Source organism: Streptomyces tsukubensis, from assembly GCF_003932715.1.
Classification (GTDB): domain Bacteria; phylum Actinomycetota; class Actinomycetes; order Streptomycetales; family Streptomycetaceae; genus Streptomyces; species Streptomyces tsukubensis.
On sequence record NZ_CP020700.1, the window covers coordinates 4889696 to 4945612 of the forward strand.

The window sequence follows — 55917 nt, forward strand, 5'->3', positions numbered from 1 at the left end:
CGTCACCTCTGACGCAGTAGCGCGGGGGTCGCAGGAGGCACCGTGCTCACCGCGTTCGCCCGAGCGTTCAAGACGCCCGACCTGCGCAAGAAGCTGCTCTTCACGCTCGGCATCATCGTGCTGTTCCGGCTTGGGTCGCACGTCCCGGTTCCGGGAGTCGACTACAACAAGGTCCAGATCTGTGTGGATCAGGCGGCCGAGAGCAACAACAGCCTGTTCGGCCTGGTGAACATGCTCAGCGGTGGAGCGCTGCTGCAGATCACGATCTTCGCCCTCGGCATCATGCCGTACATCACGGCGAGCATCATTCTCCAGCTGCTCACCGTGGTGATTCCGCGACTGGAAGCCCTCAAGAAGGAGGGCCAGTCCGGCACCGCGAAGATCACCCAGTACACCCGTTATCTGACCGTCGCGCTCGCCGTGCTCCAGGGCACCGGCCTGGTGGCGACCGCCCGTAGCGGCATGCTGTTCCAGGGCTGCTCCGTCGGCACCCAGATCGTCCCCGACCGGTCGATCTTCACCACCATTGTGATGGTCGTGACCATGACCGCGGGCACCGCGGCCGTCATGTGGCTCGGTGAGCTGATCACCGACCGCGGTATCGGCAACGGTATGTCCATCCTGATGTTCATCTCCATCGCCGCCGGCTTCCTCGGCTCCCTCTGGGCCATCAAGGAGAGCGGCAAGCTCGCCGACGGCTGGATCGAGTTCGGCACGGTCATCCTCATCGGCTTCGTGATGGTGGCCCTGGTGGTCTTCGTCGAGCAGGCCCAGCGCCGGATCCCGGTGCAGTACGCCAAGCGGATGATCGGACGCCGTTCGTACGGCGGGACCTCGACGTACATCCCCCTCAAGGTGAACCAGGCCGGTGTGATCCCGGTCATCTTCGCCTCTTCGCTGCTCTACATTCCGGCGCTGATCGCACAGTTCTCCAGCGGAACCTCGTCCTGGAAGACGTGGATCGAAGCGCACCTGGTCAAGGGCGACCATCCGTACTACATCGCTACCTACTTCCTTCTGATCGTCTTCTTCGCGTTCTTCTACGTCGCCATCTCGTTCAACCCCGAGGACGTAGCGGACAACATGAAGAAGTATGGTGGTTTCATCCCGGGTATCCGGGCTGGTCGACCGACTGCCGAGTATCTGAGCTACGTGCTCAACAGGATCACTTGGCCGGGCTCGCTGTACCTGGGTCTGATTGCTCTTGTCCCGACGATGGCGTTGGCGGGCTTCGGAGGCGCGAACCAGAACTTCCCGTTCGGCGGGACGAGCATCCTCATCATCGTGGGTGTGGGTCTGGAGACCGTGAAGCAGATCGAGAGCCAGCTCCAGCAGCGCAATTACGAAGGGTTCCTCCGCTGATGCGAATCGTCCTCGTCGGACCTCCCGGGGCCGGCAAGGGAACGCAGGCTGCGTACCTTGCCGAGAACCTGTCGATCCCGCACATCTCCACGGGCGACCTCTTCCGCGCCAACATCAGCCAGGGCACCGATCTCGGGCGCCAGGCGAAGTCCTATATGGACGCGGGAGAGCTGGTCCCCGACGAGGTGACCATCGGCATGGCCAAGGAACGCATGGGCCGGCCGGACGCCGCGAGGGGCTTCCTCCTCGACGGCTTCCCGCGCAACCTCTCCCAGGCCGAGTCGCTGGACGCGATGCTGAAGTCCGAGGGCATGACCCTGGACGCGGTGCTGGATCTGGAAGTCCCCGAGGACGAGGTGGTCAAGCGGATCGCCGGCCGCCGGATCTGCCGGAACGACTCCAGTCACGTCTTCCACGTGACGTACCACCCGCCGAAGGCGGAGGGTGTCTGCGACACCTGCGGCGGCGACCTCTACCAGCGCGACGACGACTCCGAGGAGACGGTCCGCAAGCGCCTGGAGGTCTACCACGCCCAGACCGAGCCGATCATCGACTACTACCGGGGTCAGGGCCTCGTGGTGACGATCTCGGCGCTCGGTCCGGTCACCGAGGTGACCGGACGGGCGATGGAGGCCCTGGGCAAGAAGGACTGACCGCCCCCTGCGAAGGCGGTACGGAGCAGTACGCTGAACGGCCGCGGTGTCCGATGGACGCCGCGGCCGTAGTGTTGAGCGAGAGCCACGAGATCGGTGAGAGGCAAGGAAACGGGCATGGTGCAGATCAAGACCCCGGAGCAGATCGCGAAGATGCGCGCGGCGGGGCTGGTCGTCGCCGCCATCCACGCGGCCACCCGGGAGGCCGCGGTTCCGGGGGCCACCACCCGGGATCTCGACGAGGTCGCCCGGAAGGTGATCGCCGACCACGGTGCGAAGTCGAACTTCCTGGGCTACGGCGGTTTCCCCGCCACCATCTGCACCTCGGTCAACGAGGTCGTCGTCCACGGCATCCCGGACGACAAGACGGTCCTCAAGGACGGCGACATCATCTCCATCGACGCGGGCGCGATCGTGGACGGCTGGCACGGTGACGCCGCGTACACGGCGTTCGTGGGCGGTGGTCACGATCCGCGGCTGGTCGAGCTCTCCCGGGTGACCGAGGAGTCCATGTGGGCCGGGATCGCCGCGATGAAGAACGGCAACCGGCTGGTGGACGTGTCCCGCGCCATCGAGACCTACATCCGCCGCCAGCCCAAGCCGGGCGGCGGCCGGTACGGGATCATCGAGGACTACGGCGGCCACGGCATCGGCACCGAGATGCACATGGACCCCCACCTGCTGAACTACGTCTCCCGCAAGCGGGGCAAGGGTCCCCGGCTGGTGCCGGGCTTCTGTCTGGCCATCGAGCCGATGGTCTCCCTCGGCACCCCCAAGACCGAGGTCCTCGCCGACGACTGGACCGTGATCACCACGGACGGCACCTGGTCCTCGCACTGGGAGCACTCGGTGGCGGTCACCGAGGAGGGCCCGCTGGTACTCACCGCCCCGGACTGCGGCCGGGCGAAGCTGGCCGAGCTGGGCATCACGGCGGCGCCGGACCCGCTCGACGGCTGACGGCGCCCGCCCCGGCGGAGCGGTGGCGGGGCGCGGTCAGGCTGCTTTCGACGGCCGACTGCCCTCGGCCGACCGAGGGAAAAAGGGGCGTAAGGATCATGGCGACTGGGCAAACTCCCTGGATTCGTCTTTTCCGAGGCCCTGACGTAGACTGATGCGTCGGCTCCCATGTACCCGTGTGTCTGCGTGCGCGCACCATATGGGGAACGGAAGTCGATCAAGGTAGCCGATTCGAAGGGCGAAGCGTGGCCAAGAAGCAAGGTGCCATCGAAATCGAGGGCACCGTGATCGAGTCCCTCCCGAACGCCATGTTCAAGGTGGAGCTTCAGAACGGTCACAAGGTCCTCGCGCACATCTCCGGCAAGATGCGGATGCACTACATCCGTATCCTCCCGGACGACCGGGTCGTCGTGGAGCTGTCTCCGTACGACCTGACGCGTGGCCGGATCGTCTACCGCTACAAGTAGATCTTGTCCCGACCCCGCTCAGCCGCGGGGTGGTGGCACTGACCCGGAGAACCTCACACCCATGAAGGTCAAGCCGAGCGTCAAGAAGATCTGCGACAAGTGCAAGGTGATCCGCCGTCACGGCCGGGTCATGGTCATCTGCGACAACCTGCGCCACAAGCAGCGCCAGGGCTGACGCACGCCGACCCGCACTTCGCAGTACTTCGCGCGACGCGAGCAACACATCGTTCATACGCAGAGTCCGCCCAGCCCGTCAGGGCCGGCGACACCTCCGGCGGGGGCCGGGGACCCGGACGTACCACCATCCGCCACGGATGGTCGGCGGTCGGGAACGGCACTGCGGAAGACCCCCGAGTACACAGGAGCCATTGAATGGCACGCGTTTCCGGTGTCGACATCCCGCGTGAAAAGCGTGTGGAGATCGCACTCACTTACGTCTTCGGTATCGGCCGCACCCTGGCGCAGGAGACCCTCGCCGCCACCGGTGTGAACCCGAACACCCGCGTTCGTGACCTGGCCGAGGAAGACCTGGTCAAGATCCGCGAGTACGTGGACAACAACCTCAAGACCGAGGGTGACCTCCGCCGCGAGATCCAGGCCGACATCCGCCGCAAGGTCGAGATCGGCTGCTACCAGGGTCTGCGTCACCGCCGCGGTCTGCCGGTCCACGGCCAGCGCACCAGCACGAACGCCCGTACCCGCAAGGGCCCGCGTCGCGCCATCGCCGGTAAGAAGAAGCCGGGCAAGAAGTAGTCCACAGCGGACGCTCATCAGCGGTCTTCGCTGTAGGACCGACCACCTCCCGTAGGAGTTAAGAGATGCCCCCCAAGGGACGTCAGGGCGCTGCCAAGAAGGTGCGCCGCAAGGAAAAGAAGAACGTCGCTCACGGCCACGCGCACATCAAGAGCACGTTCAACAACACGATCGTTTCGATCACGGACCCGTCCGGCAACGTGATCTCCTGGGCCTCCGCCGGCCACGTCGGCTTCAAGGGCTCGCGCAAGTCGACCCCGTTCGCCGCGCAGATGGCCGCCGAGTCGGCCGCGCGCCGCGCGCAGGAGCACGGCATGCGCAAGGTGGACGTCTTCGTCAAGGGTCCCGGCTCCGGCCGTGAGACCGCGATCCGTTCGCTCCAGGCCACCGGCCTGGAGGTCGGCTCCATCCAGGACGTCACCCCGACGCCCCACAACGGCTGCCGTCCGCCGAAGCGCCGCCGCGTCTGACGCGGGGCGTCGTGCCCGGGGACGGTTCGCCGTCCACTGCGGGCACACCCTGAGCGGTGTCGCGGCCGACACCGCTTGAGCTGGGCTTTTGGGCGGTGCGCCCCCTTCGGGGGGCGTACCGCCCGTACCCTGTTTTACGCACCATCCTGTCGGGCGTCATATAGCGGACGCCCCCGACTGAAGGAACGATCCGCATGCTGATCGCTCAGCGTCCTTCGCTGACCGAAGAGGTCGTCGACGAGTACCGCTCCCGGTTCGTGATCGAGCCGCTGGAGCCGGGCTTCGGCTACACCCTCGGCAACTCCCTCCGCCGTACCCTCCTCTCCTCGATTCCGGGTGCGGCCGTCACGTCCATCCGTATCGACGGTGTCCTGCACGAGTTCACCACCGTGCCGGGCGTCAAGGAGGACGTGACCGACCTGATCCTCAACATCAAGCAGCTCGTCGTCTCCTCGGAGCACGACGAGCCGGTCGTGATGTACCTGCGCAAGCAGGGCCCGGGTCTGGTCACCGCCGCCGACATCGCGCCCCCGGCCGGTGTCGAGGTCCACAACCCCGACCTCGTCCTCGCCACCCTCAACGGCAAGGGCAAGCTGGAGATGGAGCTGACCGTCGAGCGCGGTCGCGGCTATGTCTCCGCCGTGCAGAACAAGCAGGTCGGCCAGGAGATCGGCCGGATCCCGGTCGACTCCATCTACTCGCCGGTCCTCAAGGTCACCTACAAGGTCGAGGCGACCCGAGTCGAGCAGCGCACCGACTTCGACAAGCTGATCGTCGACGTCGAGACGAAGCAGGCGATGCGTCCCCGCGACGCCATGGCCTCCGCGGGCAAGACCCTGGTCGAGCTGTTCGGTCTCGCCCGTGAGCTGAACATCGACGCCGAGGGCATCGACATGGGCCCGTCCCCGACGGACGCCGCGCTCGCCGCGGACCTGGCCCTGCCGATCGAGGAGCTGGAACTCACCGTCCGCTCCTACAACTGCCTCAAGCGCGAGGGCATCCACTCGGTGGGCGAGCTCGTCGCCCGCTCCGAGGCGGACCTCCTCGACATCCGCAACTTCGGCGCGAAGTCGATCGACGAGGTCAAGGCGAAGCTGGCCGGCATGGGCCTGGCGCTCAAGGACAGCCCGCCCGGATTCGACCCGACCGCTGCGGCTGACGCCTTCGGGGCGGACGACGACGCGGACGCGGGCTTCGTGGAGACCGAGCAGTACTAGTCGGCTCCGCCGGGGCCAGGTGATCTACGGGAGATCGTGGCCCGGTCGCCCGGTGAGCGACTGCGCGTCGGCTGTGGCTGGTCGCGCAGTTCCGCCCCCTACGCCCAGGGGCGTGGGGGGACCCCCAGCGCCCCTATCGGGGCACACCCTCCTGCGCCCGTGACGGGCGCAGGAACCCCCGCTTCTCGCGGGGCACACACACTGCCCGCAGGCGGCCGCCTGTGGGGTCCTGACATCGGTACCTGATACGGCCGGTGCAGATTGAAGGAGAAACACCATGCCGAAGCCCGCCAAGGGCGCCCGTCTGGGCGGCAGCGCTGCGCACGAGCGGCTGCTCCTCGCGAACCTCGCGAAGTCGCTGTTCGAGCACGGCCGGATCACCACGACCGAGGCGAAGGCCCGCCGCCTGCGTCCGGTCGCCGAGCGGCTGATCACCAAGGCGAAGAAGGGCGACATCCACAACCGTCGTCTCGTTCTTCAGACGATCACGGACAAGGGCATCGTGCACGCGCTCTTCACCGAGATCGCCCCGCGCTACGCCGAGCGCCCGGGTGGCTACACCCGGATCACCAAGATCGGCAACCGCCGTGGTGACAACGCGAAGATGGCCGTGATCGAGCTCGTAGAGGGCGAGATCGCGAAGAAGGCCACGGTCGACGAGGCCGAGGCCGCCACCAAGCGCGCGGTCAAGGAGGACGCCCTGAAGAAGGAGTCCGCCGAGGCCGAGGACGCCGCTCCGGTCGAGGACGCCAAGCCGGCCGCCGAGGCCGCCGAGGAGTCCAAGGACGCCTGATCGGTTCTGCCGATCGCGTTCCCATGGCTGGTGGACGGGCCCGTTCCCCCTCGGGGGAGCGGGCCCGTTCCGTCTGCCGGGAGCTGTTTCGAGCTGTTTGAGACGAGGATCTTCACGTGACTGATGACGGCTACGGCGTTCCGGCCGGGCGGGTACGGGTGCGGTTCGACCTGTCGTACGACGGCACCGCCTTCTCCGGCTGGGCCAAGCAGGCCGGGGGCCGCCGGACCGTACAGGGCGAGATCGAAGACGCGCTGCGCACGGTGACCAGGTCGGCGGAGACGTACGAGCTGACCGTCGCCGGCCGTACGGACGCCGGGGTGCACGCCCGCGGCCAGGTCGCCCATGTCGACCTCCCCGCCGGGGTATGGGCCGAGCACCGCGAGAAGCTGCTGAAGCGGCTCGCCGGACGCCTTTCGCGGGACGTCCGGATCCGGCGGGCCGAAGAGGCCCCCGCGGGCTTCGACGCCCGGTTCTCGGCGATCTGGCGGCGGTACGCCTACCGGATCAGCGACCACCCGAGCGGCGTCGACCCGCTGCTGCGCGGGCATGTGCTCTGGCACGACTGGCCACTGGACGTGGATGCCATGAACGAGGCGTCCCGCGGGCTGCTCGGGGAGCACGACTTCGCCGCCTACTGCAAGCGGCGCGAAGGCGCGACCACGATCCGTACCCTCCAGCGGCTGGAGTGGGAGCGGGACGCGGCCGGGATCATCACCGCCACCGTGCGGGCCGACGCCTTCTGCCACAACATGGTCCGCTCCCTGGTGGGGGCGCTGGTCTTCGTCGGCGACGGGCACCGGCCGGTGGAGTGGCCCGCGCAGGTGCTGGCCGCGGGCGTCCGGGACTCCGCGGTCCATGTCGTACGTCCGCACGGACTGACCCTGGAAGAGGTCGGCTATCCGGCCGACGAACTGCTGGCCGCCCGCAGCCGGGAGGCCCGCAACAAGCGCTCGCTGCCCGTCCTGGGCTCAGCCGGGGGCGCCGGCTGCTGCTGAGGCCTGGGCCGTACCGCGGGCGGCGATCTGCCGGAAGACGAAGTCCGCGACGTCGTTGTTGAGCCGGTACGCCTTGGTGTCGCCGCTGGTGACGGACTTGCCACTGGTGTAGCCGGTGGAGGTGTAGTACGCGTACCGGCCGACCTGGTTGGACGTGACCAGGCAGACCGGGCCGCCCTGGCAGAAGTTGCCGACGCCCTTCCCGGCCAGCGGCCGGATATTGCGGCTGGTCTGCTTGGCGCGCTGCGCCTCCGCCGTGGTGCCGAAGACGGCGATGCCGACGGTGACCGCCAGACCGTCCTGGTGGTACGTGGCCCGGAACATCCGGTCGCAGCCGCTGCCCTGGAGCGTGCTCGCCAGGGCCCGCTGGGCCGCGGACGCGCAGGCCGCCGTGGAGTGGGCGGCGGCCTCGGCGTAGGTCCGGCCGTTCACGGTGATCTGCGCCCCGGGGAAGAAACCGTCCAGCGTGAGGGGCGCCCGGTCCTTCTTCTCGTCGGCGATGAAGTCGTTCGGATCGGGCGGCGGCAGCGGCGCCACGGAGGAGAACGAGGGCCCGGGCGCGGCCGAGGCCGGTGCCGAGGAGCCCGACGCCCCGCCCTTCGCCTCCCCGGAGCCCTTGGTGTCGTCGTTGGACATCACGATCCCCGTCGCCACGACCCCGGCGATCACGACCGTCGCCAGCGCCCCGCCGCCGATCATCAGCAGCCGGCGGCGCCGGGCCCGGGCCGCGGAGGCCTCCGCGAGAGCCGCCCAGTCGGGGGTGGCCCCGGACGGCGCCGTACCGTCCCCGAAGCCCGCACGGCCACCGTACGGATCATGGCCGAAAGGCGGCTGCCCCTGCGGATCCCCGCCCTGCCAAGGCTGCTGGTTCCGTCCCTCACCGGCCCCCCACGGAGGCCCCCCCTGCCCGAAGCTCATGCCGCGCATCCTAGGCCCTCTCATTTGGACCCTGCTGGGCTCGCGTGCCTCCCCCAGCTACCGCTGGGGTGCCCCCAGCCACGCCCGCTCGCTGCGTTGTCGTCAGTCGCCTACGGCCCCCTGGGCCTGGCGGCCCGGGTGGTACCCCCACCGCGTGGACTCCATCCTCCGCCTTGCGATCCACGGCACCAGACCCTCCCCCTACGCCTGGCGGCGTGGGTGGTGCCCCCACTCGCTGATCCAGCCTGGTCCAAAGGAGCGGACCTAAACCGCTTGGGTTCCACGGCCATCGGGCCGCATCATCGGAGAATGGGACATCTCGAAGCCGGGCACCTGGAGTACTACCTTCCCGACGGCCGCCCCCTGCTGGGCGATGTGTCGTTCCGGGTCGGGGAGGGGGCGGTGGTCGCCCTCGTCGGGGCCAACGGCGCGGGCAAAACGACCCTCCTGAGACTGCTGTCGGGGGAGCTGAAGCCCCACGGCGGCACCGTCTCGGTGAGCGGCGGCCTCGGGGTGATGCGCCAGTTCATCGGTTCCGTACGGGACGACCGCACCGTCCGTGACCTGCTGGTCTCCCTGGCGCCCGGCCGGATCCGGGAGGCCGCGCTGGCGGTCGACAAGGCCGAGCACCTGATCATGACCGTCGACGACGAATCCGCGCAGATGCAGTACGCGCAGGCCCTCAGCGACTGGTCGGAGGCCCGCGGCTACGAGGCGGAGACGCTCTGGGACATGTGCACCACGGCCGCCCTGGGCATGCCGTACGAACGCGCCCAGTTCCGCGATCTGAAGACGCTCAGCGGCGGCGAGCAGAAGCGGCTCGCGCTGGAGGCGCTGCTGCGCGGCCCCGACGAGGTACTCCTCCTGGATGAACCGGACAACTACCTCGACGTACCGGGAAAGCGCTGGCTGGAGGAGCGGCTCAAGGAGACCCGTAAGACCGTCCTCTTCGTCTCCCACGACCGCGAGCTGCTCTCCCGCTCCGCAGAGAAGATCATCAGCGCGGAACCGGGTCCTGCGGGCTCCGACGTCTGGGTGCACGGCGGCGGCTTCGCTACCTACCACGCGGCGCGCGCCCAGCGCTTCGAACGCTTCGAGGAGCTGCGGCGGCGCTGGGACGAGCAGCGGGCGCGGCTGAAGAAGCTGGTGCTCGACCTCCAGCAGTACGCCTCGCGCAGCGACGACATGGCCTCCCGCTACCAGGCGGCGAAGACCCGGCTGCGGAAGTTCGAGGAGGCCGGGCCGCCGCCGGAGCCGCCGCGGCCGCAGGACATCCGGATGCGGCTGGTCGGCGGCCGTACCGGCGTCCGCTCCCTGACCTGCGAGAAGCTTGAGCTGTCCGGGCTGATGAAACCCTTCGACCTGGAGGTCTTCTACGGGGAGCGGGTGGCCGTCCTCGGGTCCAACGGCTCCGGGAAGTCGCATTTCCTGCGGCTGCTGGCCGGGGACGCCTCGGTGGCGCACACGGGCCGCTGGAAGCTGGGCGCGCGGGTGGTCCCCGGACACTTCGCCCAGACCCACGCCCATCCCGAGCTGCTGGGCCGCACCCTGGTCGACATCCTGTGGACGGAACACGCCAAGGACCGCGGCGGCGCGATGTCGGTGCTGCGGCGGTACGAGCTGGAGCGGCAGGGCGACCAGCCGTTCGACCGGCTCTCCGGCGGGCAGCAGGCGCGGTTCCAGATCCTGCTGCTGGAGCTGGCCGGGACGACGGCGCTGCTGCTCGACGAGCCGACGGACAACCTCGACCTGGAATCGGCACAGGCCCTCCAGGACGGTCTGGAGGCCTATGAGGGCACGGTGCTCGCGGTGACCCACGACCGGTGGTTCGCCCGCTCCTTCGACCGCTATCTGGTCTTCGGGTCGGACGGTGTGGTCCGGGAGACCGACGGGCCGGTGTGGGACGAGCGGCGGGTGCAGCGCGCACGGTGACCGGGACGGCTGCCGCGACCGGTGCTTACGGTAGCCGGTCCGGCACCCCCGGTGACCGCCTCGCCCGGCCTCCGCGGCCCGGGTGGCTGAGGGTCACGACCGGATGGCCGGGGGCGACTTTGACCCGTCCGGAGGAGGGCGGGTAAGCTTCTGCTTCGTTATGCGTATTGGCTTGCTCTATCTCACGTGAGAGGCCCTTACGCCGGTCCACCGGGCCGATGACCAGCGGCGAGCACACGGGTTGCGTCCCCGGCGTGCTGCCATGGCTGTCGTGATCGTTCGGGTGGCCTTGTCAGGACCTTCTCTCCACGTCCTTCGGGGCGAGGGGAGACCCACTCACTGAAGAAGCGAAGGCTACGACCGTGCGTACGTACAGCCCCAAGCCCGGCGATGTCACGCGCCAGTGGCACATCATCGACGCGCAGGACATCGTCCTGGGCCGTCTGGCGACTACGGCAGCGAACCTCCTCCGGGGCAAGCACAAGCCGATCTACGCCCCCCACATGGACATGGGCGATTTCGTCATCATCATCAACGCCGACAAGGTTCACCTGTCCGGCAACAAGAAGACCCAGAAGATGGCGTACCGCCACTCCGGGTACCCGGGTGGTCTGCGCTCCGTCCGCTACGACGAGCTGCTGGCCAAGAGCCCCGAGAAGGCCGTCGAGAAGGCCATCAAGGGCATGATCCCCAAGAACACCCTGGGCCGTCAGATGCTCTCGAAGCTGAAGGTCTACGCGGGTGAGAACCACCCGCACGCTGCTCAGCAGCCGGTCCCGTTCGAGATCACCCAGGTCGCGCAGTAGTTCCGGCCATCCCCTAAGACGAAAAGAATCTGAGGAATATCGTGGCCGAGACCACCGCCGAAATCCCCGTCGAGGGCGAAGAGACCTACGCCGAGGTCACCACCTTCGAGTCCGAGGTCCCCGTCGAGGGTGAGTACACCTCCGAGTCCATGGCGTCCCGCTTCGGCGACCCGCAGCCGGCTGCCGGCCTGGGCCGTCGCAAGAACGCCATCGCCCGTGTCCGGATCGTTCCGGGCTCCGGCAAGTGGAAGATCAACGGTCGCACCCTTGAGGACTACTTCCCCAACAAGGTGCACCAGCAGGAAGTCAACGAGCCCTTCAAGGTGCTGGAGCTCGACAACCGCTACGACGTCATCGCCCGTATCTCGGGTGGCGGCGTCTCCGGCCAGGCCGGCGCCCTGCGCCTGGGTGTGGCCCGTGCGCTGAACGAGGCGGACGTGGACAACAACCGCGGCGCCCTGAAGAAGGCCGGCTTCCTGAGCCGCGACGACCGTGCGGTCGAGCGCAAGAAGGCCGGTCTGAAGAAGGCCCGTAAGGCCCCGCAGTACAGCAAGCGTTAATCACGCCTGCTCGTTCTGGATCGAACGTACGCCCCGGCGGCACAGTCTCGTGCCCCCGGGGCGTACGTTTTGCACAGGCGTCCCCCGGGGCACGTCTGTACGGACGTTCCGCAGGGACGATCAGCAAGAACATTCAGCAGGACGTTCGAAAGGGTCCGCCCGTCGCGGGCGGACCCGCGGGCTCACTCATCCCGCGTCTGGGATTGCGGAGCAAGGCTCACGAGGCACTATCGGAGGACGGTTGTGGGACGACTCTTCGGCACGGACGGCGTGCGCGGTGTCGCCAACGCGGATCTGACGGCCGAGCTGGCGCTCGGTCTCTCGGTGGCGGCGGCACATGTGCTCGCCGAGGCGGGCACCTTCGAGGGGCACCGCCCCACCGCCGTGGTCGGACGGGACCCCCGTGCGTCCGGCGAGTTCCTGGAGGCGGCCGTCGTCGCCGGGCTCGCCAGCGCCGGTGTGGACGTGCTGCGGGTCGGTGTGCTGCCCACCCCGGCGGTCGCCCATCTGACCGGTGCGCTCGGCGCCGACCTCGGTGTGATGCTCTCCGCCAGCCACAACGCCATGCCCGACAACGGCATCAAGTTCTTCGCCCGCGGTGGTCACAAGCTCGCCGACGAGCTGGAGGACCGTATCGAGACGGTCTACGAGCAGCACCGCACCGGGGCGCCGTGGGACCGGCCGACCGGGGCGGGCGTCGGCCGGGTCACCGACTACGACGAGGGCTTCGACCGGTACGTCGCCCATCTCGTCGCCGTACTGCCGAACCGGCTCGACGGGCTGAAGGTCGTCCTCGACGAGGCGCACGGCGCGGCCGCGCGGGTCTCGCCGGAGGCGTTCGCCCGGGCGGGTGCAGAGGTCATCACGATCGGCGCGGCCCCGGACGGCCTCAACATCAACGACGGTTGCGGTTCGACGCATCTGGGCCAGCTGCGGGCGGCCGTCATCGAGCACGGCGCCGACTTCGGCATCGCCCACGACGGTGACGCGGACCGCTGCCTGGCCGTGGACGCCGCGGGCGAGGAGATCGACGGCGACCAGATCCTGGCGGTGCTGGCGCTGGCCATGCGCGAGGCGGGCACGCTGCGCGGGAACACGGTCGTGGCGACCGTGATGTCGAATCTCGGCTTCACGCTGGCGATGGAGCGCGAGGGCCTGGAGCTGGTCCGCACTGCGGTCGGTGACCGGTATGTCCTGGAGTCCATGAAGGAGCACGGCTACGCCCTCGGCGGCGAGCAGTCCGGGCATGTCATCGTCCTGGACCACGCCACGACCGGCGACGGCACGCTGACCGGTCTGATGCTCGCGGCCCGGGTCGCGGCGACGGGCCGTTCGCTGGCGGAGCTGGCGGCCGTGATGGAGCGCCTGCCGCAGATCCTGATCAACGTCCCGGACGTCGACAAGTCCCGGGTCCACACCTCGGGCGAGCTGGCGGCGGCCGTCGCGGAGGCCGAGCGGGAGCTGGGCTCGACGGGCCGCGTCCTGCTGCGCCCTTCGGGCACGGAGCCGCTGGTACGGGTGATGGTCGAGGCGGCGGACATCGAGCAGGCGCGGTCGGTCGCGGAGCGGCTGGCGGACGCGGTGAAGTCGGCGCTCGGCTAGGTCGTGCTGCCCGGGGCCCGTACGACCGCTGTGGTCGTACGGGCCCCGCTGTCTGTCCGGCCTTCAGCCAGGCAGCCTGCCGGTGCGCAGGGTCCGGTCCAGCTCGGCGTCCGGGTACGGGGTGTCCAGGGCGCCCTCAAGCAGCTTCCCGTAGAACTCCGTCACGACCGCCGCGGTCGGGGCATGACGCCGGATCACCTCCCGTACCGCCTCGGGCCCCTCCGGGGGTTCCTTACCCTCCGCGCAGGCCCGGATGAGCGCCTCGCGCTCCTGCCGCCCCCGGCCGTGGACGGCGGTGACCAGCCAGTTCACCAGATAGCTCATGGTGTACGCCTGGTCGTGGCCGCGGTGGCGGGCGGCGAAGCCGCGTTCCGCGGGGGAGAGGTCGAAACGGGTGGAGAGCGCGAGCCCGTAGTCGGTGAAGTAGAGGCGCCGGCCGTCGGTGAGGATGTTCCGGAAGTGGCTGTCGAAGTGCAGCAGCCCCTGCCCGGCCAGGAACCGGATGCCGTCGGTGAGTTGGTCCTCGGTGCGCCGTACGGCTCCGTCCGCTCCCTCCCCGCCGCGGCCGACCGCCTTTTCCAGCCAGTCGTGCAGGGTCCGGGGGACGTACTCCAGGAAGAGCACGAGGCTCGCGGAGGAGTCCCGCAGCTCTTCGATGCGGCGCCGGACGCCGGATCCGCCGCCCCAGTGGTCCACGGCCCGGTCGATGTCGGCCAGTTCATCGGGCAGGGCGGTCGGGGCGGCGGGGAGGACCCGCCAGTGGTACATCAGCGGGAAGCCGCCGTAGGCGCCGGTGAGCACCCAGTTGGTGGTCATGGTGTGGACGGCCAGCTCCCGCCAGGCCCCGAAGCCGGGGCTGCCGATGCCGGTCATGCCGTACTGGCAGACGAGGGGGAGACCGAAGAGGTCGGCGGTGGAGTGCCGGTTCCCCGGGGCCCGTTCGGTGTCCGTCAGCGGTACGCGTTTCACGAAGACCGGCGTCCCGTCGACGTCCAGCAGCGCCGAGGTGCCCCCGATGCCCGACCCCAGCGGTCTCGCCGCCTCCAGCAGGGCGGCGAGCCGCCGGTCGTCGTGGAGGGCGAGTGCGGTGGCGGCGGTGCCGTAGGCGTGGAGCCGCTCGCCGGTGGGGCTGTCGGAAGGCATCCGGGACGGACCTCGTCTCTTGCCGGGGGTACGGGGGCGGGGGTACGGGGTCCCCGCACCCTACGCGGCGTCCGCCATCACCGCCTCCGGGCCGGGGTCAGCCCAGGAAGGCCCTGAGGGCGTCGAGTACGGCCCGGGGCTGCTCCTCGGCCAGGTAGTGGCCGGAGCCGGCGATCGGGGTGACCGTCACATCGGTGCCCTGGGCGGTGACCACCTTGCGGAGGTAGTCGAGGTGGCCTTCGTTGCGGGTGTTGGCGAGGGCGAGGATCGGCGCGGTCACCGGTTCGTAGGAGGCGGCGTCCTCGATATCGCGGTTGAAGGTCTGATACCAGCCGTTGCCTGCCCGGATGGCGTCCGGGGTGTCGTAGGCGCGGGCATAGACCTGCCGGGAGAAATCGTCGATGGAGGAGGGGTCCACGGTCATGTAGTCGGCCAGCCAGTCGACGAGGAACCGGGCCCGGCCCGCGAGCAGTTGCTCGGGCAGACCGCGTACCTGGTTGAGGGCGAACCACCAGAGGTAGATGTGGTCGCCGTCCTCGATGACCGAGTCCGTGTGCTGGCCGGGCCCGGGGAGCAGGGTGAGCGCGGACAGGGTCGGCTCCGGGTGGGGGACGTCCAGCAGGGCGATCCGCCGGGTCGCCGCGGGGTGGTTGGCGGCGTGGGCGTGGGCCACCATCGCGCCGATGTCGTGGCCGACGATATGGGCGGATTCGATGCCGAGGTGCTGGAGCAGGGCGTGGACATCGTCGGCCAGGGTCTTCTTGTCGTAGCCGTCGGCGGGCTTGCCGGAACCGCCCTGGCCGCGCAGTTCCACGGCGATCACCCGGTAGTGGCGGGCGAGTTCGGGCAGCACCTTGTTCCACTGCCACCAGGTCTGCGGCCAGCCGCCGAGCAGGACGACCGGTTCGCCCGTACCGCCTTCGACGTAGTGCAGTTCGACCCCGTTGGCTTGGGCGCGGTTGCTGGTGAAGCCGGGGCCGAGCCGGCGGACGAGGGCTTCGTCGCTCAGGTCGGGTGTGGGCCGGGGTGTGGACATGGCTTCCTCCATGGGCGCGGGACATCGAGACCGTACGAAGTTCTCGTACAATCAATCGTACGAAATCCTCGTACGGTCCATGGGTGGGTGTCAACGGCTCCGGCCGGTTTCATACGAAGTTCACGTACAGTTGCGGGATGGACGAGCTGCACCACCCGGAAGCCGCGGACATCCGTCTCGTGGAGGTCCTCGCGGCGCTGGGCCACCCCGTACGGCTGAAGGTCGCGCGGGCGCTGGCGAGCGGCGAGGAGCGGTACTGCGGCGAGATCGTCACGGGGGTGCCGCGGTCGAGCATGACCCACCACTGGCGGGCCCTGCGGGAGAGCGGCGTCATCCGCCAGCGCCCCGACGGCCGCAAGCTCTATCTGACCCTGCGCCGCGCGGACCTGGACGCGCGCTTCCCGGGGCTGCTGGACCTGGTGCTCGCGGAGGGCGCGGGCTGAGCGCCGGGGCGGGTCAGTCGAAGAGCGCGACGACGCCGATCACCCAGACCGAGAGGAACGCGAGGACGCCCACCAGGCAGCCCGCCCCGATCAGAACCCCGGCGATCTTGCTGCCCGGGCCCTCGGTGGGCTCTTCCGCGCCCTGCTCGTTTCCGTGCTCCGGTAGGAAGTCCCAGTGGGCGGGCCGTCCCAGGGCTTCGGAGCAGGCTGTACGTACCGCAGCCAGCTGCTCCTCTGCGAAGGCCGAACCGGCCGCCGACTCCGGGCCCCGCCAGGCGAGCGCCCGCATGCGCCGCAGCGGGGTGTCGTACCGCTTCTCGAAGGCGGCGGTCTCGGCGGCGTCCCGGTCGGCCGCGAGATACATCCAGCGGCCCGCCTCGGCGGGCTCCCCGTAGAGCCGGTAGACCTCGGCCAGACGGCGGCGGAGCGCCGGGTCGGCCGGGAAGGACGACACGAGTCCGCGCAGGCGCTGGCGCGCGACGGGGATCCGGCCGGCGGCCAGATCGGCGTCGACGCGGGCGAGGGTGGCTTCGAGGGGCATGCGTGAATGATCGGGCAGCGGGACGGGCGCCGTCGACCGGATTCCACGGCCGGTGCGCCGCCGGGCCTCGTACAACAGGGGTTGTACGAGGCCCGACGGATGGTCACCTGCTAGAGGTCGGCGCCCCGGGCGAGGGCCACCAGGCCGGACCAGGCGGCCGTGGAGACTATGAGGGTGGGGCCGCCGGGGTTTTTGCTGTCGCGGACGGGGACGCTGCCGGAGGGGGCGAAGGCGGGCGCCCATTCGACGCAGGTCGCGCCTCCGTTGCCGCTGTAGCTGGACTTGTGCCAGATGGCGTGGGAGAGGTCGGGGGTCGTGCTCATGTCGGTAATGCCTCCATGACGGACCGGATGAACGCCGCCGAGTCCTTCGGCGACAGGGCGCAGGCCCTGAGCAGATCGTATGCCCGATGCCGTTCCGCCACGAGCGCCAAGTCTTCGAGCAGGGTGCCGGTGGAAATGCCCTCCTCGTAGGCCACTTGTACGCCCCCGGCCAGGGTGAGCAGCATGAGGTAGCCCCCTCCCAGTGCATGTCCCCCGTGTTCGAATGGGAGAACCTGGAGGACCGTGGTCGGAGTGAGGGTCAGCTCCGCCAGCCGGGCCAACTGCGCCCGCATGACGGCCGGTCCGCCGAATCCGCGGCGCAGCGCCGCCTCGTCGATCACTATCCAGTGATCCGGCCCGGTGGCGTCCCTGAGCAGGGCCTGACGGGTCAACCGGGCCGTGACCAGCTCTTCGATTTCGGCGGGTGCCGCCTTGGGATTGGACACCATGAACTGGGCGCGGATGTAGTCCTCCGTCTGCACCAGACCCGGCACGATCTGCGGCCCGTACTCCTCGATGACCGTGGCGCGGGCCTCCAGCTCCATCAGACGCCGGAACTGATCGGGGTGGATCTCCTTGCTGGCGAGCCGGTACAGCTCCTCGAAGATCCCGTCCGTACCGAAGGCCGCGTCCAGGGCGGCAGGCAGTGAAGGCGGCGGCATCACCTCCGCGGTCTCGATACGGGACAGATGGCTCCGGCTGACGTTCACCACGTCGGACAGGGCTTCCAGGCTCATGACGGCGCGTTCCCGGTAGGCGCGCATTTTGGCACCGAACAGATGTCGGGCACTTCGGTCGGGTGTGAGTTCGCGCGGGCGTGCGGGCATCGGTAACTCCCATCTCCCCAACGGCATATGGGGACATGAATGCCTGTCGATTTCCTGGCAGGCAGGAAGACCATGGGAATCGCAACGTAGCGGATGCCGGAGCGGAATGGCGGGTGTTTGTTCGGAATGAAAGAAGTTGCCGATCAGGAAAGGCTTTTCCCGTCCGGGAGCGATCCCGTGCCCGATTCCTGGGCGCCCGGGATCGGGGACGCCGTATGCGACACGGCGACCCGGCGCATCGGCCGGGTGATGGACCGGACCAGCGGGCTCTATCAGTTGCGGCCGCTCAAGGGCGGTATCGAATGGGACGCGGACCCTCGCGATCTGCGGCCCGCCGCCGCGTCCGATCTCCTCAGTGCCGAAGTGGCCGTGGCGAATGTGCGCAGCCGGACGACGCTGATGTGACGAGCCCCGACCGGAAGCTCGTTACACCGGAAAGGCTGAAATGAAAGACGCCCCGTGGTGCCGGTTAGGGCCGGTCCCACGGGGCTTGCCGAACAGCTTTGCGAAGGAGCTGAACGACCATGTACGACCTTATCGTTCGTACGCTTGAACGGGCATCGGTGCCCGCGTTCCCGGGGACACCCCAATGACCCGCGACGGCCTCACCCGCGCCACGCCGCCCCCGTCCGGCGGCCCGTGCGTCGTCTGCGGCCGGGTCTCTGCCGCAGCCGTGGAGGTCGGCTATCTGGAGCGCGGCAGCGGGCCCGGACTGGTGCAGTACGCATGTCCCGAGCATGCGGCCGCTTTTTCTCCCGGACCGGTGCCGGGTGAACTCGGCTCCGACGGGTGAACGGCGGATGCCCGAAAAGAGTGGCTGGGAGTGGCGGTTCTCGACTAGTCGGTAACGAGCTGCCAGGATGAAACAACTCGCCCTGTCTTCAAGGGCGTTGGAGGAATCTTGGGAGTGGAATCGACTGCCGCCGCGTTGAACGCGGGCCTGGTCGAAGAACTGGAGCACAGCGGCAGGATCGTCAGCCCGCAGGTAGCGGCTGCATTCAGGGCCGTACGGCGAGATCTTTTCGTCCCGGGGATACCACTCGATGACGCCTATCGCGACGACGCGGTGTTCACCAAGCGTGATGCTGACGGGAGTCCACTCAGCTCGGTGTCCGCCCCCTGGCTGGTGGCGACCATGTTGGAGCGGCTCGGTGTCCGTCAGGGGGACCGCGTCCTGGAGATCGGTTCAGGTGGCTACAACGCAGCCTTGTTGCGTCACCTCGTCGGCCCGCACGGATCGGTGACCAGTCAGGACATCGACCCCGAGGTCATTGAGCGGGCTGCCCGTTGTCTCGCCGGTGCGGGGGTCGACGGCGTACGTCTGGTCACGGGTGACGGCACTCTGGGGGTGCCTGCCGGCGGCCCGTACGACCGGCTCGTCGTGACCGTTCAGGCCACGTCGATCGCCCCGGCGTGGCTGGAGCAGCTCACCGACGAGGGGCGTCTGGTGGTTCCCCTCAGGATCCGGGGCCTCGGTCGGCTGCTGACCTTCGTCCGTGAGGACGACCACTGGGTCGGTGACGGCTGGGATCTGTGCGGCTTCGTCCGCATGCGGGGCCCGGCAGCACGGAATCCGCTGATGACGACGCGGCTGGGGGACGGCATCAGGCTGCGGTGGGACGGTGGTCCCCAGCCGGATGCCGACGTCTTGACCGCGGCCCTGGCAGGGGAGCGCCGAGAGGTGTGGACCGGGGTGGCCGTGGGAGTCGCAGAAGGAACCCGCCCGGTCGTCGACCTCTGGCTGGCCACCGTGCTCGATGTGTTCGGACGGCTGCACACCGGTGGAGCCGCTTCGGTGGGAGAGGCGACGGTCCAGGCGCTTCCGGGCGGCAGCCCGGCGACCTGGACCCGCGACGGGCTCGCCCATCTGGTGATGCGCCCTGCCGACACCGGGGGCTCCCGGTTCGAGTACGGAGTCGCCTGGTACGGGCGCGACGGTGCCTTTGCCGAGGACTTCGCCGCGCAGTTGCGGCACTGGGACCGGGACCACCGTGGCGGCCCCGGGCCGGTGCTCCGGGTCCATCCGAAGGAGTCCCGTGATCAGAGGACCGGGGCCGGGCGACTGCTGGACCGTCCCGGGCCCCCCGCGGTGATCACGTGGCCGTGAGGGCCGAAGTGCCGACCAGTCTCCCGGGACTCAGGCCCGGGTCGTACCACCACCTTCGACGACACAGGAAGGAGGTTGACCGAGATGAGCACTGCTCTGACCGATGTGTTCCGGCTTGATCCGGCCCATGTCGATCTGTCGCGGATCCGGGACGGCTACGCCGAGACCGAAGGTGACGAAAGCGATGGGGACACCACCGGAGACGGCTGCGGGCCGTCGCCGCCACAGGGCCCCACCACGGGGTGTCTGATTCCCGGTTCCCGGTGACGGCGCCCTTCATATGACAAGCCGGGGTGGTACGGGTGGACTTCCTGTACCACCCCGTCCTTTGCGACTCAGGGGGCTCGGTGGGGGAGCTGTTCACGTTCGGTTCCGTGGCCATGGCGCGGGTGCCCTTGCTGGCATCCGGCGCCGATGGGCTCCAAGAAGAGGCTCTGCTGGAGGAAGGGCTCTTCATGGCTTCCCGGTCCGCAGCGGAATCAGGCGGCTCGTACCGGGGGGCAGTGACCCGCTCGGCCTACGCGATACGGGCCCGAAGCCGTACGACCCCGCACGGAGTGTGGTGCGGTGTGGCCCCGGCGGTGCTGGAAGGCCGGGACAGCGTGCTGCGACTCGGGGAGGGCCACCGGACCGTCAGTGTGCCGAGTCCCTTGTGGCTGTGGGCGTACGCGGACCGGATGCTGGACCGACCCGGAGTGGTTCCGCGGCTGTGGCTTATGACGAACAACCTGCTGGTGCGGCGGGGGGACCGGCTCGAAGCCGAGCACCCCGCTGCCGGAGGCGGACAACTCGGCAGCATCCGCAGGACGGAACTGTCCGAGTGGCTCACGGCGGTGTGCGCGGACGGCGCTCAGGGCGCGGAGGTCATCAGGACCGTATGCGACCGCTATCCAGGTGCCGACGCGGGCGCCGCTCGTTCCGCGCTCGTACAGATGATCCGTACGGGCATTCTGCTCACCGACCTACTGCCCCGGGATCTTCGGAACGATCCGCTGGCGCAACTGTTGGCGAAGCTGCCCGAAGACCTTCCCGAACGTCTCCCGCTCGTCTGTCTGAGAAGGGCCCTCCGGAGCGCCGACCGATACGGGCCGGGGTCCGGGCGCCGGATCCGGTTGCTGCGCGTGGCGCGTGAGCGCGCCGACCGTCTTCATCCCGTGGACCGGCCGCTCACCGTGGACACCCTGGCCGACGGGGAGTTCCGGCTGCCCGAAGAGGTGGGCCGCCGGGCCGCGGAGGCAGCGGAGGTCCTGTGGCGGATCGGGCACCGGAAGCCTCCGCTCGGTGACTGGTCGGCCCGGTTCGCCGCCGCCTACGGACACCAGCGTGCCGTGCCGGTGCTGGAAGCCGTCGACCCTGCCGTCGGCATCGGCCCGCCGCGAGCCGTCGATGCCGTCGCGGCCGTCAGCGACCACGACGAGGCGCGCGAACGGATGCTGGCGCGGCTCCTTGCGGAGGCCTGGAAGAAGGACAGCCCGGAGGTCGAACTGACCGAAGAGCTGGTGGAACGTCTGGCACGGCACGGCGGGCTGCCGCCGCGCACAGCCGAGATCCATATTCGGGTGGTGTCCGGCCCGGCCCACGACTCGTTCCGCCTTGTGGTCGGTCACCATTCTTCGCAGACCGCAGGTTCGGCCGCCGGACGATTCGCGTCCCTCCTCCCGCTTCCGGACCCCTTACGCCCGGGTGCGTACGGTGACGGGCCGGCCGTCGCGGAGATCGTCTGTGCCCCCGCGGCCGCCCGGAGCGCGGGACTCGCCGTGGAGACGGGATACGCCCCCTACCGCATCCCTGTCGGTGTACCGGTCCGCGACGGGGACCTCCAACTGCGCGAACTCGTGATCGTCTCCACCGGCCGGGGCCTGGTGCTGTGGTCCCTCACCCTCAGGCGGCCGGTGGTGCCGGTGCTGTTCAGCCGCATCACCCGGGACCTGCTGCCCGCCCCGGCCCGACTGCTGCATCTGCTCGGCCATGCGGCCGAGCGCCCATGGCACACCTGGTCCTGGAGGCAGGCCGCCAACTTCCCCTCCACACCCCGGATTGTGTACCGAGATGTCGTTCTCACCCCGCAGCGCTGGCTGTTGCCCGATGGGCTGATCGCTGCGGCCGGCCGTCGTGCCGCATGGGAGTCCCACCTGGCCGACTGGCTTGCCGAGGCGCACCCTCCGCTGCCGGGGCATGTCGTTGCGGAGGAATCGGACCGGCATCTTCCGATCCGGCTCGATACGGCGGAACACCGGGAGTTGCTGCGGCGCACCGTACTGCGGGGAGCACGAACCGTGGCCGAAGCCATCGGATACGACGGAGACGAGTTGCCCGTTGCCGGTCCTTCCGGCCGTCATCCTCTCGAACTCGTGGTGTCCCTCTACCGGACGGTCGGCCCTCCCCTGGAGCGTATCGACCCGCGCACCGCGCCGCGTCCCCGCTCGGAAGACCTCTGTGTCCCGGGGACCGAATGGCTGTCCGTCTCCCTCGCCGTTCCGGCCCGTCACCAGGACACGGTCATCCGCCGGCTGATCCCCGCACCTCCCGGTGTCCGTATGTTCTGGCTGCGCTACTGGACACCGGAGTCGGGGCCGCATATCCGGCTGCGCTACCGGGCCGCTCCCGGGACCCTCCGGCTCCTGGCGGAGTCCCTGGCGCGGTGGAGTGCCGATCTGGCCGGACAGCGTCTGACCGGCGGCAGGCTTCACCATGAGCCGTACGTGCGCGAGACACAGCGCTACGGCGGCCCCGCTGCCATAGATGCGGCTGAGAACGTCTTCGCCGCCGACAGCGCGCTGGTGCGTGAGCTGCTTGGGCATCCGGACGATTCCGGCCGCGTCGTTGCGGCGGCGGTTTCGGCCGCGGCCATCGCCAGGGCGTTCGCCTCCCCGGGCGCCGCTCGCGGCGGGCCCCTCGACCGAGCGGATCGCCGCCGACGCGAAGAGTTGCGTCCCGCTGCCCGCGCCCACGTCGTGACGTCCCGCACCGCCCCGCTCTGGGACGCCCGCCAGGAGTCGCTGACCGTCTACAGAGCCGTGCTGCCCTCCGGGGAGATCGCCGAACGCTGTGCCTCGGACCTCATCCACCTCCACTGCAACCGCCTGCTGGGAACCGACCCGGGCTCCGAACGGATCGTCAGGTCGCTGGCCACGGATCTGCTGCACTGCGATGGCTGAGCTCGCGGCCGATGTGGAACGGTTCGCGCGTGCCGTAGCCGAACCGGCCGATGTTCTCGCGGGCCTCGGTCCCGCTTCCGCGTCCACACTCAGCCACGGAATCCCGGGAACCGCCGTTCTGCTGGCCGCACTGTCCGCCGGGGACCCCGCACTCGCAGCCCTGGCCGAGCGGCACTGGGACACCGCCGCGGAGCTGCTCACCGGCCGGTCGCCCGACGGGATCCACAGTGGGCCGGGGGCACTCGCCGCATCCCTCGTCGTCGGTGACGCCTACCTCCTCCGCGCCCGGCACGGTCTCCTCGACCCCGCCGTCGCCTGGCTCACCGCCCGAGCCCAAGGCCTTGCAGTCCACCAGCGGCGCCGCCGGGCCGCCGGAGGACAGGGCTGCCCCTGGGGGGTCTACGACACCATCAAAGGCCTCTCCGGCATCGGCCGCATTCTGCTGGCTGCCGAGAGAAAGGGGTGCCGGGCCGCCGTACCGGGTCTGACGGCGGCCCTCGACACTCTCACCCACATGATCAACACTCCGGTCGAGGGCCGGCCGGGCTGGTGGCTTCCGGCTCAGGACCACCGTCTCCCCGTCGCCGGTGCCCTCCCGGCTTCCGGAGCCGCTACGACGGGCATGGCCCACGGCATCGCAGGTCCGCTGGCGCTGCTCTCCCTGGCTGCCACCGCCGGACACACCGTTCCGGGACAGCAGGCAGCGGTGCGTACGGCCGCCGAGTGGCTCCTCCTCTGGGCGGATCCCGACCGGGGGTGCCCGGCACATATCAGCGGCGACGCACTGCGGCGGCCGCCGGACCCCCACCACCTGGCGACAGGGCCCGGGAGACGAACTGCCTGGTGCTACGGAGCAGCCGGTATCGGCAGTGCCATCATGCACGCCGGTACGGCCCTCGACGACCCCGAACTCCACCGAAGAGGGCACACGATGATCGCGGGCATTGCCCTGCAACCGGTGGACCGGTGGGACATCGACGGCCCCGGGCTCTGCCACGGCAGCGCCGGAATTCTCCAGGCCGCCCGGCGCGCAGGCTGCACCGAGCCGGCACAGCAGGCGGCACGACTCACGGCACACCTGCTCCGGGAAATCGACGACCGTCCCGGGGCAGGCTTGGACATCGGCTTTCTCGGCGGGACCACCGGATCCGTACTGGCCCTGGCAGAAGCCGCAGGACTGCTGCCGGAGACGGAACACACGTCATGGGACGCTCTACTGCTGCTGAGCTGACGGAAGTACGGAGAACCGGCCGCGACCGCGCGGAATCGGAAGCCGCTACTCCTTCGCCGTCGCCTTGGCCTTCTGCCGGGCCCAGAACAGCTTCTGCGCCAGCAGCGTCAGCGTGCCCGCCATCGTGATCGCCACCAGGTTCAGCAGGAGCTGCTCCGTCGAGCCCCACGCCTGGCGGTATTCGTCGTACGAGAACGCGACCGCCGCGTTCGCCGCCGCCGGGATCGTGGTCACCGAGATCGCGACGCCGACCAGGGCGCCCGATTTGGCCGAGGTCAGGGAGAGGGTGCCGGCGATGCCCGCCAGGATGGCGACGACGAAGGAGAAGGCGTCGGGCCGGTAGATGAAGTTGGTGTTGGGGCGGGCCGCTTCGAGGTCGGCGGCGTTGAAGAGGTCCAGCGAGTCCATCAGATGGCTGAAGCCGACGGTGACGCTTATCGCCGTGGCGAAGCCGATCAGGAGGGCCAGCAGGGAGCGGGCCGCCAGTTTCGGGGCGCGCTGGACCAGGGCGGTGGAGACGCCCGCCAGGGGGCCGAACTCCGGGCCCACCGCCATCGCGCCCACGATCAGGATCGCGTTGTCCAGGACCACACCGCAGGCCGCGATCATCGTGGCGACCGACATAAAGGCGAGATAGGTGGCGGAGAGCGTGGACTCCTCGTGGGTCGCGTCCGCCAGGTGCTCCCACAGCACCGCGTCCGCGCCCTCGCCGGGGGCCTCCGCCTCCGCCCGGTCGGCGCGGCGGGAGAGGGAGAGGTGGATGTCCTCGACCGCGATCGACCCGGACTCGTCGATGCCGAGGGTCCGCAGCTCCGCGATCAGTTCGTCGCAGGACTCCCGGGCCACGTCGCACAGGACCAGATCGCCTTCGGGGTCGCGGGCGGCGCCGGGCAGGACGGCGAGATGGGCGGTGCCGACCGTGTTCTCGACCAGGCGGACCACCGCGGTCGTACGGTCGGCGGGGACGATCAGTCGCAGGTGCAGCACGCCGTGGTACTCCTCGGGCGGGGCGTCAGAGCTTGCGCAGGGAGAGCTTCTGGACCTTGTGGTCGGGGCCCTTGCGCAGGACCAGGGTGGCACGGCCGCGGGTCGGAGCCACGTTCTCCAGCAGGTTCGGCTTGTTGATGGTGCGCCAGGTGGTGCGGCCGTACTCCATGGCCTCCTCCTCCGACACCTGCGTGTACTTGCGGAAGTACGAGGACGGGTCCCGGAACGCGGTCTCCCGCAGCCGCCGGAAGCGGTGCAGGTACCACTTCTCGATGTCCTCGGGCCGGGCGTCCACATAGACCGAGAAGTCGAAGTAGTCGGCGAGGCCGACCCGGGTCCGGCCGTCCTTGCCGGGCAGCGCGGGCTGGAGGACGTTCAGGCCCTCGACGATCAGGATGTCGGGGCGGCGGACCACCAGCCGTTCGCCGGGGACGATGTCGTAGATCAGATGCGAGTAGACGGGGGCGGTGACCTCGTCCTTGCCCGCCTTGATGTCCGCCACGAACCGGGTCAGCGCCCGCCGGTCGTACGATTCGGGGAAACCCTTCCGCGACGCCAGCCCCCTCGCCTCCAGCTCCTTCATCGGCAGCAGGAAGCCGTCCGTGGTCACCAGCTCCACCCGCGGATGCTCAGGCCAGCGCGCCAGCAGCGCCTGGAGCAGCCGGGAGACCGTCGATTTGCCGACCGCGACCGAGCCCGCGATCCCTATCACGAAGGGTGTGCCGCGCTGCGCGGCCTGGCCGCCGCCCGCGTCCCCGAGGAAGGTGTTCAGCGCCCCGCGCAGTTCGCCGGTGGCCTTCACATAGAGGTTCAGCAGCCGGGAGAGCGGCAGATAGACGTCCCGTACCTCGTCGAGGTCGATCACGTCTCCGAGACCGCGCAGCCGCTCGACCTCGTCGGCGGTCAGCGGCAGCGGGGTCTTGTCCCGCAGGGCGCTCCACTCGTCCCTGGTCAGGTCGAGGTACGGGGTGGAGGCGTCGGCGGCGGCCCTGCGGTGGGTGTTCCGTGGCGGCGTCGTGATCACGTACTCCATTGTCGGTGCCGGGGCGCGGAAGCGGTCCGTGGGGTCGGTCACGCGCGTGGCGTTCCGCCGAAGACAGGGGTCGGGTGGGGCCGTTTTCCGTCCGGGCGGCGGGTGCTGCCGGACCCCGGGCCGGAATAGTCGTATGGTGCGGCTTATGTGTGGAATCGTGGGGTACGTCGGGGGGCAGTCGGCGCTGGACGTGATCGTCGCCGGGCTCAAGCGGCTGGAGTACCGGGGGTATGACTCCGCCGGGGTCGCCGTCCTCGCAGACGGCGGGCTCGCCTCGGCCCGGCGCGCCGGGAAGCTGGTCAATCTGGAGAAGGAGCTGGCCGACCGGCCGCTGCCGGCCGGTGCCACCGGGATCGGGCACACCCGCTGGGCCACCCACGGCGGCCCCACCGACGCCAACGCCCATCCGCATCTGGACAACGGGGGCCGGGTCGCCGTCGTCCACAACGGCATCATCGAGAACTTCGCCGCGCTCCGGGCTGAGCTGGCCGCCCGCGGCCATCACCTGGGCTCCGAGACGGACACCGAGGTCGTCGCCCATCTGCTCGCTGAGTCCTACTCCTCCTGCGGCGACCTCGCGGAGGCCATGCGGCTGGTCTGCCGCCGGCTGGAGGGCGCCTTCACCCTGGTCGCGGTGCACGCGGACGCCCCGGACACCGTCGTCGGCGCCCGCCGGAACTCGCCCCTGGTCGTCGGGGTCGGTGAGGGCGAGGCCTTTCTCGCCTCCGACGTCTCCGCCTTTATCGAGCACACCCGCTCCGCCGTCGAACTGGGCCAGGACCAGATCGTCGAGGTCCGCCGGAACGGGATCACGGTCACCGATTTCGACGGCGCCCCGGCGGAGGTCCGCCCCTACCACGTCGACTGGGACGCCTCGGCGGCCGAGAAGGGCGGCTACGACTCCTTCATGCTCAAGGAGATCGCGGAACAGCCGCGGGCCGTCGCGGACACCCTGCTGGGGCGCATCGACGCGGAGGGGGCCCTGACGCTGGACGAGGTCCGGATCCCGGTGCCCGAACTGCGGGCGGTGGAGAAGGTCGTCGTCGTCGCCTGCGGTACGGCGTTCCACGCCGGTCTGATCGCGAAGTACGCCATCGAACACTGGGCCCGGGTGCCCTGCGAGGTCGAGCTGGCCAGCGAGTTCCGCTACCGGGATCCGATCCTGGACCGGCGGTCGCTGGTCGTCGCCATCTCGCAGTCCGGGGAGACCATGGACACCCTGATGGCGGTCCGGCACGCCCGGGAGCAGGGCGCGAAGGTCCTCGCGATCTGCAATACCAACGGCTCCACCATTCCGCGCGAATCGGATGCCGTGCTCTACACCCATGCGGGCCCCGAGGTCGCCGTCGCTTCCACGAAGGCCTTTCTGACCCAGCTCGTCGCCTGCTATCTGGTGGCGCTCTATCTGGGGCAGTCGCGCGGGACCACCTGGGGCGACGAGGTCCGTTCGGTGATCCGCGACCTCGCCGGGATCCCGGCCGCCCTCGAACGCGTCCTCGCCGCCGTGGAGCCCGTCCGCGAGCTGGCCCGTTCGCTGGCGGACCGGAACACGGTCCTCTTCCTGGGGCGGCACGTCGGCTATCCGGTGGCGCTGGAGGGCGCGCTGAAGCTGAAGGAGCTGGCCTATATGCACGCCGAGGGGTTCGCGGCCGGGGAGCTGAAGCACGGGCCGATCGCGCTGGTGGAGCGGGGGCTGCCGGTGGTCGTGGTGGTGCCGTCGCCCCGGGGGAGGTCCGTCCTCCATGGGAAGATCGTCTCGAATATCCAGGAGATCAGGGCGCGGGGGGCGCGGACCGTGGTGATCGCCGAGGAGGGCGACGACGCGGTGGTCCCGTACGCCGACCATCTCTTCCGGATCCCGGCCGTCCCGACCCTGCTCCAGCCGCTGGTCGCTACCGTTCCGCTGCAGGTGTTCGCCTGCGAGCTGGCCACGGCCCGGGGCAACGAGGTCGACCAGCCGCGCAATCTGGCGAAGTCCGTGACCGTGGAGTAGTGGAGCAGTAGGTGGAGCAGAGGGTGATCCGATGATCATCGGGGTGGGGATCGACGTCGCCGAGATCGACCGTTTCTCGGCATCGCTGCGGCGTACGCCGGGGATGGCCCGGCGGCTGTTCCTGGAGCGGGAGCTGCTGCTGCCCAGTGGTGAGCAGCGGGGGTACGCGTCCCTCGCGGCCCGGTTCGCGGCGAAGGAGGCCGTGGCGAAGGCGCTGGGCGCGCCGCCGGGGCTGCTGTGGACGGACGCGGAGGTCTGTGTGGAGGCTTCGGGCCGCCCCCGGCTGGAGGTCTACGGCACGGTGGCGGCGCGGGCCGCGGCGCTGGGCGTGCGGTCGTGGCATATCTCGCTGAGCCATGACGCGGGGGTCGCGTCGGCCGTGGTGATCGCGGAGGGGTAGTCCCCCCTTTCCGGTGCAGGGGTACGCGCCGGGGCGGCACGCCTCCGTGAGGGGGAGGCGCGCCGCCCCGGCGCGGGCTCAGAGGGTCCGGGCTCAGAGGGTCCGGCGCCGTCTGAGGGCGTACAGCGTGGTGACCGTGCCGGTCGCGGCGAGGGCGGCCGCGATTGCGGTCAGGCCGAGGGTGCTCGTACCGGTGGAGGCGAGGGAACCGCCACCGCCACCGTCACCGCCGCCAGTGCCACTGCCGTTGCTGCTGCTGCCTTCGGTTCCGTAGGAGGATCCGCCCACGGTGCCGCCGGTGGCATCCGTACCGCCGGTTGTTGTGCCGCCCGTACCGCTGCTGCCGCCCGTACTGTCGGGCGTCGTGCCGCCCGTACCGCCGACCGACTGCGGTTCCGGGCCGCCCGGCGGCGGTTTCGGCGCAGCGGTCACCTTCAGCACGGCCGGGGCCGACCGCAGTGAGCCGACGGAGTTGGAGAAGACCGCGCGGTAGCGGTTGCCGTGGTGCGCCTTGGCCGCCGTGAAGGCGAGCCGCGGGCCCGAAGCACCCGCGACCGGCAGCCAGGCCGAACCGTCCGAACTGACCTCCCAGCCGGTGGTGGGCGCCGGGGTGCCGGTGGCCGAGGCCGTGAACACCGCCTGCTTGCCCGCCACGGCCGTGACCGCCTTCGGCGCGGCGGTCTGCGTCGGCGACACCCGCCGCTGGAGCTGGGTCACCTTGCCCTCCGCCACCACGAACACGCTCTGCGTCCCCGGGTCGAGGGCGAGCCCCGACGGCCGGTCACCTGCGGTCAGCTCCTCCTTCTCGCGTTTGCCCGCCGGATCGACCGCCGTGACCACCGGCGCCGTGGTCGATGCCGCGTAGAGCGTGCCCGAACCGCCGTCGTACGCCAGCGCCTTCGGATTGGAGCCGGCCTGGAGCGTGCCGGTCACCCGGTTCGCCCGCAGGTCGACGGCGAAGACCGTGCCCGCGGCCAGGTTGGCGACATAGCCCGTACGGCTCACGGGGTCGACGGTCACCCCCATGCTGCCGAGCGCGGTGGTGCCCAGGCTCAGCGGTGTGCCCACCGTGCGGCCCGTCCTGCCGTCGATCGCGGTGAGCACATTGTGGAAGGACAGTGTGGTGGACGTATTGGGGCCGACATAGGTGGTGTAGGCGCGGCGGGCCGCCGTGTCGACGGCGAGCCCGGCGACGGGGAAGGGGTGGACGGCCGGTTTGCCGATCTGCCGCCAGACGGTCGACGGATTCCTTCCGGTGGCGAGCACGGTCACCGAACGGGCGGGCTGCACCGCCGCGTACACCGTTCCCCCGGCCGGGTGAGCGGCCAGCAGATGGACATGGCCTGACAGTTTGGCCTTGTTGTCTGCGAGGGTGCCGGTACGGGTGTCGTACGTGGCGATCCGGTCCCCGAGGGCGAGGTGCAGAGAGCGCGCCGGGGCGTCCAGGGCCAGCGCCGAGACGGGCGCGGGCAGTTCGACGGGGGTGCCGGTGATCCAGCCGGTCTTGGTGTCGTACGTGGTCAGCTGCCGCCGGCTGCCGTCGTCGCTCGCCACGTAGAGCCGCCCCGCCGCGGGGTCGGCGGCCATGTGCTGCGCGGCGCCCACGGCCGGGGTCAGGGTGCGCACGGCCTGGTGGCGCACGGTTCCGGCGGGCACCTCGGGCGTCGGCTCGCCGCCGTTGCCGGAGGAGAAGGTGACGGGGACGATCACGTCCTGTTCGCGGTCGGAGATATGGGTGTGGTCGGCCCGGGTGACCACGGCGCACCGGACCTGGGTGCAGTCCGCGCCGCTGTCCTTGGCCTTGACGGTCAGCTCCAGGGTGAAGCTGCCCTTGCCGTCGGCGCCGACGGTGAACTTCTTCACCAGGCCCTGGCCGTAGGCGGGCGGGTTGTTGGAAATCCAGTGCGTGGATCCGGAGCCGCCGGTGAAGTCGCTGCCGCCGAGGCAGGGGCTGGGCTGTTCGCCGGGGGTGGCGGGGACCCGGCAGACGGCCAGGTAGATGCCCTTGGTGACGTCGTATCCGGTGCCGGTGACCGTGACTTTCAGTCCGGCCGGGTTGATGTTCTTCGTCTCGGAGACGGTCAGTTTCTGGCCGGTGGGCCCGGTGGCCTCACCGGGCACGGCCGCCGCACGGGCCGTTCCCGGCGCCGCCGCGGCGAGGGCCGCGGCGGCGAGCAGGAGCGGAACGGCGGCGGCCACGGACCGCCTGACGCTCGGTGCGCTGTCGGGCATCGGATTAGGAGAACGTCACCGGGACGTAGACGTCGTACTTGCGGTCGTTGCTGTCGAAGTGGTCGGCGCGGGTGACGATCGCGCAGGTCACACCGGACTGGCCGCAGGTCACGGAGGCGGAGATCTGCGCCTTGACGTGGATGGAGACCGAGAAGCCGCCGCGGCCGTTGGAGACGGTGTACGGGGAGGAGTTGTTCGGGGACATCCACCACCAGTCGTTGTTCACCCAGTGCGAGGCACCGGTGGTGCCGGCCTGGTCCTGGCCGCCGAGACACGGCGTCGGCTTGGAGTTCCAGGTGGACTGGTCGTTGACGTTCACGCCCGCGGGCACGGCGCACAGGCCGACGTACACGCCCTGCGAGGGGTTGTAGCCGCTGCCGGTGACGGTGACGTTCTGTCCGGAGGCGGCGGCGGTGTTCGGAGCCGTGACGGAGAGGTTGTACTGCACCCCGCCGTCCTGGACGGTTCTCGCCACGGTGGCCGCGGATGCGGAGGAGGCGAGGCCGAGGGTGAGCGCGGTGGCGCCGAGCAGGGCGACGGCGGCGCGGACGGCCGTGCGGGGGGCGGCAGAAGGCATGGGTGGGGACACCTTTCGCGGAAACGGTTCGCGGAAACGGGAGGAGGAGCGGCTGCGCCGGAGCAACAGCTACTTAGGTAAGGCAAACCTAAGTTGGACTTGAGGTGGCGTCAACCCTGTGACGTGCGGGGGAGGGGCGCGGCAAGTCGGCGGGGGAGGAGGGAATTTGGCGGCGGGCGGGTCGTGTCGTGTCGCTGGGGGGCGGGATGCGGCGTGGCTCGGACGGGCCGGTCGGGGGTGTGGCCGCGGTGCGGCCGGTCGGCCGTGAGGGCCCCGGGGGAGGCCAAGGAGGCCGGGGGAGGCCGGGGCGGCCGGGGGTTCGGTTGCGGGCCTCGGGGCCGCGCACGCACGACGGCGGGCGGCCGTGGGGGCGGCGAGGTGCGCGTCCCCTGCGCTCACCGGGCCTCGGCCGGCCCCGGCGCGGCGGCCCCGCCCTGTGCGGGCTCGGGTTCCGTGCTGCGTACGGCCCCCGCGACCCGGCGCCCCCGCGCCCCTTGCGGCAGACTCGGAGCATGCGTACCGCCCACACCGTGGACACCGTCCGCCGCGCCGAGGCCGAGCTGATGGCCCGGCTGCCCGAAGGCACGCTGATGCAGCGCGCCGCCGCCGGACTCGCCACCGCCTGCGCCGAACTCCTCCGCGGCGGTGGCAGCAATGGCGGCGGCGGGCGGGTGTACGGATCCCGGGTCGTCGTCCTCGCGGGCAGCGGCGACAACGGCGGCGACGCGCTCTACGCCGGCGCCCGGCTCGCCCGCCGGGGCGCGGGCGTCACCGCCGTACTCCTCGCACCCGACCGGGCGCACCCGGGCGGACTCGCCGCGCTGCGGGCCGCGGGCGGCCGGGTGGCGGACGACCCCTTCGAGGCGCTCGACACCGCCGATCTCGTCCTCGACGGCATCACCGGCATCGGCGGCCACGGCGGGCTGCGGCCCGACGCCGTGCCGATCGCCCGCGCCGCCCGCGGCTCCGGCGCGGTCGTCGTCGCCGTCGACCTGCCCAGCGGTATCGAGGCCGACAGCGGCGAGGTCCTCGGCGAGGCGCTCCGCGCCGACCTCACGGTCGTCTTCGGTACGGAGAAGCCGGGCCTGCTGGCCGGTCCGGCGCGCGAATACGCGGGCACGGTACGGCTCGTGGACATCGGGCTCGGCGGAATCCTGCCGTCCGTGCCCGCGCTGGAGGCGCTCCAGCACACCGATGTGGCGCATCTGCTGCCCGAACCGAACGCGGCCAGCGACAAGTACCGCCGCGGGGTGGTGGGGATCGTCGCCGGTTCGGCGCGCTATCCCGGCGCGGCCGTCCTCGCCGTCGCGGGCGCGCTGCGCGGCGGCGCCGGAGCCGTACGGTACGTGGGACACGCCGCCGACGCCGTCATCGCCCGCTTCCCGGAGTCCCTGGTCCACGCGGGCCCGCCGGGGAAGGCCGGGCGGGTCCAGTCATGGGTCGTCGGGCCCGGCCTCGGCGACGACCTCGACGCGGTCGCGGAGGTGCTCGCGGCCCCCGTACCGGTCCTGGTCGACGCGGACGGGCTGCGCCGCCTCGCCGAGGACCCCGCCCTGCTGCGCGACCGCGCCGCCCCGACCCTGCTGACCCCGCATGCGGGCGAGGCTGCCGCGCTTCTGAACGCCACCCGCGACGAGGTGGAGGCGGCCCGGCTCGCCGCGGTCCGTGAACTCGCGGCGCGCTACGGCGCCACCGTGCTGCTGAAGGGGGCGGCGACCCTGATCGCGGACCCCGACCCGCGTGTCCCCGTCCGGGCCAACACGATGGGCACCCCGTGGCTCGCGACCGCGGGCAGCGGCGACGTCCTCGCGGGCCTCGCGGGCTCCCTGCTGGCGGGCGGACTGTCCGCCCGCGACGCGGGCTCCGCCGCGGCCTACCTCCACGGCCTCGCGGCCCGCCGCGCGGCGGCCGACGCGGTCCCGGTGACGTCGTACGAGGTCGCGGAGGCGCTGGGCCGTGCGTGGCGGGACGTCCGGGAGACGCCGGGGGTGTAGGCCGGGGGCAGCCGGGAGCCGCAGTGCCCGCGCCGGGTGGGCCCGGCCCGCGTGCCCGGCCCGCGTGCCCGGCCCGCGTGCCCGGCCCGCGTGCCCGGCCCGGCGCGGCGAACGGGCGACCGAGGTGGGCACGCCTTGGACGTGGGCGGCCCGGGGAGCCCCGGCGCCCCCGACTCCCGGCCCGCGGCGCCGGTGTGCGCGCAGTCCCGCCCCACCGGTGACGGGTTCCGCGGTCACCGGGTGGCCCGGAGCTCCGGCGTATCCGTATCCGGGCCCGTGCCCGTGCCCGTGCCGGTGCCTGCGCGTTCCACCCGCGCTGGCAGGCCCCGGATGTGAGGGCCCCGGAGCCCCGGCGCACCCGCGCCCCCGGCTCGGGGCGGTGGACGCCGGGCACGGCGCGGGTGAACGGAAGACCGAGGCGGGCAGGCCCCGGACGTGCGCGGCACACCGCGCGCCCGTTCGTCCCGGCCCGCGGCGCCGGTCCATGTGCAGTCCCGCCGCACCGGTCACGGGCCCGCGGCCCCGCCGCAACCGGCGGGGCACGGGCCCGGGAGCCGGTGCCCCGGGCCCGTACCCCCTTCTCCGCCCCCGGCCGGGACCCGCCGCGGCGGGGCGGTTCCCCGTACCTCGCGTGAGGAAGTGCACAGGCTCCGGCCCCACGCGCAGGCGTCGCCGCAAGGGGCATCCCGGAGGGCTCTGAGAGACTGGGCCACGATGAACAACACGCCGACCTCCACAGACACCCGTCGCGGCCTCTCCTCCCGGGCCCGGGCCGAGATCGACCTCGACGCGCTGCGCGCCAATGTGACGAGCCTGCGCGCCCGGACCGGCCGTGCCGCGCTGATGGCCGTGGTGAAGTCGGACGGATACGGGCACGGCGCCCTGCCCTGCGCCAAGGCCGCCCTGGAGGCGGGCGCGACCTGGGTCGCCACCGCCACGCCCGAGGAGGCGCTGGCCCTGCGCGCCGCCGGACTCGACGCACCGCTGATGTGCTGGCTGTGGACGCCCGGCGGCCCCTGGCGCGAAGGCATCGAGGCCGGTCTCGACATGTCCGTCAGCGGGATGTGGGCGCTGGCCGAGGTGACCGCCGCCGCCCGGGAGGCCGGCCGGCCCGCCCGGATCCAGCTCAAGGCCGATACGGGTCTCGGCCGCAACGGCTGCCAGCCCGCGGACTGGGCCGAACTCGTCGCCGCCGCCCGCGCCGCCGAGGCCGAAGGCGCGGTCCGGGTCACCGGCGTCTGGTCCCACTTCGCCCGCGCCGACGAGCCCGGCCACCCCTCCGTACAGCAACAGCTCGACACCTTCGGCGACATGCTGGCCCACGCGGAGGGCGAGGGCATCGACCCCGAGGTCCGCCATATCGCCAACTCCCCGGCCACCCTCACCCTCCCCGCATCGCATTTCGACCTGGTCCGCACCGGTATCGCCATGTACGGCATTTCGCCGTCCCCCGAGGTCGGCACCCACCGGGAGCTGGGCCTGCGGCCCGTCATGACCCTCTCCGCGAACGTCGCCCTGGTGAAGGGCGTACCCGCCGGACACGGCGTCAGCTACGGCCACACCTACGTCACCGCGGAGGAGACCACCCTCGGTCTGATCCCCGTCGGATACGCCGACGGCATCCCGCGCCACGCCTCCGGCCGCGGCCCCGTCCTCGTCGCGGGCGAGCGCCATACGATCGCGGGCCGGGTCGCCATGGACCAGTTCGTGGTCGACCTCGGCGGCCGCAAGGTCCAGGAGGGCGCGGAGGCCGTGCTCTTCGGACCGGGCGACCACGGCGAGCCGACCGCCGAGGACTGGGCGCGCGCCGCGGACACCATCGCGTACGAGATCGTCACCCGGATCGGGCAGCGGGTACCCCGTATCCACCTCGGCGCCACCGAAGAACACGGTTCCGGGGACGGGCCCGCACAACCCGCATAGGAACGGGCTCCGTGCGGAAGAGGAAAGGACCGGAGGTCTGACGGACCGCCCGCCGGTCCGCCGATCCACGGACGGGCAGACGTCCGGCTGCCGCTGCGACTGCGGCTGTCAGCGCATACGGAAGCGCATACGAATACGGGTACGGATACGGGTACGACAACGAGGAGCGGCACGGTGACCGAGACCAGCACGGGGAACGCCCTCACCGGAGCGGCGGCCGCGGTCTCCGCCGCCGCGGACGCCGCGAGCGGCACCGGCACGCCCGGCTGGCGCCGCGCCGGGATCGCGGGCATCGCGATAGGCGTGATCGCCGCGGGCGCGGCGGCGGGCGTCGCCGTCGAACGCCTCACCGTCGGCCGCGGCGTACGGAAGAAGGCCCGGCTCGCCCTCGACGCGACCGGCCCGTACGGAGCCCTGCGCGGCACCCCCGGCAAAGCCGTCGCCGACGACGGCACCCTGCTCTACTACGAGGTCGACGAGGTCGACCCGGGGGCCGCCGCCCCCCGCCGCCGCCGGCTCTTCGGCCGCCGCGCCCCCGCGCCCGTCACCGTCGTCTTCAGCCACGGCTACTGCCTCAACCAGGACTCCTGGCACTTCCAGCGCGCCGCCCTGCGCGGACTGGTCCGCACCGTCCACTGGGACCAGCGCAGCCACGGCCGCTCCGCCCGCGGCGTCGCCCAGCAGGGCCCGGAGCGGGTGCCGGTCTCCATCGACCAACTCGGCCGCGATCTGAAGGCCGTACTCGACGCCGCGGCACCGGAGGGGCCGGTGGTGCTCGTGGGGCACTCCATGGGCGGGATGACGGTGATGGCGCTGGGCGAGCAGTATCCGGAGTATGTCCGTGAGCGTGTCGCGGGCGTGGCCTTCATCGGCACCTCCAGCGGCCGGCTCGGCGAGGTCGACTACGGGCTTCCGGTCGCGGGCGTCGCCGCCGTCCGGCGGGTCCTGCCCGGAGTGCTGCGCGCCCTCGGCTCCCAGGCCGAGCTGGTGGAGCGCGGCCGCCGGGCCACGGCCGACCTCTTCGCCGGGCTGATCAAGCGCTACTCGTTCTCGTCGCGGGACGTCGACCCCGCGATCGTCCGGTTCGCCGAGCGCATGATCGAATCGACCCCGATCGACGTGGTCGCGGAGTTCTATCCCGCCTTCGACGAACACGACAAGGCGGAGCGGCTCGGAGTCTTCGAGGAGTTGCCGGTGCTCGTGCTGGCCGGGGACCGGGATCTGGTCACGCCCAGCGCGCACAGCGAGGTCATCGCCGACCGGCTCCCCGAGGCCGAACTGGTGATCGTGCCGGACGCCGGTCATCTGGTGATGCTGGAGCATCCGGAGGCGGTCACGGACCGGCTGGCGGATCTGCTCGCCCGGGCCGGGGCCGTACCGGCAGCGGCTAACGTTGGCCCGTATGGAAGCACCGCACAACCCGGCTGACGCCCCCGGGGCCCCCGGCCTCCCCGACACCGCCCCGCAGAGCGGTTCGCAGAACGGTTCACGGCCGGCCCGGGAGGCCCGGATCGCCGTCGACTCGGCGGCCCGGATGACGGAGCTGGGCCGCCGGCTCGCGGTCCGGCTGCGCCCCGGCGATCTGGTGATGCTCACCGGCGAACTGGGCGCCGGGAAGACGACGCTCACCCGCGGGCTCGGCGAGGGCCTCGGCGTCCGCGGCGCCGTGACCTCGCCGACGTTCGTCATCGCCCGGGTCCATCCGCCGCTGGGTGACGGACCGGCGCTGGTCCACGTCGATGCGTACCGCCTGGGCGGCGGGCTCGACGAGATGGAGGACCTGGACCTGGACGTATCGCTGCCGGACTCCGTGGTGGTGGTCGAGTGGGGCGACGGCAAGGTCGAGGACCTGTCGGAGGACCGGCTGCACGTGGTGATCCACCGGGTGGTGGGCGATACGGACGACGACCGGCGGACCGTGACGCTGACGGGGTACGGCGCCCGCTGGACGGACGCGGATCTCGCGCTGGAGTGAGCCCGCCGGGACCGCGGGATCCGGCTGCCGTACGTCTCCGCGCCCTCGCCGCCCGTCCGCGCTCCGTGTTCCGGATCCCGGTTCCGGAACCGGTTCCGGATCCCGTATTCCACGGATTTTCCGACAAGCCGTCGGGAAGATGTTGCGCGGGGCATGCCGTGCGTGGTCACATGGTACGGACGCTTGGTTAGGTCTACCTAACCATCCGACCGCCGACCGTTCTGGTCCCCGTGATCCAGGAGGCAGCCATGCCGGCATCCGAGCGCGCGTCCGTGCTGCGGCGGCCCCAGCCGCCGTCCATGCGGGATCTGCTGGCGTCCTGCGCCGCCGCCGCGGTGGTCTCCACCCCGCCGAGCGCCCGCGAGGACGCGGCGGAGGCGGCTGCACCGGCCGGCACCGAGCCCGATTCCGAGCGGAGTGACGAGCGCGGTTCCGGATACGCGACGCGGCCGCCGACCCGGCTCCGGCGCGACGCGGCGTAACACGGCGTAACACCTGCCGGGCGTCACGACGCCGCGAGCGGTTCCTTCGTACGGGCGGTTCTCACGCCCCGCCGTACCTGCCGTACGGCCCGCGTCAGGGAAGAACGACGATCTTGGTGCCGACCGTCGCGAAGCCCCACATCGCGTTGCCGTCCTCGCGCGCCATCCGGACCCCGCCCGTCTTCTTCTTCGGGTCCGGCGCCGCCATCGAGCCGTTGACCGCCGCGCTGAAGCCGACCGTCACCCCGTCCGCCTTCGCGAACCGCACCACATGTTCGATCGCGACCCCGTCCGACCCGGGGATCTTCCCCGCGCGCGAGGTCACCGCGTGCGTCCCCGGCGACGGGTTCACCGTCGACGGCATCACGGCGAACGTCCTGCGGACCTTGTTGCCCTTCGCCTCGACCAGCCAGACCCGCCGGGCCTGGAGCGCGTAGACGACCCGTTCACCGGTGCCCGAGTTCAGCGGCAGCGCCAGCGGGTTCACCGGAACCTTGGGCGCGCTCTTCCCCGGGCCCGTACTCGCGCCCGGCTTCGCCTTCAGTTCGGAGACACTGGCCTCCGCCTTGTACGCCAGGAAACCGACACCCGCCAGAGCGGCCGCCGTGAGCCCGGCTACCAGTCCCGAGCTGCGTGCCACCTGCGCCACCTTTCGGATGTTCCGATGTCCGGATGTTCGGATCCCTGAGCCCGTCGGACTGAACGACTGTCGCATGGGATGTTTCCGTGGCGACGGTAGCAGCAGGCTCCCCCGTCCGAGGGTGAGCCGTGCCCGGGGGCGCGGGAGCCGTAGGCTGTTCGCGTGCTCCTGCTCGCCGTAGATACCGCCACGCCCGCCGTCACCGCCGCTCTCCACGACGGCACGAAAGTGCTCGCCGAGTCCAGCCGGGTCGACGCCAGGCGCCACGGCGAACTGCTGTTGCCCGCCGTCGACCGGGTGCTGGCCGAGGCCGGGGTCGCCCTGGACGCCGTCACCGCCGTGGTGACCGGAGTCGGCCCCGGCCCGTACACCGGACTGCGGGTCGGCCTGGTGACCGCGGCCACCTTCGGTTCGGCGCTCGGCGTGCCGGTCTACGGGCTCTGCACCCTGGACGGCCTCGCCTACGCGGCCGGCCGGGACACCGGGGTCACCGGCCCCTTCGTGGTGGCGACGGACGCCCGCCGCAAGGAGGTCTACTGGGCCCGGTACGCCTCGCCGTGCGAGCGCGTCACCGGACCCGCCGTGGACCGTCCCGCCGATATCGCCGAGCAGCTCGCGGGCCTGCCCGCCGTCGGCGCCGGTGCCCTGCTCTACCCGGACGCCTTCCCCACCGTGGTGCCCGGCGCCCCGGAGCACGTCTCGGCCGCCGCGCTGGCCGCCCTGGCCGCCGAGAAGCTCGCCGAAGGCGGGGATACGGGCCCGGCCGAGGGCGCGTTCCTGCCGCCGCAGCCGCTGTATCTGCGCCGCCCCGACGCGCAGGTCCCCAAGAACTACAAGGTGGTCACGCCGCAGTGACCGCCCCGCCCGCCCCGCCCGACCCGGCCGGCTCCCGGCCTCCGGACCCGCCCGTGCTGCGCGAGATGCGCTGGTGGGATCTGGAGCAGGTGCTGGCCCTGGAGAACGACCTCTTCCCGGAGGACGCCTGGTCCGCCGGGATGTTCTGGGGCGATCTCGCCCATGCCCGCGGACCGCGGGCGACCCGCCGCTTCGTCGTGGCCGAGGAGCCCGGCCCCCCGGGTGAGGACGGCCGGACCGGCGGAGGCCGGATCACCGGTTACGCCGGTCTCGGCGCGGCGGGCGGACTCGCGGACGTGCTGACGATCGCGGTCGCCCGGGAGCGCTGGGGCACCGGTCTCGGGGCCGCGCTGCTGACCGATCTGCTCCAGCACGCCACCGCCTTCGAATGCGACGAGGTCCTCCTCGAAGTGCGGGTGGACAACATCAGGGCCCAGAAGCTGTACGAGCGCTTCGGCTTCGAGCCCATCGGAATCCGCCGCGGCTACTACCAGCCCGGCAATATCGACGCGCTCGTCATGCGCCACCAGGTGCACGGCACGGCAAGGGAATGTTGAGTGATGGCTGACGAACCGCTCGTACTCGGTATCGAAACGTCCTGCGACGAGACCGGCGTCGGCATCGTGCGCGGGACGACCCTCCTCGCCGACGCCGTGGCGTCCAGTGTCGACACGCACGCCCGTTTCGGCGGTGTGGTCCCCGAGATCGCGTCCCGCGCGCATCTGGAGGCGATGGTCCCCACCATCGAACGCGCCCTGAAGGAAGCGGGTGTCTCCCCGCGCGACCTCGACGGGATCGCGGTCACCGCGGGCCCCGGCCTCGCGGGCGCGCTGCTGGTGGGCGTCGCGGCGGCCAAGGCGTACGCGTACGCCCTGAACAAGCCGTTGTACGGGGTGAACCACCTCGCCTCCCATATCTGCGTCGACCAGCTGGAGCACGGCAAGCTGCCCGAGCCGACGATGGCGCTGCTGGTGTCCGGCGGGCACTCCTCGCTGCTGCTGGCCCCGGACATCACCAGTGATGTACGGCCGCTGGGCGCGACCATCGACGACGCGGCGGGCGAGGCCTTCGACAAGATCGCCCGGGTGCTCGACCTGGGCTTCCCCGGCGGTCCGGTGATCGACCGGCTGGCGAAGGAGGGCGACCCGGCGGCGATCGCCTTCCCGCGCGGGCTGACCGGCTCGCGCGACCCCGCGTACGACTTCTCCTTCTCGGGGCTGAAGACGGCCGTGGCCCGCTGGATCGAAGCGAAGCGGGCGGCGGGGGAGGAGGTGCCGGTACGGGATGTGGCGGCGTCCTTCCAGGAGGCGGTCGTGGACGTGCTCACCCGCAAGGCCGTCCGGGCCTGCCTGGACGAGGGCGTCGACCATCTGATGATCGGCGGCGGTGTCGCGGCCAACTCGCGGCTGCGGGCGCTGGCCCAGGAGCGGTGCGAGCGGGCGGGCATCCGGCTGCGGGTGCCGCGGCCCAAGCTGTGCACGGACAACGGCGCGATGGTGGCGGCGCTGGGGGCCGAGATGGTGGCCCGCAACCGCCCGGCCTCCGATCTGGAGCTGTCGGCGGACTCGTCCCTGCCGGTGACGGACCCGCACGTACCCGGTGAGCACGCCCACGGCCACGAGCACAGTCACGGCCACAGCCACAGTCACGGTCACTCCCATGACCACGACCATGTGCACGAGATCAGCAAGAAGAACCTCTACTCGTGACGGACGGCGCGCGGGAGGCCGGTGAGGCGGGCGGTATGACGACGGTCGCGCTGATGTGGGAGGCGAAGGCGGCCCCCGGCCGGGGCGCCGAGCTGCTGGAGTGGGCCCGGGCACAGGCCCTGCCCCGGGAGCCGCTGCGGCGGGAGACCTTCGGGGCCGGGGACGACCGGGTGCTGGTGATCACCTGGTGGGAGACGGACGGCGGCCCCGGCACCCGGCCTCCGGAACTGCCCGATCCGGCGCCGGAGCTGCTCGACCGGCCCGTGCACCGCTGGCGGTTCACCTCGCTGGGGCTCGGCTGACGGGGGAGCCCGTGGCGGCTCCGGACGGGCCACGGTTCCGCCGCCGCCCGTGGTAAGGGTTCTCCGGCCGGGAACCGGGCCCGGCTCGGGACCTTCCCGGCCGGACGCGGATGGCCCGCCCGGCCCCCGGAAGCGGCCCGGAAAAACTTTCGGAAGAAAAGTCCGGCGGAGTGTCGAGACCGGCGTCGTCCGATCGACGGAAGGGTGAGAGGCGGGGAAACGCCCCGCACACCGCTCTCACCGGGACCCGGCCTGCCGGCCGGTCCGGTACCGCGACCAGCACGAGGAGCTGTTATGCCCCGCTTTCTGACTCTTATCCGCCTCGACGAGAACAATCTGCCCGAGGACGGCTTCTCCCCCGAGATGGGGGAGCGGATGGGCGCCCTGCTGAAGGAGATCACCGAAGCCGGCGTGATGCTGGACACCGCCGCTCTCACCCCCACCTCCCAGGGCCGCCGGGTCACCTACTCCGGCGGGACGCTGACCGGCACGGACGGCCCCTTCACCGAGACCAAGGAGGTCATCGGCGGCTACTCCATCATCCAGGCCAAGGATCTGGCCGAGGCCGAGGAGTGGGCCAACCGTTTCCTCAAGGTCCACGACGAGGTCTGGACGGTGACCTGCGAGATCCGGCAGATCTCCGAGGACTGAGCAACGGCGCCGGGGGACCCCGGAGGCACGGCCTCCGGGGTCCCGGCTTGCCGCTGCCGTCGTCTGTTGCTCTGATGGGTGGCCGTGACGACGGCAAGCGCAGTGGAAGCGGTGTTCCGGATAGAGCAGGCGCGGGTGATCGCGGCCGCCGCCCGGATCGTCAGGGATGTCGGTATCGCCGAGGAGATCGCGCAGGACGCGCTGGTCTCCGCGCTGGAAAAGTGGCCCGATTCGGGTGTTCCCGAGAAACCGGGCGCCTGGCTGACGGCGGTCGCCAAGCGCCGCGCGGTCGATCTCGTACGCCGCAGGGAGAACTACGCGCGGAAACTGGCCGAGGTCGGCCGGTCCCTGGAGCACGCGGCCGAACCGCCGCCCGCCGAACCGTCGCCCGACAGCGGCCCCGAGGCCGATATCGACGACGATCTGCTGCGGCTGATCTTCACCGCCTGCCATCCGGTGCTGCCGACCCGGGCCCGGATCGCCCTCACGCTGCGGCTGCTGGGCGGGCTGACCACCGAGGAGATCGCCCGCGCCTTCCTGGCGACGGAAGCGGCGGTCGCCCAGCGGATCGCCCGCGCGAAACGTTCCCTCGCCGCGGCGGACGTGCCCTTCGAGGTGCCGTACGGCCCCGACCGCGCGGCCCGGCTCGACTCCGTACTCGAAGTCGTCTACCTCGTCTTCAACGAGGGCTACTCGGCGACCAAGGGCGACGACTGGGTCCGCCCGGCGCTCTGCGAGGACGCGCTGCGGCTGGCCCGGGTGCTCGCGGCCCTGCTGCCGAACGAGCCCGAGGTCCACGGCCTCGCGGCCCTGCTGGAGCTCCAGGCCTCCCGGATCCCGGCCCGTACCGGCCCCGACGGCAGCCCGGTGCTCCTCGCCGACCAGGACCGGACGCGCTGGAACCGGCTGCTGATCCGCCGCGGTTTCGCCGCGCTGGACCGGGCCGCGGTGCCGGGCGTACCGCCGGGCCCGTACGTCCTCCAGGCCGCGATCGCCGCCTGCCATGCGCAGGCCCTGCGGTACGAGGACACCGACTGGGCCGTGATCGTCACGCTCTACGGGCAGCTCGCCGCGGTCCGGCCGTCCCCGGTCGTGGAGCTGAACCGGGCGGTGGCCGTCGCCATGGCGGAGGGGCCCGAGACCGGTCTCGCCCTGGTGGACGCGATCGCCGGGGACCCGGAGCTGAAGGACTACCACCTGCTGCCGAGCGTGCGCGGTGATCTGCTGGCCAGGCTGGGACGGTGGGACGCGGCCAGGGAGGAGTTCCTCGCGGCGGCCGCGCTGGCCCGCAACGACCGGGAGCGCGAGCTGCTGCTGACCCGGGCGGAACGGGCGGAACAGCCGGAACAGCCAGGACAGCCGGGACGAGCGGAACAGTCGGAACAGGCAGAACGGGCGGAACGGGCGGCCGGGGAGCCCGGCCGGACGGGTCCCGGCCCGGATGTCGTTCCCGGCGGATAGTCTCCGCGCATGTCTGAGCTGCCTTCGCCGCCACCGGATCCCGACGGACCGCACGGCATAGCCCCCTGGCGGGACCGGGGCTCCCTGCTCGACGAGCGGCGCCGCGTCCTCGACGAGCTGACGCGCCGGTCGGTCGGCCCGTTCCGGCTCCTCGGACTGGTCCTGGTGGTCCTCGCGTTCGAACTGGGCTGGGGGCTGGTCGGCGTCGGGCTGATGTCCCTCGACGACACCCTCGACGGCTTCAACCTGGTCTTCGCCGGGTTCGTCGGCCTGGTCGGAGTGGTGATCCTGGTCCCCGCGCTGGCCGTGGCGGTGTCCGAGGCCCGCGAGGCCCGGGCCGTACGGGCGCTGCTGCGCGCCTGGACGGCACTCGACCGCGACCCCCGGGGCGACGCGCGGTACGGCCGGGGATGGCTGAACGCCGGCTGGCTGATGGTGTCGTTCGGCTTCGTCGTGGCCGGTCTCGCGGTCTGCGCCGGGCTGCCTGACTCCCTGGAGGACGGCGGGGGCCGCACCCCCCACAGCACCCTCGTGTACGTGATGGGCGCGGGCATCGCCCCGGTCGTCGCGGGCCTCGCGGGCCTGGTGAACGCGGTCGCCCATCTCCACTGGCTGGCCGGCCTGCTGAACCCGGTCCCGGCCGCCCGCCGCCCCGGCGGCGCCCACCGCTGACGGCCGCCCCCGGGCGCACCGCGCTACCGCCCGGACCCGGTCCCCGCCGGCCGGCCGATCAGCATCGACGGTGCGCCGTCGACCCTGGTGAGAAAGACCGTCGCCGCGTTCGGACCCTGCGGTTTCACCTTCCGCCGCACCTCCTCCGGCTCCACCGCCGACCCCCGCTTCTTCACCGTCAGCGAGCCCACCCCGCGCTCCCGCAGCAGCGCCTTCAGCTTCTTCAGACCGAACGGGAGCACATCGGTGATCTCGTACGCCGTGGCCGACGGCAGCGGGCGCAGTTCGTCCGCCGTCACATAGGCGATCGTCGCGTCGATCAGACCGCCGCCCGCGAGCTCGGCCGCGACCTCGGCGACCAGATGCGCGCGGATGACCGCCCCGTCCGGCTCGTACAGATACCGGCCGACGGGACGGACCTGCGGATCCGGCAGACCGCGTCCGACCAGGGTGTATGAGGCCGACGGCCCGGAGCCCGTGCCCGCGCCGGACAGCAGCGTCGCGGCGACCCGGCCCGGTGCCGGATCCCCGGTACCCCGCCACAGGACCGCCTCCTTGACCTCGCCCTCGTACGAGATCCACTCCGCCGCGAAGTCCCCGGGGATCAGCTCGTGCGGAATCCCCGGCGCGATCTTGAGCGCGGCGACCGGCCTGCTCCGGGCCGCTTCGATCGCCCAGGACAGCGGGGGCGAGTACGCCTCCGGGTCGAAGATCCGGCCCCGGCCGCCGCGGCGCGCGGGATCGGTGAACACCGCGTCGTACGCCGAGACGTCGACCTCCGTGACATCCGCGCAGCGCACTTCGACCAGTTCACCGAGGCCGAGGGCGTCGGCGTTGGCGCGGACGGTGGCGGCGGTCAGCGGATCGCGGTCGACGGCCAGCACCCGGATGCCCGCCCGGGCCAGCGCGATCGCGTCACCGCCGATACCGCTGCACAGATCCGCGGCGCTGCGGACGCCGAGGGCCGCCAGCCGGGCCGCGCGATGGGCCGCGACGGGGGCGCGGGTGGCCTGCTCGACGCCGTTCGGGGTGAAGAACATGCGGTACGCGTCCACCGCGCCGAACTTGGCCACCGCCCGCTGCCGGAGCCTGGCCTGTCCGAGCGCGGCCGAGACCCGGTCCGCCGGATGGTCGCGGCGCAGCCTGGTCGCCAGGGCCAGCTCCCGGGCGGGGTCGTAATCGCGCAGCTCGTCGAGGAGGGCCCGGCCCTCGGGGGACAGCAGAGTGGCGAGGGGTTCGGGGAGCGGGATGGCGGCGTCGTTCACCCGGCCATTCTGGGCCAGGTACACGCCGGGGCTGGGCCAGGCGGGTCACGGACCGGCGGCGACGGCGGTGTCGTACGGATCCGGCGGGCGTCTGCTGCCAGGATTCAGCGCCATGCGGCTAGTACGACAAAACGGAAAGATGGTTGCAATGGGTGCGGATGGGCGGGGGGCGGCCGGGCGCCGTCCGGGGGCGCGCAGAGCACTGCGGGGGCGTGCGGTCGCCGCCGCGCTGCTCGCCGGTGTGCTCGGCTCCGGCTGTACCGTCCCCGGTCCCGGCGAACACGGCGGCGCCCAGCCCCACCCCGGGGCCCAGGCGGAGGCGTCCCAGCTCGAACGGGCCGAGAAGGACGCCCACCGGTCCGGCCCCGCCGGATCGCGCGCCGCCTATGTGGACCAGGTCGAGAAGGTGCAGAAGGCCAGGGCGGCCGCGATCGGCAGATGGGGCCTGGACAAGGTCCCCCTGCCCGCCCCCCAGCCGCCTCCCGTCAAACCCTTCCTCAACACCCGCAAGGGCTTCGAGGTCGAAGGCGGCGCGGCCCTCCCGCCGGTCTTCACCACCGTCCCGGTGAAGGAGAAGGTCGTCTTCCTGACGGTCGACGACGGAGCCGAGAAGGACCCCGACTTCATCCGGATGATGAGCGAACTGAAGATCCCGTACAGCGCCTTCCTCAGCGACTACGTGATCAACGACAACTACGGCTACTTCCGGCGCATGCAGGACGAGGGCGTCGCCCTCCACAACCACACCCTCAACCACCGCTATATGCCCGGACTCTCCTACGAGGCCCAGAAGAAGGAGATCTGCGGGCAGCAGGACAACCTCCAGCGGCTGTACGGGAAACGCCCGCCGCTCTTCCGGCCGCCGTACGGCAACTACAACGGCGACACCCTGCGCGCCGCCCAGGAGTGCGGGGTCAAGGCCGTGCCGCTCTGGGCCGCCGAAGCCTTCCCCGACCACATGGAGTGGCGGGAATGGGACCGCGACCTCCACCCGGGCGACATCATCCTCACCCACTTCCGCGGCACCGGGGACTGGAAGGGCTCCATGCCCGACATGGTCCGCCAGGTCATGAAGACGGTCACCGACAAGGGATACGCCGTCGCCCGCCTAGAGGACTACGTGTGAGACCGGGCACGGCCGCACAGCTCGCGGCCGTGCTGGCCGCGGGGGCGCTGCTGGGCTGCTCCGGCTGCGCCTCCCCGGCCGTCGACCCCATCGAACGGCTGGGGAGGCGGGCGGTCCACTCCGGTGAAACCCCGGCGGCCTCCCCGGCCCCGGGCCCCCGGGCCCGTTTCGGGCCGGAGCCCGCGGCGGTACGGAGCGGCGCCCCCGCGCCGGACCCCGCGGGACGGCCGGGCCCCGGGCCGCAGTCCGCAGGAGTACGGGGCGGGCCGCCGGGCCCGGTCGGGGGCCGCACGGGGGCCCCGGACGCTCCGGTGGGGCCCGGGGCGGTACGGAGCCGTGCCCCGCTCCGTACCCCCGCCTCCGGGACCCCGGCCGCACCCGCCATCCATGCCCCCGCACTCGCCGAACCGGCCGGCCGCCTGCTGGACCGGCTCCACGGCACCCGCCGCCCCGCGCCCCGCCCGGGCGGCGCGCTGCAAGCACCCCGGGACCGGTAGCGCCCCCGGCCGTACCGGGTTTCCAGGACGCCCGGGAGAGGGAGGAAACAGGGGCCGCAGGGGCGCGTACGCCCCCGCGCGCCGACCCGCAACCGTTCCGCCGACGGCGGACGCATTGGCACTCCGCTTGACCGAGTGCTAATCGCGGTCATAGTCTCGGGTCTGGCACTCCCCACTGGAGAGTGCCAACACAGCGACGGGCAGGTCCGGCACCCGCGACGACGGATCCACCTGGTCGCCACCTCAGACAGTTAACCCCGTGAGATCTCCGAAGGGGGAGGTCGGATCGTGACGACCGCCAGCTCCAAGGTTGCCATCAAGCCGCTTGAGGACCGCATTGTGGTCCAGCCGCTCGACGCCGAGCAGACCACGGCCTCCGGCCTGGTCATTCCGGACACCGCGAAGGAGAAGCCCCAGGAGGGCGCCGTCCTCGCGGTCGGCCCGGGTCGCTTCGAGAACGGCGAGCGCCTGCCGCTCGACGTCAAGGTCGGCGACGTCGTGCTCTACAGCAAGTACGGCGGCACCGAGGTGAAGTACAACGGCGACGAGTACCTCGTCCTCTCGGCCCGCGACGTGCTCGCGATCGTCGAGAAGTAAGCCGAGCAGTCTCCGCTTGTTCTTGATCTGCGCCCCTGGCACCCGCTGACTCTCACTAGCACGGGCGCTGGGGGCGCAGTTTTTCGCAGTACGTCTCAGAAGAGGACAGAAACGCTCCCATGGCGAAGATCCTGAAGTTCGACGAGGACGCCCGTCGCGCCCTTGAGCGCGGCGTCAACAAGCTTGCCGACACGGTGAAGGTGACGATCGGCCCCCGCGGCCGCAACGTCGTCATCGACAAGAAGTTCGGCGCCCCCACCATCACCAACGACGGTGTCACGATCGCGCGCGAGGTCGAGCTCGACGACCCGTACGAGAACCTCGGCGCCCAGCTCGTCAAGGAGGTGGCGACCAAGACCAACGACATCGCGGGTGACGGCACCACCACCGCGACCGTCCTGGCCCAGGCCCTCGTCCGCGAAGGCCTGCGCAACGTCGCCGCCGGCGCCTCCCCCGCCGCCCTCAAGAAGGGCATCGACGCCGCGGTCAAGGCCGTCTCCGACGACCTCCTCGCCACCGCCCGTCCCATCGAGGACAAGGCCGACATCGCCGCTGTCGCCGGGCTCTCCGCCCAGGACCCGCAGGTCGGCGAGCTCATCGGCGAGGCGATGGACAAGGTCGGCAAGGACGGTGTCATCACCGTCGAGGAGTCCAACACCTTCGGCCTGGAGCTCGACTTCACCGAGGGCATGGCCTTCGACAAGGGCTACCTCTCCCCCTACATGGTCTCCGACCAGGAGCGTATGGAGGCCGTCCTCGACGACCCGTACATCCTGATCAACCAGGGCAAGATCGGCTCCATCCAGGACCTGCTGCCCCTCCTGGAGAAGGTCATCCAGGCCGGCGGCTCCAAGCCGCTGCTGATCATCGCCGAGGACGTCGAGGGCGAAGCGCTCTCCACCCTCGTCGTCAACAAGATCCGCGGCACCTTCAACGCCGTCGCCGTCAAGGCCCCCGGCTTCGGCGACCGCCGCAAGGCGATGCTCCAGGACATGGCCACCCTCACCGGTGCCACCGTCGTCTCCGAAGAGGTCGGCCTCAAGCTCGACCAGGTCGGCCTCGACGTCCTCGGCACCGCCCGCCGCGTCACCGTCACCAAGGACGAGACCACCATCGTCGACGGCGGCGGCAGCAGCGACGAGGTCGCCGGCCGCGTCAACCAGATCAAGGCCGAGATCGACGCCACCGACTCCGACTGGGACCGCGAGAAGCTCCAGGAGCGCCTCGCCAAGCTCGCCGGCGGCGTCTGCGTCATCCGGGTCGGCGCCGCCACCGAGGTGGAGCTCAAGGAGAAGAAGCACCGCCTCGAAGACGCCATCTCCGCGACCCGCGCCGCGGTCGAGGAAGGCATCGTCTCCGGCGGAGGCTCCGCCCTCGTCCACGCCGCCAAGGTCCTCGAAGGCGACCTCGGCAAGAAGGGCGACGAGGCCACCGGCGTCGCCGTCGTCCGCCGCGCCGTCGTCGAGCCCCTGCGCTGGATCGCCGAGAACGCCGGCCTGGAGGGCTACGTCATCACCTCCAAGGTCGCCGAACTCGACAAGGGCCAGGGCTTCAACGCCGCCACCGGCGAATACGGCGACCTGGTCAAGGCCGGCGTCATCGACCCGGTCAAGGTCACCCGCTCCGCCCTGGAGAACGCCGCCTCCATCGCCTCCCTCCTCCTCACGACCGAAACCCTGGTCGTCGAGAAGAAGGAAGACGAGCCGGCCGACGCGGGCCACGGCCACGGCCACTCGCACTGATTTTTTTAGGGGCTCGGTTCGCCTCCGGGGCGCTTAAGCCGAGGTCTTCAGTCGATCGTGCTCGGTCGCTCGTTCCTCGCGACCTGCGCGCGTTCTCCTTCCAGTCCCCCTACGCCTTCGGCGTGGGGGGACCCCCAGCGCGCCCCTTCGGCTCACTCGCCGGACCCTGGGGTTGGACGGGTCCTGAGCAGTGACCCATGAGGTCCTTGGGCGGGACGGGATGTGTTCCTTCCGTTCACCAGGGCCGAACGGGCCTGAGCAGTGAACCCATGGGTTCCTGGGCGTATCCGCCGGGACCCGGCATGGCCTTTTGGCCACTTGTCGCGTCCTGAGCAGTGGCTCGGCAGATCCTTGAACGGGTCCGATCCGGTATCACCGGGTCGGGCCCGTTCCCCGTTTCCCAGGACATGAGTTACGCGGAACGAGTGAGCGACTCCCTCGTCACCGGCTCCGCGAACGGCAGCCCGTTCGCGTACCGCTCCAACTCGTCCAGCGCCAGCTCCGCCATCCGGTGCAACTCATTGCCCAGAGAACCCGCCAGATGCGGGGTCAGCAGCACATTCGGCAGCGAGTAGAGCGGCGAATCCCGCGGCGGGACCTCCGGCTCGGTGACGTCCAGCACCGCGTACAGCCGCCCCGACACCAGCTCCCGCACCAACGCGGGCCCGTCGACGAGGGACCCCCGCGACGTGTTGATCAGCGTGGCACCGTCCGGCAACAGCCCCAGCCGGCGGGCATCCAGCAGCCGACGGGTCTCCGGCAACTGCGGCGCATGCACCGAAACGGTGTCGCTCCGGGCGCACAACTCGTCGAGACCCACCGCCACCGCACCCGGCGGCGCGGGCGTGTACGGGTCGTACACCAGCACGTCCAGATCGAAGGGCCTCAGCAGCTCGACCAGCCGCCGGCCCGTCCGGGACGCTCCGACGATGCCGACCGTACGGCGGTGGTTGCCCAACCCCGACAGCTCCGCACCCCAGTCATGGGCGGCCCGCAGCTCCGCGTACCGCCGGGCCGACGAAAGGACCCGCTTCCCCGCGAACAGAATCGCGGCCAGCGTGTACTCCGCCACCGGGACCGCATTCGCCGACGCCGCCGACGACACCGCGATACCCCGCTCCCAGCAGGCGTCCGTGACATGCTCCTTCACCGAACCGGCGGCATGCACCACCGCCCGCAGCGCGGGCGCCGCCGCCAGCGCGCCCGGGTCGAGAACCGGTGCCCCCCAGCAGGTCAGCAGCACCTCCGCGGCGGCGAGAGCATCCCGTACCGCCGGTGAAGGAGACCGCAGATCATGGGCGACCAGACCCGGATCCGTGCGGGCCAGAGCCGTGAGGCGGGCCGACTGCCGGGCGGTGAAGAGCCGGGCCGAGACCCCCGGGCCCATGGCGAGCAGCACCCGCGGCCGGACCCCGGCCCGCCGTGGGCCCCCGCCGCACTCCGTACCGTCCACGCCGGCCGCCTCCCTGCTCTCCCGCCGGGGCCCGCGGCCTACTGGGGCCCGTACTTCCGGCCCGTCCTGGACGACACACCGCCCAGCAGCCCGCGCGGCGCCAGCTTCACCACACCCATCAGCGCCTTGTACCGCGGATCCGGGATCGACACCGGCTTTCCACGGGCCAGATCCGAGAGGGCCGCCGCCACCAGCTTGTCCGCGTCGAGCCACATCCACCCCGGGATGTTCTCCGTCCCCATCCCCGCCCGCTCATGGAACTCGGTACGGACGAAACCAGGACAGAGCGCCATCAGCCGTACGCCCGAACCCGCCAGATCCCGGGCCACGCCCTGGGTGAACTGGACCACCCACGCCTTGGACGCACCATAGGTGCCCCGGGGGACAAAAGCCGCCACCGACGCCACATTGACCACACCGCCCCGGCCCCGCTCCCGCATCGGCTCCACCGCAGCCGACGTCAGTCGCAGCACCGCCTCGCAGTGCACCTTGAGCATTGTCAGCTCATCGGCCATGGAGACTTCGAGGAACCGGCCCTTGTTGCCGAAGCCCGCATTGTTGACCAGCAGGTCCACCGCGTTCCTCCGGTCGCCGAGCCGCCGCTCCACAGCCGCGATGCCGTCCTCCGTGGACAGATCGGCGGTCAGCACCTCCGCCTCGATGCCGTGCCGGTCGTGGAGTTCGGTGGCCTGGGCTCGGAGCCGTGCGGTATCGCGGGCCACCAGGACCAGATCATGTCCGTCGGCGGCGAGCCTGCGTGCGAACGCGGCGCCGATGCCGGCGGTCGCGCCCGTGATCAGTGCGGTCGTCATAAGCGGCACGTTAGTGCCCCGGACCGGTAGCCGCGTACGCCCGTCCCGGGCTCAGCCCGCCGAGCGGACCGCGTCCCGCTTGCGGAGATACTCCTCGGCCTTCTCCACCAGCACCGGATTGAGCGCGTCCCCGGCCGCCAGCAGCGACGGCAGCAGATCCCGTTCGGTGCTCGCCGCACGGAACGCCATGCCGACCGTGACACCGTGGTCCGGGCGGTGGACTATCTCGACCGGATCGCCCGACCGGATCTCCCCCGGCTCGACGACCTTCAGATAGGCACCCGGCTCCGCCCGCCCGGTGAACCGCTTCAGCCAGCCCTTCTCCGGCAGCCCCAGCTCACCCAGCCAGCCCGCGAACGTACGGCAGGGGATACGGCCGCTGGTCACCTCCAGCACCACCCGCTCACCGATCCGCCAGCGCTCACCGATCCGGGCACCGCTGACGTCCAGACCCATCGTGGTGAGGTTCTCGCCGAACGAACCGTTGGCGATCGGCCGCCCCAACTCCCGCTCCCAGAAGTCGAGGTCCTCGCGGGCGAAGGCGTACACCGCCTGATGGGTGCCGCCGTGATGGACGGTGTCGCGGACCAGATCCCCGGCCACCCCGCTGCCGTTCTCCCCGGCCGGCGGCCCCGGATCCGCCACCAGGACCGGCCCCTCGACCGGCCGCTTGTCGATTCCGGTGATCCCGCCGGGGGTGCTGGTGTAGTCGACGTACTTGGCCCGGCCCACATTCACGGTCAGCAGCTTCATGGACCAACGCTAAACCCTCAGCACCCAAAGCTTCCAGTCAGTAAGTCGCCTCTGATCCAAGAATCTCTTATATTCAAGGGGTGATCGAAGCCCGTCATCTCCGAGTCCTGCGCGCGGTGGCCACCACCGGCTCCTTCTCCGCGGCGGCCCGCGCCCTGGGCTGCACCCAGCCCGCGGTCAGCCAGCAGATGAAGGCACTGGAGAGCTCCGCGGGCACCCCCCTGCTGATCCGCACCGGCCGCGAGATGCGGCTGACCCAGGCAGGCGAGGCGCTGGTCCGGCACGCCACCGGCATCCTCGCCGGGCTCACCGCCGCCGAAGAAGAGGTCGCCGCCATCGCCGGGCTGCGGGCCGGGCGGGTGCGGCTGGTCTCCTTCCCGAGCGGCAGCTCCACCCTCGTCCCCACCGCACTGGCCGCGCTCCGGGCGGCACACCCCGGCACCCGGGTCTCCCTCGTGGACGCCGAGCCGCCGCGCTCGGTCGAGATGCTGCGCGAGGGCGACTGCGATGTGGCGCTGGCCTTCCGTTACGGCGACCGGGGCGCCGCTGCGGAATCCCCGGCGGGCAGCAGTGATCCCGCCGGGCCGGATGCCGAATGGGACGATCTGGTGGTCCGCCCCCTCCTCTCCGACCGGCTCGTCGGGCTCGTCCCCGAAGGCCACCGCCTCGCCGGGGCCGGCACGGTCGCCATCGGGGACCTCGCCGACGACCCGTGGATCGCGGGCTGCCCCCGCTGCCGCCGCCAGCTGGTCGACGTCTGCGAGAGCGCCGGATTCGCCCCCCGTATCGACTTCGCGACCGACGACTATCCGGCCGTCGCCGGACTGGTCGGCGCCGGACTGGGCGTCGCCGTCCTGCCCGAACTGGCACTGGAGTCGGTACGGGCCAGAGGCGCCGTCACGGTCGCGCTCGCCCCGCGGGTGGAGCGGGAGATCGTCGCCCTCACCCTGCCCGATCTGTCGCAGGTCCCCGCCGTCGCGGCCACCCTGGACCAGCTCACCCTGGCCGCCGCCCGCTGACCCAGCCCACCGGATACGGCCTGCTGAGCGCCCGCTGAGCGCCCGCTGAGCGCCCGCCGGGGCGGCGCGACCGGGCCACGGGCATACGGATGCCCGGAAAGAAACGTTTCTTCGGTGGTCGGATGCGGTACGGATCAGTGCCGCGCCGTCGCCCCCTGGGCCCCTCCGGCGGTGCCCGCGCCGCTGGTCGCCGGGACCAGCCGGTGCCGCGCCCGCCCCATCAGCTCCTCGCGTTCGTCCTCGGTCAGCCCGCCCCAGACGCCGTACGGCTCCCGCACCGCCAGGGCGTGGGCCGCGCACTGCGCCCGCACCGGGCACCGCATGCACACCTCTTTCGCGGAGTTCTCACGCGCGCTCCGGGCGGCGCCGCGCTCGCCCTCGGGGTGGAAGAACAGGGAGCTGTCCACCCCGCGGCAGGCGGCGAGCAGCTGCCAGTCCCACAAGTCGGCGTTCGGTCCGGGAAGGCGGGAGAAATCTGCCATGGCTTGCCCCTTGAATCCGTGCTCAGTGGGTCCGGTCAGGTCGTGCGGGTGAGCCGCTGTGCACGCGCCGCATTGATGTCCGCACCATGTCTCACGACCGTACATCTACTATCTAAGTAGATGTAAATATGATTCATTGGGAATCTAGCCCCAGACACTATCCAAAGTGAAGAAAAAGCATCTAAATGGGGCATAGCTTTCAGGTAAACCCCGCCGCCGCGCGGTCCCGCAGGGAGTGCCGAAGAGGTTCCGGGAACCCGTAACTCTTTCGAGTGACCGTCGTTGGTAGGTCGGAGGCGGTTGAAGAACGAGCGCTCGGGCACATGTCCGAGAGCGTTCAACCGCACAGGTGACGATACGTACCAGCCTGGAGGCTCAAGGTGACGCGCTTTAGCTGCGAGCGCCACGGAGGTCAGTCATGACGTCCGTCCTCGTCTGCGACGACTCCCCGCTCGCCCGAGAGGCGCTCCGCCGCGCGGTGGCAACCGTGCCCGGCGTCGAGCGTGTGACGACCGCGGCCAACGGCGAGGAAGTCCTCCGCCGCTGGGGCGCGGACCGCTCGGACCTCATCCTGATGGATGTCCGGATGCCCGGTCTCGGCGGAGTCGAAACCGTCCGGCGGCTGCTTTCGGCCGATCCGGGCGCCCGGATCATCATGCTCACGGTTGCCGAGGATCTCGACGGCGTGGCTCTCGCGGTCGCCGCCGGCGCCCGCGGCTATCTGCACAAGGACGCCTCCCGCGCCGAGCTGCGCGCGACCGTCACCCAGGCACTGGCCGACCCGACCTGGCGGCTCGCCCCCCGGCGGCTGCGCTCGGCCGAGATGGGGGCCGCCCCCACGCTCACCGCGCGCGAGATCCAGGTGCTGGAAGGCATGAGCCACGGCCGGTCCAACGCCGAGATCGGCCGGGAGCTGTTCCTCTCCGAGGACACCGTCAAGACCCATGCCCGCAGGCTCTTCAAGAAGCTGGGCGCATCGGACCGGGCGCACGCCGTCGCGCTCGGATTCCGCTGGGGTCTGGTCCGCTGAGCCCGTGCCCCGCCCGGCAGGATCCGAAAGAGAGGACCTAGCCGGGCGCGGGTCCCCGAAGCCCCGAAAGCACCGCGTACCCCGCTCGCCGTACGGTGGTGGGCGGGGAGACGGAGCGCAGTGGGCGCCGGTTTCCCGCGCGATGCCGCATCCTTGAGATGTGGAGTTCCTCGGGGAGTCGGTCGAGCGGAAGGGGAGGGCGACGGCGATGAGTTCCGGCGTACCTGCTCATAACGCTTCGGTGCACAACATGGGGCGCGGTGCCACGGAAGAGCGGCCACCGAGGCACCATGGACCGATGCGTGACGACAGAAGCACGGTGATCGGTGCACTTGTCCATCGCGCCGTCGACGGCGACGAACGGGCCACGCACGATCTGCTCGCGCATGTCCACCCCCTCGCGCTGCGCTACTGCCGCACCCGGCTCAGCCGGCTGCCCGGTGACGCCCGCCACTTTGTGGAGGACCTTGCGCAGGAGGTCTGCGTCGCGGTGCTGATGGCGCTCCCGAAGTACCGGGACACCGGCCGCCCCTTCGAGGCCTTCGTCTTCGCCATCGCGTCCCACAAGGTCGCGGACCTCCAGCGGGCGGCCATGCGGCACCCCGGCTCGACGGCCGTGCCCTCCGACGAGATGCCGGAGCGCCCCGACGACTCCCTCGGCCCCGAGGAGCGGGCGCTGCTCAGCAGCGATGCCGAGTGGGCCAAGAAGCTCCTGGCCAATCTGCCGGAGACCCAGCGGGAGCTGCTGGTGCTGCGGGTCGCCGTGGGGCTGACCGCGGAGGAGACCGGCCAGATGCTGGGCATGTCGCCCGGTGCGGTCCGGGTCGCCCAGCACCGCGCGCTCAGCAGGCTGCGGGCCCTCGCCGAGCAGTAACCGCCCTCGTTTCCGCACCCGGCCGGATCCCTGTCCGGCATTCCTGTCCTGATCCCTGTCCGGATCCCTGCCCGGATGCCGCGC

General features: G+C 71.4%; 58 protein-coding genes. 42 read left to right on the forward strand and 16 right to left on the reverse strand.

Translation table 11 applies throughout. The features are described 5' to 3' along the window. Window positions 1-42 precede the first annotated feature (42 nt). The 10 genes from secY (at window position 43) to truA (ending at window position 7670) form a co-directional block, all read left to right on the forward strand. The gene (gene secY, locus B7R87_RS20190) at window positions 43-1362 is read left to right on the forward strand and encodes a preprotein translocase subunit SecY (RefSeq protein ID WP_006347217.1); all 1320 of its coding nucleotides are present in this window, start codon (window positions 43-45) and stop codon (window positions 1360-1362) included. Further along, window positions 1362-2015 (forward strand): adenylate kinase, encoded by a 654-nt coding sequence (locus B7R87_RS20195; protein ID WP_006347216.1) that lies wholly within the window; start codon window positions 1362-1364, stop codon window positions 2013-2015. Before secY ends, B7R87_RS20195 begins: the two co-directional genes overlap by 1 nt. Before the next feature lie 117 nt (window positions 2016-2132). After that, on the forward strand, window positions 2133-2972 hold the full coding sequence (map, locus tag B7R87_RS20200) for a type I methionyl aminopeptidase (RefSeq protein ID WP_006347215.1): 840 nt from the start codon (window positions 2133-2135) through the stop codon (window positions 2970-2972). A 245-nt stretch (window positions 2973-3217) separates the two neighbouring features. Beyond that, window positions 3218-3439 (forward strand): translation initiation factor IF-1, encoded by a 222-nt coding sequence (gene infA / locus B7R87_RS20205; RefSeq protein WP_003956442.1) that lies wholly within the window; start codon window positions 3218-3220, stop codon window positions 3437-3439. 61 nt (window positions 3440-3500) lie between these two features. Continuing rightward, window positions 3501-3614 carry a 50S ribosomal protein L36 gene (gene rpmJ / locus B7R87_RS20210; protein ID WP_003956441.1) on the forward strand — a complete coding sequence of 38 codons (114 nt, stop codon included), beginning with the start codon at window positions 3501-3503 and terminating at the stop codon, window positions 3612-3614. A 197-nt stretch (window positions 3615-3811) separates the two neighbouring features. Further along, a complete protein-coding gene (gene rpsM, locus B7R87_RS20215; RefSeq protein WP_006347214.1) occupies window positions 3812-4192 on the forward strand; it encodes a 30S ribosomal protein S13 in 381 nt (126 codons plus the stop codon). A 65-nt stretch (window positions 4193-4257) separates the two neighbouring features. After that, window positions 4258-4662 carry a 30S ribosomal protein S11 gene (gene rpsK / locus B7R87_RS20220; RefSeq protein ID WP_003956432.1) on the forward strand — a complete coding sequence of 135 codons (405 nt, stop codon included), beginning with the start codon at window positions 4258-4260 and terminating at the stop codon, window positions 4660-4662. 194 nt (window positions 4663-4856) lie between these two features. Beyond that, complete coding sequence (locus tag B7R87_RS20225) at window positions 4857-5879, forward strand: DNA-directed RNA polymerase subunit alpha (protein WP_003956430.1); 1023 nt, start codon at window positions 4857-4859, stop codon at window positions 5877-5879. 277 nt (window positions 5880-6156) lie between these two features. After that, a complete protein-coding gene (rplQ, locus tag B7R87_RS20230; protein WP_006347213.1) occupies window positions 6157-6672 on the forward strand; it encodes a 50S ribosomal protein L17 in 516 nt (171 codons plus the stop codon). Between the two features lie 116 nt (window positions 6673-6788). Beyond that, window positions 6789-7670, forward strand: a complete 882-nt coding sequence (gene truA / locus B7R87_RS20235) for a tRNA pseudouridine(38-40) synthase TruA (RefSeq protein WP_006347212.1) — start codon at window positions 6789-6791, stop codon at window positions 7668-7670. Here truA and B7R87_RS20240 read toward each other — a convergent pair. Continuing rightward, a complete protein-coding gene (locus B7R87_RS20240; protein ID WP_006347211.1) occupies window positions 7644-8588 on the reverse strand; it encodes a hypothetical protein in 945 nt (314 codons plus the stop codon). The genes truA and B7R87_RS20240 overlap by 27 nt on opposite strands. A 309-nt stretch (window positions 8589-8897) precedes the next feature. Here B7R87_RS20240 and B7R87_RS20245 point away from each other — a divergent pair, with 309 nt between their 5' ends. From B7R87_RS20245 to glmM, 4 genes are all read left to right on the forward strand, one after another. Continuing rightward, window positions 8898-10520, forward strand: coding sequence for an ABC-F family ATP-binding cassette domain-containing protein (locus B7R87_RS20245; protein WP_006347210.1), 1623 nt, complete (start codon window positions 8898-8900; stop codon window positions 10518-10520). Between the two features lie 362 nt (window positions 10521-10882). Beyond that, entirely contained in the window at window positions 10883-11326 is a 444-nt protein-coding gene (rplM, locus tag B7R87_RS20250; protein ID WP_006347209.1) for a 50S ribosomal protein L13, read from the forward strand. Between the two features lie 41 nt (window positions 11327-11367). Next, window positions 11368-11886, forward strand: a complete 519-nt coding sequence (gene rpsI / locus B7R87_RS20255; RefSeq protein WP_006347208.1) for a 30S ribosomal protein S9 — start codon at window positions 11368-11370, stop codon at window positions 11884-11886. Between the two features lie 243 nt (window positions 11887-12129). Then, window positions 12130-13488, forward strand: coding sequence for a phosphoglucosamine mutase (gene glmM / locus B7R87_RS20260; RefSeq protein ID WP_006347207.1), 1359 nt, complete (start codon window positions 12130-12132; stop codon window positions 13486-13488). A gap of 63 nt (window positions 13489-13551) precedes the next feature. Here glmM and B7R87_RS20265 read toward each other — a convergent pair whose 3' ends face one another. Both B7R87_RS20265 and B7R87_RS20270 read right to left on the reverse strand, forming a co-directional pair. Continuing rightward, window positions 13552-14631, reverse strand: coding sequence for a protein kinase family protein (locus tag B7R87_RS20265; RefSeq protein WP_006347206.1), 1080 nt, complete (start codon window positions 14629-14631; stop codon window positions 13552-13554). A gap of 97 nt (window positions 14632-14728) precedes the next feature. Continuing rightward, window positions 14729-15667 (reverse strand): alpha/beta fold hydrolase, encoded by a 939-nt coding sequence (locus B7R87_RS20270; RefSeq protein ID WP_100249109.1) that lies wholly within the window; start codon window positions 15665-15667, stop codon window positions 14729-14731. A 137-nt stretch (window positions 15668-15804) separates the two neighbouring features. Between B7R87_RS20270 and B7R87_RS20275 the strand changes: the two genes are divergently transcribed. Beyond that, window positions 15805-16110 carry an ArsR/SmtB family transcription factor gene (locus B7R87_RS20275; RefSeq protein ID WP_006347204.1) on the forward strand — a complete coding sequence of 102 codons (306 nt, stop codon included), beginning with the start codon at window positions 15805-15807 and terminating at the stop codon, window positions 16108-16110. A 13-nt stretch (window positions 16111-16123) separates the two neighbouring features. On the opposite strand, the gene B7R87_RS20280 is transcribed toward B7R87_RS20275, so the two are convergent. The 3 genes from B7R87_RS20280 to B7R87_RS20290 form a co-directional block, all read right to left on the reverse strand. Further along, complete coding sequence (locus B7R87_RS20280; protein ID WP_006347203.1) at window positions 16124-16651, reverse strand: DUF6584 family protein; 528 nt, start codon at window positions 16649-16651, stop codon at window positions 16124-16126. Window positions 16652-16761: 110 nt separating this feature from the next. Continuing rightward, window positions 16762-16974, reverse strand: coding sequence for a DUF397 domain-containing protein (locus tag B7R87_RS20285; protein ID WP_006347202.1), 213 nt, complete (start codon window positions 16972-16974; stop codon window positions 16762-16764). Then, a complete protein-coding gene (locus tag B7R87_RS20290; protein ID WP_040914844.1) occupies window positions 16971-17801 on the reverse strand; it encodes a helix-turn-helix domain-containing protein in 831 nt (276 codons plus the stop codon). Before B7R87_RS20290 ends, B7R87_RS20285 begins: the two co-directional genes overlap by 4 nt. 177 nt (window positions 17802-17978) lie before the next feature. On the opposite strand from B7R87_RS20290, the gene B7R87_RS20295 reads away from it, so the two are divergent. From B7R87_RS20295 to B7R87_RS20320, 6 genes are all read left to right on the forward strand, one after another. Next, on the forward strand, window positions 17979-18206 hold the full coding sequence (locus B7R87_RS20295) for a hypothetical protein (RefSeq protein ID WP_006347200.1): 228 nt from the start codon (window positions 17979-17981) through the stop codon (window positions 18204-18206). A gap of 184 nt (window positions 18207-18390) precedes the next feature. Further along, window positions 18391-18594 carry a hypothetical protein gene (locus tag B7R87_RS20300; RefSeq protein ID WP_040914842.1) on the forward strand — a complete coding sequence of 68 codons (204 nt, stop codon included), beginning with the start codon at window positions 18391-18393 and terminating at the stop codon, window positions 18592-18594. Between the two features lie 114 nt (window positions 18595-18708). Next, window positions 18709-19908 carry a methyltransferase, FxLD system gene (fxlM, locus tag B7R87_RS20305; protein ID WP_040914841.1) on the forward strand — a complete coding sequence of 400 codons (1200 nt, stop codon included), beginning with the start codon at window positions 18709-18711 and terminating at the stop codon, window positions 19906-19908. An 84-nt stretch (window positions 19909-19992) separates the two neighbouring features. Next, complete coding sequence (locus tag B7R87_RS20310) at window positions 19993-20175, forward strand: hypothetical protein (protein WP_006347198.1); 183 nt, start codon at window positions 19993-19995, stop codon at window positions 20173-20175. Between the two features lie 188 nt (window positions 20176-20363). Further along, complete coding sequence (locus tag B7R87_RS20315; protein WP_237547962.1) at window positions 20364-23066, forward strand: lantibiotic dehydratase; 2703 nt, start codon at window positions 20364-20366, stop codon at window positions 23064-23066. Beyond that, complete coding sequence (locus tag B7R87_RS20320) at window positions 23059-24297, forward strand: lanthionine synthetase LanC family protein (protein WP_006347196.1); 1239 nt, start codon at window positions 23059-23061, stop codon at window positions 24295-24297. Before B7R87_RS20315 ends, B7R87_RS20320 begins: the two co-directional genes overlap by 8 nt. Before the next feature lie 45 nt (window positions 24298-24342). Here B7R87_RS20320 and B7R87_RS20325 read toward each other — a convergent pair whose 3' ends face one another. Together B7R87_RS20325 and coaA are read right to left on the reverse strand one after the other, a co-directional pair. Beyond that, complete coding sequence (locus B7R87_RS20325) at window positions 24343-25284, reverse strand: DUF389 domain-containing protein (RefSeq protein ID WP_006347195.1); 942 nt, start codon at window positions 25282-25284, stop codon at window positions 24343-24345. 25 nt (window positions 25285-25309) lie between these two features. Further along, window positions 25310-26317 (reverse strand): type I pantothenate kinase, encoded by a 1008-nt coding sequence (gene coaA, locus B7R87_RS20330; protein ID WP_202488460.1) that lies wholly within the window; start codon window positions 26315-26317, stop codon window positions 25310-25312. Window positions 26318-26462: 145 nt separating this feature from the next. On the opposite strand from coaA, the gene glmS reads away from it, so the two are divergent. Both glmS and B7R87_RS20340 read left to right on the forward strand, forming a co-directional pair. Next, window positions 26463-28310: a glutamine--fructose-6-phosphate transaminase (isomerizing) gene (glmS, locus tag B7R87_RS20335; protein WP_006347193.1), complete on the forward strand. Its 1848-nt coding sequence runs from the start codon at window positions 26463-26465 to the stop codon at window positions 28308-28310. Window positions 28311-28341: 31 nt separating this feature from the next. Further along, window positions 28342-28710, forward strand: a complete 369-nt coding sequence (locus tag B7R87_RS20340) for a holo-ACP synthase (RefSeq protein WP_006347192.1) — start codon at window positions 28342-28344, stop codon at window positions 28708-28710. A gap of 93 nt (window positions 28711-28803) precedes the next feature. Here B7R87_RS20340 and B7R87_RS20345 read toward each other — a convergent pair whose 3' ends face one another. Then, window positions 28804-30942, reverse strand: coding sequence for a YncE family protein (locus tag B7R87_RS20345; RefSeq protein WP_157997794.1), 2139 nt, complete (start codon window positions 30940-30942; stop codon window positions 28804-28806). 4 nt (window positions 30943-30946) lie between these two features. Beyond that, window positions 30947-31519, reverse strand: a complete 573-nt coding sequence (locus B7R87_RS20350; protein WP_006347190.1) for a hypothetical protein — start codon at window positions 31517-31519, stop codon at window positions 30947-30949. Window positions 31520-32031: 512 nt separating this feature from the next. Here B7R87_RS20350 and B7R87_RS20355 point away from each other — a divergent pair. The 5 genes from B7R87_RS20355 (at window position 32032) to B7R87_RS20375 (ending at window position 37893) form a co-directional block, all read left to right on the forward strand. Continuing rightward, complete coding sequence (locus tag B7R87_RS20355; RefSeq protein WP_130584900.1) at window positions 32032-33513, forward strand: NAD(P)H-hydrate dehydratase; 1482 nt, start codon at window positions 32032-32034, stop codon at window positions 33511-33513. A 714-nt stretch (window positions 33514-34227) separates the two neighbouring features. Beyond that, window positions 34228-35436, forward strand: coding sequence for an alanine racemase (gene alr, locus B7R87_RS20360; RefSeq protein ID WP_006347189.1), 1209 nt, complete (start codon window positions 34228-34230; stop codon window positions 35434-35436). Between the two features lie 174 nt (window positions 35437-35610). Beyond that, the gene (locus B7R87_RS20365; RefSeq protein ID WP_130584899.1) at window positions 35611-36864 is read left to right on the forward strand and encodes an alpha/beta fold hydrolase; all 1254 of its coding nucleotides are present in this window, start codon (window positions 35611-35613) and stop codon (window positions 36862-36864) included. Beyond that, window positions 36839-37411, forward strand: a complete 573-nt coding sequence (gene tsaE, locus B7R87_RS20370) for a tRNA (adenosine(37)-N6)-threonylcarbamoyltransferase complex ATPase subunit type 1 TsaE (RefSeq protein WP_006347186.1) — start codon at window positions 36839-36841, stop codon at window positions 37409-37411. The genes B7R87_RS20365 and tsaE overlap by 26 nt, the downstream gene beginning before the upstream one ends. Window positions 37412-37659: 248 nt before the next feature. Next, the gene (locus B7R87_RS20375; protein ID WP_040914824.1) at window positions 37660-37893 is read left to right on the forward strand and encodes a hypothetical protein; all 234 of its coding nucleotides are present in this window, start codon (window positions 37660-37662) and stop codon (window positions 37891-37893) included. Between the two features lie 94 nt (window positions 37894-37987). Here the strand turns inward: B7R87_RS20375 and B7R87_RS20380 are convergent, their stop codons facing one another. Then, window positions 37988-38533, reverse strand: a complete 546-nt coding sequence (locus B7R87_RS20380) for a hypothetical protein (RefSeq protein ID WP_006347184.1) — start codon at window positions 38531-38533, stop codon at window positions 37988-37990. A 162-nt stretch (window positions 38534-38695) separates the two neighbouring features. Between B7R87_RS20380 and tsaB the strand changes: the two genes are divergently transcribed. From tsaB to B7R87_RS20415, 7 genes are all read left to right on the forward strand, one after another. Beyond that, window positions 38696-39388 (forward strand): tRNA (adenosine(37)-N6)-threonylcarbamoyltransferase complex dimerization subunit type 1 TsaB, encoded by a 693-nt coding sequence (gene tsaB / locus B7R87_RS20385; protein ID WP_006347183.1) that lies wholly within the window; start codon window positions 38696-38698, stop codon window positions 39386-39388. Between the two features lie 65 nt (window positions 39389-39453). Further along, window positions 39454-39945 carry a GNAT family N-acetyltransferase gene (locus B7R87_RS20390; RefSeq protein WP_040914837.1) on the forward strand — a complete coding sequence of 164 codons (492 nt, stop codon included), beginning with the start codon at window positions 39454-39456 and terminating at the stop codon, window positions 39943-39945. 3 nt (window positions 39946-39948) lie between these two features. Continuing rightward, on the forward strand, window positions 39949-41097 hold the full coding sequence (gene tsaD, locus B7R87_RS20395; protein WP_040914836.1) for a tRNA (adenosine(37)-N6)-threonylcarbamoyltransferase complex transferase subunit TsaD: 1149 nt from the start codon (window positions 39949-39951) through the stop codon (window positions 41095-41097). A 35-nt stretch (window positions 41098-41132) separates the two neighbouring features. Next, window positions 41133-41399 (forward strand): hypothetical protein, encoded by a 267-nt coding sequence (locus B7R87_RS20400; protein WP_040914833.1) that lies wholly within the window; start codon window positions 41133-41135, stop codon window positions 41397-41399. A gap of 294 nt (window positions 41400-41693) precedes the next feature. Then, window positions 41694-42050, forward strand: a complete 357-nt coding sequence (locus B7R87_RS20405; protein ID WP_006347179.1) for a YciI family protein — start codon at window positions 41694-41696, stop codon at window positions 42048-42050. 84 nt (window positions 42051-42134) lie between these two features. Continuing rightward, window positions 42135-43511 carry an RNA polymerase sigma factor gene (locus tag B7R87_RS20410; protein WP_045852900.1) on the forward strand — a complete coding sequence of 459 codons (1377 nt, stop codon included), beginning with the start codon at window positions 42135-42137 and terminating at the stop codon, window positions 43509-43511. Between the two features lie 9 nt (window positions 43512-43520). Continuing rightward, window positions 43521-44183 carry a hypothetical protein gene (locus tag B7R87_RS20415; protein WP_130584898.1) on the forward strand — a complete coding sequence of 221 codons (663 nt, stop codon included), beginning with the start codon at window positions 43521-43523 and terminating at the stop codon, window positions 44181-44183. A gap of 23 nt (window positions 44184-44206) precedes the next feature. On the opposite strand, the gene B7R87_RS20420 is transcribed toward B7R87_RS20415, so the two are convergent. Beyond that, the gene (locus B7R87_RS20420) at window positions 44207-45448 is read right to left on the reverse strand and encodes a THUMP-like domain-containing protein (RefSeq protein ID WP_045852899.1); all 1242 of its coding nucleotides are present in this window, start codon (window positions 45446-45448) and stop codon (window positions 44207-44209) included. A 148-nt stretch (window positions 45449-45596) separates the two neighbouring features. Between B7R87_RS20420 and B7R87_RS20425 the strand changes: the two genes are divergently transcribed. From B7R87_RS20425 to groL, 4 genes are all read left to right on the forward strand, one after another. Beyond that, complete coding sequence (locus B7R87_RS20425) at window positions 45597-46574, forward strand: polysaccharide deacetylase family protein (RefSeq protein ID WP_006347175.1); 978 nt, start codon at window positions 45597-45599, stop codon at window positions 46572-46574. Continuing rightward, window positions 46571-47071 carry a hypothetical protein gene (locus tag B7R87_RS20430; protein ID WP_130584897.1) on the forward strand — a complete coding sequence of 167 codons (501 nt, stop codon included), beginning with the start codon at window positions 46571-46573 and terminating at the stop codon, window positions 47069-47071. The genes B7R87_RS20425 and B7R87_RS20430 overlap by 4 nt, the downstream gene beginning before the upstream one ends. 288 nt (window positions 47072-47359) lie before the next feature. Further along, window positions 47360-47668, forward strand: a complete 309-nt coding sequence (gene groES / locus B7R87_RS20435) for a co-chaperone GroES (protein WP_006347174.1) — start codon at window positions 47360-47362, stop codon at window positions 47666-47668. Window positions 47669-47787: 119 nt separating this feature from the next. Next, entirely contained in the window at window positions 47788-49410 is a 1623-nt protein-coding gene (gene groL, locus B7R87_RS20440; protein ID WP_006347173.1) for a chaperonin GroEL, read from the forward strand. 412 nt (window positions 49411-49822) lie between these two features. Here groL and B7R87_RS20445 read toward each other — a convergent pair whose 3' ends face one another. The 3 genes from B7R87_RS20445 to B7R87_RS20455 all read right to left on the reverse strand — a co-directional run bounded on the left by B7R87_RS20445 (window position 49823) and on the right by B7R87_RS20455 (window position 52428). After that, window positions 49823-50797: a hydroxyacid dehydrogenase gene (locus tag B7R87_RS20445; RefSeq protein WP_078902176.1), complete on the reverse strand. Its 975-nt coding sequence runs from the start codon at window positions 50795-50797 to the stop codon at window positions 49823-49825. 104 nt (window positions 50798-50901) lie between these two features. Beyond that, window positions 50902-51675: an SDR family NAD(P)-dependent oxidoreductase gene (locus tag B7R87_RS20450; protein ID WP_006347171.1), complete on the reverse strand. Its 774-nt coding sequence runs from the start codon at window positions 51673-51675 to the stop codon at window positions 50902-50904. A 51-nt stretch (window positions 51676-51726) separates the two neighbouring features. After that, complete coding sequence (locus B7R87_RS20455) at window positions 51727-52428, reverse strand: MOSC domain-containing protein (RefSeq protein ID WP_006347170.1); 702 nt, start codon at window positions 52426-52428, stop codon at window positions 51727-51729. An 80-nt stretch (window positions 52429-52508) separates the two neighbouring features. On the opposite strand from B7R87_RS20455, the gene B7R87_RS20460 reads away from it, so the two are divergent. After that, window positions 52509-53447, forward strand: a complete 939-nt coding sequence (locus B7R87_RS20460; RefSeq protein WP_006347169.1) for a LysR family transcriptional regulator — start codon at window positions 52509-52511, stop codon at window positions 53445-53447. Window positions 53448-53581: 134 nt separating this feature from the next. Here the strand turns inward: B7R87_RS20460 and B7R87_RS20465 are convergent, their stop codons facing one another. Continuing rightward, the gene (locus B7R87_RS20465) at window positions 53582-53929 is read right to left on the reverse strand and encodes a WhiB family transcriptional regulator (RefSeq protein ID WP_040914804.1); all 348 of its coding nucleotides are present in this window, start codon (window positions 53927-53929) and stop codon (window positions 53582-53584) included. 418 nt (window positions 53930-54347) lie between these two features. Here B7R87_RS20465 and B7R87_RS20470 point away from each other — a divergent pair, with 418 nt between their 5' ends. Together B7R87_RS20470 and B7R87_RS20475 are read left to right on the forward strand one after the other, a co-directional pair. After that, window positions 54348-54959: a response regulator transcription factor gene (locus tag B7R87_RS20470; RefSeq protein WP_003948568.1), complete on the forward strand. Its 612-nt coding sequence runs from the start codon at window positions 54348-54350 to the stop codon at window positions 54957-54959. A gap of 298 nt (window positions 54960-55257) precedes the next feature. Further along, window positions 55258-55833 (forward strand): sigma-70 family RNA polymerase sigma factor, encoded by a 576-nt coding sequence (locus tag B7R87_RS20475; protein ID WP_006347167.1) that lies wholly within the window; start codon window positions 55258-55260, stop codon window positions 55831-55833. The last annotated feature ends 84 nt before the right edge of the window (window positions 55834-55917 follow it).

Coding starts and splice junctions, on each gene's coding strand:
- B7R87_RS20270 (WP_100249109.1), bottom strand. CDS start 15,667: ATGTCCACACCCCGGCCCACACCCGACCTGAGCGACGAAGCCCTCGTC.
- glmS (WP_006347193.1), top strand. CDS start 26,463: ATGTGTGGAATCGTGGGGTACGTCGGGGGGCAGTCGGCGCTGGACGTG.
- B7R87_RS20240 (WP_006347211.1), bottom strand. CDS start 8,588: ATGAGCTTCGGGCAGGGGGGGCCTCCGTGGGGGGCCGGTGAGGGACGG.
- B7R87_RS20425 (WP_006347175.1), top strand. CDS start 45,597: ATGGGTGCGGATGGGCGGGGGGCGGCCGGGCGCCGTCCGGGGGCGCGC.
- rpsK (WP_003956432.1), top strand. CDS start 4,258: ATGCCCCCCAAGGGACGTCAGGGCGCTGCCAAGAAGGTGCGCCGCAAG.
- B7R87_RS20375 (WP_040914824.1), top strand. CDS start 37,660: ATGCCGGCATCCGAGCGCGCGTCCGTGCTGCGGCGGCCCCAGCCGCCG.
- rpsM (WP_006347214.1), top strand. CDS start 3,812: ATGGCACGCGTTTCCGGTGTCGACATCCCGCGTGAAAAGCGTGTGGAG.
- groL (WP_006347173.1), top strand. CDS start 47,788: ATGGCGAAGATCCTGAAGTTCGACGAGGACGCCCGTCGCGCCCTTGAG.
- B7R87_RS20450 (WP_006347171.1), bottom strand. CDS start 51,675: ATGACGACCGCACTGATCACGGGCGCGACCGCCGGCATCGGCGCCGCG.
- rplQ (WP_006347213.1), top strand. CDS start 6,157: ATGCCGAAGCCCGCCAAGGGCGCCCGTCTGGGCGGCAGCGCTGCGCAC.
- B7R87_RS20455 (WP_006347170.1), bottom strand. CDS start 52,428: ATGAAGCTGCTGACCGTGAATGTGGGCCGGGCCAAGTACGTCGACTAC.
- B7R87_RS20285 (WP_006347202.1), bottom strand. CDS start 16,974: ATGAGCACGACCCCCGACCTCTCCCACGCCATCTGGCACAAGTCCAGC.
- B7R87_RS20310 (WP_006347198.1), top strand. CDS start 19,993: ATGAGCACTGCTCTGACCGATGTGTTCCGGCTTGATCCGGCCCATGTC.
- B7R87_RS20470 (WP_003948568.1), top strand. CDS start 54,348: ATGACGTCCGTCCTCGTCTGCGACGACTCCCCGCTCGCCCGAGAGGCG.
- B7R87_RS20415 (WP_130584898.1), top strand. CDS start 43,521: ATGTCTGAGCTGCCTTCGCCGCCACCGGATCCCGACGGACCGCACGGC.
- B7R87_RS20345 (WP_157997794.1), bottom strand. CDS start 30,942: ATGCCCGACAGCGCACCGAGCGTCAGGCGGTCCGTGGCCGCCGCCGTT.
- map (WP_006347215.1), top strand. CDS start 2,133: ATGGTGCAGATCAAGACCCCGGAGCAGATCGCGAAGATGCGCGCGGCG.
- tsaE (WP_006347186.1), top strand. CDS start 36,839: ATGGAAGCACCGCACAACCCGGCTGACGCCCCCGGGGCCCCCGGCCTC.
- B7R87_RS20225 (WP_003956430.1), top strand. CDS start 4,857: ATGCTGATCGCTCAGCGTCCTTCGCTGACCGAAGAGGTCGTCGACGAG.
- B7R87_RS20355 (WP_130584900.1), top strand. CDS start 32,032: ATGCGTACCGCCCACACCGTGGACACCGTCCGCCGCGCCGAGGCCGAG.
- B7R87_RS20340 (WP_006347192.1), top strand. CDS start 28,342: ATGATCATCGGGGTGGGGATCGACGTCGCCGAGATCGACCGTTTCTCG.
- B7R87_RS20400 (WP_040914833.1), top strand. CDS start 41,133: ATGACGACGGTCGCGCTGATGTGGGAGGCGAAGGCGGCCCCCGGCCGG.
- B7R87_RS20350 (WP_006347190.1), bottom strand. CDS start 31,519: ATGCCTTCTGCCGCCCCCCGCACGGCCGTCCGCGCCGCCGTCGCCCTG.
- coaA (WP_202488460.1), bottom strand. CDS start 26,317: ATGGAGTACGTGATCACGACGCCGCCACGGAACACCCACCGCAGGGCC.
- alr (WP_006347189.1), top strand. CDS start 34,228: ATGAACAACACGCCGACCTCCACAGACACCCGTCGCGGCCTCTCCTCC.
- B7R87_RS20320 (WP_006347196.1), top strand. CDS start 23,059: ATGGCTGAGCTCGCGGCCGATGTGGAACGGTTCGCGCGTGCCGTAGCC.
- B7R87_RS20390 (WP_040914837.1), top strand. CDS start 39,454: ATGCGCTGGTGGGATCTGGAGCAGGTGCTGGCCCTGGAGAACGACCTC.
- B7R87_RS20300 (WP_040914842.1), top strand. CDS start 18,391: ATGACCCGCGACGGCCTCACCCGCGCCACGCCGCCCCCGTCCGGCGGC.
- B7R87_RS20245 (WP_006347210.1), top strand. CDS start 8,898: ATGGGACATCTCGAAGCCGGGCACCTGGAGTACTACCTTCCCGACGGC.
- B7R87_RS20275 (WP_006347204.1), top strand. CDS start 15,805: ATGGACGAGCTGCACCACCCGGAAGCCGCGGACATCCGTCTCGTGGAG.
- B7R87_RS20465 (WP_040914804.1), bottom strand. CDS start 53,929: ATGGCAGATTTCTCCCGCCTTCCCGGACCGAACGCCGACTTGTGGGAC.
- B7R87_RS20315 (WP_237547962.1), top strand. CDS start 20,364: ATGGCTTCCCGGTCCGCAGCGGAATCAGGCGGCTCGTACCGGGGGGCA.
- B7R87_RS20475 (WP_006347167.1), top strand. CDS start 55,258: ATGCGTGACGACAGAAGCACGGTGATCGGTGCACTTGTCCATCGCGCC.
- tsaD (WP_040914836.1), top strand. CDS start 39,949: ATGGCTGACGAACCGCTCGTACTCGGTATCGAAACGTCCTGCGACGAG.
- B7R87_RS20290 (WP_040914844.1), bottom strand. CDS start 17,801: ATGCCCGCACGCCCGCGCGAACTCACACCCGACCGAAGTGCCCGACAT.
- B7R87_RS20265 (WP_006347206.1), bottom strand. CDS start 14,631: ATGCCTTCCGACAGCCCCACCGGCGAGCGGCTCCACGCCTACGGCACC.
- B7R87_RS20195 (WP_006347216.1), top strand. CDS start 1,362: ATGCGAATCGTCCTCGTCGGACCTCCCGGGGCCGGCAAGGGAACGCAG.
- B7R87_RS20405 (WP_006347179.1), top strand. CDS start 41,694: ATGCCCCGCTTTCTGACTCTTATCCGCCTCGACGAGAACAATCTGCCC.
- B7R87_RS20280 (WP_006347203.1), bottom strand. CDS start 16,651: ATGCCCCTCGAAGCCACCCTCGCCCGCGTCGACGCCGATCTGGCCGCC.
- B7R87_RS20445 (WP_078902176.1), bottom strand. CDS start 50,797: ATGGGCCCGGGGGTCTCGGCCCGGCTCTTCACCGCCCGGCAGTCGGCC.
- rpmJ (WP_003956441.1), top strand. CDS start 3,501: ATGAAGGTCAAGCCGAGCGTCAAGAAGATCTGCGACAAGTGCAAGGTG.